Consider the following 57,508-nt stretch of genomic DNA (forward strand, 5'->3'; position numbering starts at 1 on the left):
CGGCGCCAACCAACGCTGGACCCGTACCTGAGCCGCTGATCGAATGGCCGCTCGATGTCCGGTGGATGTCCTGGTTCGTTCAGGGCCCGGGCTCGCACACTCGTGCCGTGAATCTCCAGCGAATCATTCATTCCCTCTTACTGGTGCTCTCCACGGCCGTCCTCTGGATGGGAACGACGCCGGCGCACGCGGTGCGGGGCGGCGGTCCGGTCGCCGACGGCACGTGGGGTTTCGTGGCGAAGGTGAACGTCGGCGAGTCGCGCGGGTGCACGGGAGCCCTGGTCAGCCCGCAATGGGTGATCACGGCCACCAGTTGCTTCGCCGCCGAGGGGCAGTCCGTCACGAGCGGGGCGCCGAAGACCGCGACGACGGTGACGGTCGGCAGGACGGACCTGTCCGGTGCGGGCGGGCGGGTGCTGCCCGTGGACTGGATCCACCCGCACCGCGACCGGGACGTCGTCATGGCCCGGCTGGCGTTGCGGGCCGTCGGCATCACGCCCGTCGCTGTCAGCGCCACCGCCCCCGCCACCGGGGACGCGATGCAGGTCGCCGGCTACGGCCGGACCGCGCAGGAGTGGGCGCCCAACCGGCTGCACGCCTCGCCCGTCGTCGCCGGGGCCGTGGCCGCCGCCTCGTTCGGCTGGACCGGGGCGGACGGCGGCGACGTGAGCGCCTGCCAGGGGGACACGGGCGCACCGGTCTTCCGCACGGGCGGGAGCGCCCCGCAGCTCGTCGGGCTCAGCATCGGCGCGGGGCAGGGAGGCTGTCTCGGCGCCGCCGCCGACGGGCCGCGCGGAGCCGACGCGGTGCGGGTGGACGACCTGGCGAGCTGGATCCGCACGGTCGCGATCGAGCCCACCACGTCCTTCACCCGGTACGACGCCAGTCTGAGCGGGATCGGTGGCTATGACCTGGACGACAACCGCGACCAGGTGGTGGCGTTCGACTACGAGCATTCGGGCAAGCTGGATCACCTGGTGCTCTACCGTCCGGGCTCGCAGATCGTCTTCATCGTCAAGCGGAACGCGGACGGCACCTACGCTCCGGTCTTCTCCTCGACCACGGGCATCGGCGGCTACGACCTGAAGGACGCCAGGGACCGTGTCATCGCCTTCGACTACACGGGTTCGGGGAAGCAGGATCATCTGCTGCTCTACCGTCCGGGAGCGGAGACGGCCTGGATCCTGGAGCACGGCGCGGGCAACACGTTCAGAGCCGTGTTCCACAGCTCGGCCGGCATCGGCGGCTACGACCTGAAGAGCACGGCGGATCAGATCATCGCCTACGACCACGAGCACGCGGGGAAGCTGGACCATCTGCTGCTGTACCGGCCGGGGACCGGGATGGCCCGCGTCCTCAAGCGCACCGGCGCCGCCACGTTCACGCCGGTCTTCGCCACGGCGGACGGCGGGATCGGCGGCTACGACCTGAAGGACGCCAGGGACCGTGTCATCGTCTTCGACTACACGGGTTCGGGGAAGCAGGATCACCTGGTGCTCTACCGTCCGGGAGCGGAGACGGCCTGGATCCTGGAGCACGGCGCGGGCAACACGTTCAGAGCCGTCTTCCACAGCTCGGCCGGGATCGGCGGCTACGACCTGAAGAGCACGGCGGATCAGATCATCGCCTACGACTACGAGCAGTCGGGACGGCTGGACCACCTGCTGCTCTACCGGCCCGGATCGAAGACGGCCTGGATACTGAAACACGGCGCGGGCAGTGCGTTCACGGCGGTGTTCCACAGCTCGACCGGCATCGGCGGCTACGACCTGGAGATGGCCAAGGACCGCGTGATCGCCTTCGACCACCGGAGCAAAGGCGGGCAGAGCCACCTGTTCCTCTACCGCCCGGGCGACCAGATCACCTATGTCGCGGGACGTGCTCTTCCGCCCGTCCGGGTCGTCCCGGTCACCGTGACGCCCGTCGTCGGCCCGGACTCCATCGTGGAGAGGTACGGCTACCCCGTGAACTTCCCGCACGCCTTCGCGGGCACCTCCGGCCAGGCCGATTGGGGCACGGACGAGGCCGAGGCGCGCAACTTCGAGCTCATCTCCGGCAACGGCGGGATCATCTGGGTCTCGTGCACCGCGTCCCCGGAGAACGGGGTCGGCGTGCTCAAGGTCTTCCCCGGCCTGCTGAACGGCCAGACCGAGATCGGCGAGCCGCATCTCGGCGTGACCGCGGTCTGCTTCAAGGTCCTCGGCTCCGGAGGATGGGTGAAGCTCCGCATCCCGAACGTCTATGAGGTTCAGGGAGACAGCCGCTCGCCAGGGGCCGGCCATGACGTGGACGCGACGGTCGTGAACGTGGCCTCCGGAACGGAGCGGACCAAGCGCGTCGAGCGGGACGAGAGCGAGCAGTTCGGGCGTACGGACATCACCTGCGACGAGAGCCATCCGGACTTTCCCGACAACTGCCAGGAGACCCTGCTGGAACTGCGGGTCGTCGGCTGAGACTTGAACGGCCGCGTAGGCGTGGCGTCATCGGGGGGCGCCGTCGCCACGTCACCGGCCGGTCGGCATGGTGGCCGGGAACGGTGCGAGGCGGACGACGCCGTGCAGGAGACCATCGGCCGGACGGAACGGGGTTCTGAGGCCCTTCGCCCTGCTGGAGCTCGAACTCCGGGACGGGCGCATCAGCGAGATCATCACGTACCTGGTGACCGGTTCGCCGAGTTCGGGCCGATCCGCTCGCCGGACTCCCCGACACGGCTTGGGACAGCCCGTCCCTGTGCTCGGGGTGGCGGGTTCGTGAAGTCGTCGCGCACGTCACAGCGCCGTTCCGTACGAGCCTGCCCCGCTTTGTCGCCGGGCTGGTCGCGGCACGGTTCTCCTTCGACCGGTACGCCGACCGGGCCGCCCGCAAGGACACCACCCGGCTGTCGGACGGCGAACTCCTCGCCTGCCTGCGCGCCAACATCGCCAACGAGTGGCGGCCACCAGGCGGAGGGCTCGCCGGAGCGTTGAGTCACGACACCATCCACGGCCTCGACGTGACCGAGCCGCTGGGGCTGCCGTCGCCTCCGGCCGAGCGCGTGGCCCTGGTGCTGGAGAGCGCGAACGAGCGGAGCCTGTCCTACTTCGGGGTGGACCTCGGGGGCATGCAGTTGCGGGCCACCGACGCCGACATCCGGCTGGGTGAGGGTGAGCCCGTCGAGCTGCCGGTCAAGGACATCCTGCTGATCGTCACCGGGCGACGGCCGCTCGGGTGAGTCGTCGTACGTGATCTGCCCGGGCTGCCGGGCACGACCATGCGCTGCTCACACGTCAAGGGGCGTCCCCTGACGGTGGCCGCCCAGGCCATGGAGCGCATGGCGGTTCCGAGCCCCATGGGTAAGATGCCGCCCCATGACCGAGCCGGACTTCCTGCGAGCCACCCGCGCGTCCTACGACGCCATGGCCGTTGACTACGCCGCCTGGATCCAGGACGAGCTGGCGGCCAAGCCGCTGGACCGGGCGGTGCTGGCCGGGTTCGCCGAACTCGTGCGGGACGCGGATGCCGGACCCGTCGCCGATGTCGGGTGCGGTCCCGGCCGCCTGACGGCGTACCTGCATCGCCTGGGTCTGCCGGTGTTCGGCGTCGATCTGTCACCGCGGATGATCGCGGAGGCCCGGCGGGCGCATCCGGCGCTGCGGTTCGAGGTCGGCTCGATGCTGGCCCTGGACCTGCCGGACCGCGCCCTCGGCGGCATCCTGGCCTGGTATTCGACCATCCACCTCCCTGACGAGAGACTCCCGGAGATCTTCGCCGAGTTCCACCGGGTCCTGGCTCCGGGCGGCCACGTGCTGGTCGCGTTCCAGGTGGGCGACGGGGTGTCTCACCGGACGAAGGCGGCTGGCCACGAGATCTCGCTCAGCTTCCACCATCGGCGGCCCGGCCCTGTCGCGGACCTGCTCGACCAGGCCGGGCTCAGCGTGCACGCCCGGCTGCTGCGCGAGCCCGACGATCACGATGACTACCCGGAGGACACACCGCAAGCGTTCCTGCTGGCCCGCAAACCGGGCGGCGCGACGGCGTGACGCATGCAGGCGGCCGGCCCGTCGGCGATCCGCTCGTAGTTCTCCTGAACCGCTGCTCGGCGTTCGGCGGGGGCCTCCGCGAGCCGAGGAGACGGTGAAGCCGATCTGAAGCGGTCACGTGGAAGTGTCGTAACGCCCGGGCCGATCCCCGCGAACCCCGTAGAGATCACAGCGCACTCGGAGGTGCAGCGATGGACACATCCGCATACCTGAAGGCCGTCGTCGAGCAGACGAGCACACTGGCCGGATGGGTGGACGGCAGGGACGCGACGACCCCGGTGCCGACCTGCCCCGAGTGGACGCTGGCCGATCTCGTCGACCACGTCGGCGGGACACAGCGCATGGTGGCCATGCTCGTGGGCGAGCAGATGAGCGAGCCGGACAAGGCGTACGCCGGCTACGTTCCCGGCCCCACCGATTCGGGTCAGTGGCGCGCCTGGCTGAGCGACGGCGCGGCCTTAGCGACACAGGCGTTCGCCTCGGTCGCCGATGACACGCCGGTGTGGGATCCGTCGGGCGGCGCCGCGGGCGTGCCGTTCTGGTCACGCCGGCTGTTCGGCGAGGCCTGCGTGCACCGCGCGGACGCGGCCGTGGCGCTCGGCATGCCGTACGAGCTGGCGCCGGAGCAGGCCGTTGCGGCCCTGGAGGACTGGCTGGCCACGATGACCTCCCGCGGCTACTGGGAGAACATGCCGGGCTTCGCCGACGCGATGCGCGGGGACGGCCAGAGTCTGCACTTCCAGGCGACCGACGCGCCGGGGGAGTGGGTGGCACGCCGACAACAGGACCGGGTCGCGCTGGAGCGCACGCACGCTGCGGCGGACGTCGTGGTACGCGGCCCAGCCGTCGACCTCGTGCTCGTGATCAGCAGGCGCCGCACCCTGGACGCGGCTCCCGCGCTGGAAGTGCGGGGGGATCGGGCGCTGTTCGACCACTGGATCGAGCACATGGACTGGGTCACCGGCTGACGCGCCTTCTCCGCCACCCGCAGCGACCTGGGCAGTCCTCTTGCCCATAGGGCTTGCCCCTATCCAAAGGTCAGCCTGAGCATGGGGCGCTCGGCCAGTCGGCTGCTCCCGACCCGCGCCCGTACCAGCCAGCCGGCCCGGCCTCCGGACTCCCGATGCGCGGAAAGACGGCGATTACCGCTCCCGGACCGCGTAGGTCAGGTGGGTCGCCCGCCCCGTCGGCTCCGCGCGCACCTGCTCCAGGGCCACGCGCCCCGCGTCCACCCCCTCGAACAGGCGGATCCCGGCGCCGAACAGCACCGGTGACAGCGCGATCGAGAACTCGTCGACCAGGCCGGCGTTCACGTACTCCAGGATCGTCGCGCCGCCGCCCGCGATGCGGACGTCGCGGTCGCCGGCGGCCTCGCGGGCCTGGCCGAGCGCGGTCTCGATGCCGTCGTTGACGAAGTGGAAGGTGGTCCCGCCGGGCCGTTCCCAGGGGTCGCGCTTCTCGTGCGTCACGACGAACACCGGCGTGTGGAACGGCGCCTCCTCCGGCCACATCCGCTCGCCGGCGTCGAACATGCGCTTGCCCATCACGCTCGCGCCGGTGCGTTCGAACGTCTCCCGCGCGATGTCGTTGTCACGGCCTTCCTCGCCGCCCCCGCCGAGCTTCAGGTTCTCCCGGAAGAACCGCGTCGGGAAGATCCACCGCTGCAGCTCCATCCACTGCCGCCCCATCAGCTCGCTGAGGGCCTCGGGCGCGATGAAGCCGTCCAGCGACATCGACACGCTGAAGAACACCTTCCCGGCCATCAGTCCTCCGCCCCCTTCCGCACGATCTCGGTGACATAGGCGGCCAGGTTGCTCAAGGTCTGCCGTCCGCCCTCGATGGCGTGGTACTTCTCGACCGCTTCGTCGCGCAGCTGCCTGGTGGGGAATATTGTGCGCATCTCGACCCGGGTGGCCGCCCCGTCGGGCGCGAACGCGAGGATCGATGCGAAGGCGTTCGGGTCGTCGCGGTGCTCGCCGTGCAGCAGCGTGATCCTCTCCGGCGGGACGATCTCGGTCCAGGTGATCCACTCCTGGTAGTCCGTGCCGTCGGGCCCGTGCATCACGAAGTCCCACACGCCGCCGACGAGGAACTCGAAGGAGCGCGTGGTGGTGGTGAACCCCTCCGGCCCCCACCACCGCGACAGGTGCCGCACCTCGGTGAACGCCTCGAACACCAGCTCCCGTGGGGCGTCGATGACGTGGGAGATCACAACTTCGCGGTCGGCCGTCGCGGACTGCGCGTCCGGTCCCGTTTCGCTCATCACGTACTTCCTTCCTGACTTGCCTGCTTGAGGTCCTGCACGTACGCGTCCAGCCGGTCGAAGCTCTCGTTCCAGAACCGCTCGAACCCGCCGGTCCACTCGTGGACCGGGCGCAGTCCGCGGGCGTCCAGGCCGTACAGGCGCTGTTTGCCCGCCTTGCGGTCCCGCACCAGCCCGACCTCGCGAAGCACCCGCAGGTGCTTGGACGCCTGCGGCTGGGTCATCCCCAGCTCCTGGGCCAACTCGGTCACCGGCCGCTCTCCCGATCGCAGCAGCGCCAGGATGTCCCGGCGCTGCGGCTCGGCGATCGCGTTGAAGACGTCCGACGTCGTCGCTGCTCGTGCCACGGAAGCCATCATATGCCTATATGGGCATGCGTCAATCTGGGGGCGCCCCAGCCGGTGGCGCTGTCGCCGAGGTGCTGCTGACGACGGCGGGAACCCGCACAGAGTGGGTGAACGGCCTCTACCCGCTTCCCATCGGCGTGGCTGCGGTGCCAGATGGAAGCGCCAGAGTCGTTGGCGGGTACGCCGGGGGAAGATGACCCCGCCAACCGCCCGTCCGGCCTCACGCTCTGCACGACGCGAACCTCAGTAGGCGCGCGTCCGCCCCACCCGTATGTTCCGGGCCTGGAAGTAGGTGTTCCCGCTGGGTCCGGGCAACTCGTCCGTCCAGCCCGGGGAGCCCCGACTCAAGACGGACGTCGTCGCCGTCCTTGTACATCCAGACGCGGTACTTGATGAACCTGCTGCCGGGAAGGTTGTTCTCCTCCTCGCTGGTCCCCTTGACCGTCCTGGTGACGTACTGGAACCCGTCCGTTTCGTTCCCCTGCGTGATCTCCCGGACGTCGTGGGTCGTCACTCGCTCCATGACGGCAGGGCGGCACCGGAGGGCGTCCCGGAACTTCCCGAACGTGCGGAGTGGCCGGCCGGTGAGATTCCGGAGCGGCGCCCTGAACGGCACGGCATCGCGTTGGGGGCCGGCGGCCTCCTCGCCGGGGCCGGCGCCGCCTTCCGCGAGCACGGCGTCGACGCGTCGCTGAAGAGCATCGCCCGCCAGGCCGAACTGGAGGGCTCCCAAGCGGACGCCGCCCACCGCCCCAGGTTCGGTTACGGCTGCTGGTCGTTCTGCCCGCCGAGGTGAGCCTGCATGTCGTCGGCGTCAGACAGGTCGTCCGACAGCAGGTCGGCGGCGCGTCCGTCGAGTTCGGCCTGCAGTTCGTGGGAGCGGGGGACCATGGTCTTCTCGTAGGCGCGGAGCGCGTCGTCGACGGTGGTGTGGCCGGCGAGGGCGAGGGCGAGTTCGGTGGCGTCCAGCATGGCGAGGTTCACGCCGAGGCCGAGCGGGGGCATGAGGTGGGCGGCGTCGCCCAGCAGGGTGATGGTGGGGCTGGGCCGCCAGGTGTGGGGGACGGGCAGGGCGTTGATGGGACGTTCGAGGTAGGGGCCGTCGTTGTCGGTGATGATCCGGCGCAGGCGGGGTGACCAGTCGCGGTAGCGGTCCAGGAGCAGGGCGCGGATGCCGGGGGTGTCGTCGTGGGTGAGGCCGGCCTGGGCGAGCCAGTCGAGGGGAACTCGCTGGATGAGGTAGACGCGGATGTGACCGCTGCCGTTGTGCTGGGCGAACATGCCGCGCTCGCCGTCGGCCGCGACGGTGCTGCCGTTGCCGACCAGGTCGGCGATGTCGGGGTGCTTGTCGTCGACGTCGTGGAACCAGGCCTCGACGAAGGTGATGCCGGTGTACTGGGGCAGGGCGGGGGAGATCGCGCCGCGGACCTTGGACCACGCGCCGTCCGCGCCGATGACGAGGTCGGCTTCAGCAGTGGTGGCGTCGGTGAAGCGCAGCAGGCCGGGGCCTTCGACGGAGTCCAGGGCGCGGCCCCAGCGGACGGTGCCGGGGGTGAGGGAGTTCAACAGCAGGTCGCGCAGCACGCCGCGCTCGATCTCGGGATGGACGGCTTCGCCCTCGTCGGGGACGTGGTGGAAGCCGAGCGTGGCGTCGGCGGCGTTGAGCCGGCGCATTTCCTGGCCTTCCGGGCGGCTGAGGCAGAAGAACTCCTCCAGCAGCCCGGCCTCCTTCAGTGCGAGCTGGCCGCTGTCGATGCGCAGGTCCAGGCTGCCGCCCTGGTCACGGACGCCGGGAGCGGCGTCGGCTTCGTAGACGGTTACGGCGATGCCGTGCCGTTGCAGGATGCGCGCGCAGGTCAGGCCGCCGGGTCCTGCGCCGATGATGGCGATGCGGGGTGCGGTGTTCATGGTGGTACTCCGTTTCGTGTGGCGCCCACAAAACCACAGCAGCTCAGAAAGTGCAACAGCTCAACTTTTAGAGCTGGCCAACAAGTGGTGTAGTGTACTTTTATGCTCGATGACAGTGAAGCCGCACCCGCGGAGCAGGCCCCGCCCGCCATGGGGCGCCGCGAGCGCAAGAAGGCCGCCACCCGCCAGGCCATCGCCGACGCCGCCCTGCGCCTGTTCCTGGAGCGCGGCTACGACGACGTGGGCATCCGCGAGATCGCCGACGCCGCCGACGTGTCCACCACCACGCTGTTCAAGCACTTCCCGGTCAAGGAAGCCCTCGTCTTCGACCGGGAAGCCGCCAATGAGGCCCGCCTGCTGTCGGCGGTACGCGACCGTCCCCCCGGCCAGTCGATCCCGGCCGCCCTGCGCGAGCACGCCCTGCGCTACCGCCACCTCTCGGCCACCGGCGACCCCGACTTCGCCGCCTTCATCGAGCTGATCAACAGCACCCCCGCGCTGCTCGACTACCACCAGGCCTCCTGGCTACGCCACACCGCTGCCCTCGCGCGGGCCATCGCCGAGGAGAGCGGCCTGCCCGCGGACGACCCCGCCTGCACCGCCCTGGCCCACTTCGCCCTCGAAGCGCCCAGCGCCGTCCGCGGCCACCACGACACCCACCAAGCCCTCACCCGCGTCTTCGACCTCCTCGAACGCGGGTGGCAGAACATCGCCCCCTAGACAGCGAGGGCAGGGCCATCGGGATCGCGCACAGCCCACACCGCCCCGCGATGAGTGCGGCGACGGCGTTGCGCATCCTTCAAAGATCCCAGGCCAGGCGTTCCCGGGCGCGGGGGTCGTCCACCTGGGTCCACTCCGTGTCGATGCGCATGGTCGCCCTGCGCCCGCTGTCGTACGGCTCCCAGCCGGGATCACCGGTCCTGGCGAACCGGATCCAGGCCTCGTGGACGCGGGCGGCGAGCTCCGCGGGGGCCTGGCCGGGGCCGAGCATGGCGTCGGGCCCGTTCAGCTCGGGCCGATCCGTCACGTCGAAGACGAAGGGCAGCTCGACCGCGTGGGCGGCGCCGAGCTCCCCGCCCAGGGCCTGCGAGCGCCAGGCGAACTCGTAGGCGTAGGTGCCGGAGCCGGGATGGGCGGCGTGTGCGCCGGCCAGGGCGCGGCTGCCCGCGCCGAACAGCGCATCGCCCATGATGGCGGAGCGCAATTCCGCGAACGACGCCCCGGGGCGCGACGCGCGGTAGGCCTCGACGAGCCGCGCCGGATCCGGGTGGGAGCGCGCCGCCGCCTCGTGGACGTCGGCGGCCGTCGAGGTGGCGTACCTGCCCACCGGGACCAGGTAGAGGTTGCCCTCCTCGGCGTTGGTGCCGACGAGCAGATCGACCCCGGCGCCCAGGCCGGCGGCGACGGACGCGGCCGGCTGGGTGTCGAGGACGAGGCTGAAGGGGCTGAGCCCGATCAGCGGGTCGCTGTGCGTCTCGGTCCGCAGGTCGAGGCCCGCGAGCAGGGAGGCGGCCTCGACCAGGCGTTCGTCGGAGACGCCCGCGAACGCGCCGGCGTCGGGCTCGATGCCGAGGGCCTCGGCCGCCGCCTTGGTGACGCGGGCGGCCTGCTCGGTGGTGAACGCGCCCAGGCCGCTGCCGCTCTGGACGATCGCCCGCCGGAACAGGCCGGCGGCGCCGGGGGTGGCGAGGACGCCGCCGACGATGGTCGCCCCGGCCGACTGGCCGAAGAGGGTGACGTTGCGCGGGTCACCGCCGAAGGCGGCGATGTTCTCCCGCACCCAGCGGAGCCCGGCGACCACGTCGAGCAGGCCGCGGTTGGCGGGCGCCCCGGGAAGGTCGAGGAACCCGGCGATGCCGAGCCGGTAGTTGAGGGTGACCAGGACGACGCCGTCGCGGGCGAACGCCGAGCCGTCGTACAGCATGGCCCGCGTCGAGCCGGCGACGAACCCGCCGCCGTGGACGAACACCATGACCGGCAGTTCGCCGCCGCCCTCCGCGGGCGTGTGGACGTTGACGGTGAGGTAGTCCTCCCCGCGGCTCCAACCGGCGCCGAAGTAGGGGGACATGTCCACCGTGCCGAGCTTGCGCTCGGACTGCGGCGCACTGGGGCCGGGCGCCGTGGCGTCACGCACGCCGCCCCACGGCTCGTGCGGCCGCGGCGCCGCGAAGCGGCCCGCGCCGCGGGGCGGGGCGGCGTACGGGATGTTCAGGAAGGTGCGGACGGCGCCTCTGCGCAGACCGCGGACGGCTCCCCGCGCGGTGGTGACGACGGGTTGGTTCACGGTGATGCCCTTCCGCAGGGGTTCAGACCTGCTCGGTGTACGGGCGAAGGGGCGCCCAGCCCTTGATGGCGAGCTTGCCTCCTTCGCGGACGACTGCAGCGCCACCCAGGTCCGGCCGGCGAGGTGAGCGCCCGGCGGCGGCGTGGTCAGATCCGGCTGAAACCCGCCCAGCTCTTGATCCTGAAGTTGCCGCCGCTGCGCTCCACCTCGGCGGCGCCGTGGCCGGGAAGGTGCGCGGGCAGGACGAGGGCCTTGTGGTCGGCGGCCCACTCCAGCTCGCGGCGCCGCGTCGCGAGCGCCTGCTTCTCGTCCTCCTCGAAGCAGCTGTTGAACTCGGGATGTTCGAGCTGCAGCGGCGTGTGGAGCAGGTCGCCGATGAACACCGCCCTGTCGTTGCCCGACTCCAGCCGGATCACGGACGAGCCGGGCGTGTGCCCGGCGGCGAGGTCCAGCCTCAGGCTGGAGTCGAGCGTGTACGAGCCCTCCCACAGCTTCACCAGGCCCGCCTCGCGCACCGGCTGCACACTGTCCTCCCAGACGTTCTGGTTGCCCTGCCAGTACTTCGGCCGTACGGGGTTCTCGGGGTTCCAGAAGTCGAACTCGACCTTCGGGATCAGGTAGGTGGCGTTCGGGAAGGCGGGCACCCAGTCGCGGCCCTCGCGCCTGGTGTTCCAGCCGACGTGGTCGTTGTGCAGGTGGGTGTTGACGACGACGTCCACGTCCTGCGGCCGCACGCCCGCGCGGGACAGCCGGCGCAGGAAGCCGGTGTCCATGTACTGCCACTGCTTGGCGTACGGACGGAACTTGTCGTTGCCGGCGCCGGTGTCGATCAGGATCGTCCTGCCCTCGCTGCGCAGCACCCAGGTCTGCAGCGCGGAGTTGACCATGTCGGTGCCCGGCTTCCAGAAGTCAGGGCTCAGCCAGCTCCTGTTCTCCTGCCACAGTTCCGCCGGGCTGCCGGGGAAGAACTGACGCGACGTCAGGCCGACAGGGCCGCTGTACTCCACGACGCGGGTGACGGTCACCTCGCCCAGCCGGATCGTCTCGACGCGCGTCCGGCTGACGGGGCGGGCCGCGGCGGCGTCGGCGGGCCGGGCCGCCGAACTGCCCAGCAGCCCGGCGGCGCCGACGCCCGCTGCGATTCCGGCGAAGCCGCGCCGGCTCAGGGAAGGATTCACGCTGTCCACGTCCGCACTCCGATCAGGTAACGCCCGGACCGTGACGGGACGGGCATCCACCATCGTGCGGATTGCGGGCGCCGGCCGGTATCAGTCACCCGACTGCACCTCGATCGCGCCAGGTCAGGGCCGTCGGAATAGCCCGGGTGGCGCACGCGTTGAAGGCTGATCAAATCGCCGGGACAATGCGTGGTGGTCAACAGTGGAAAGGCCGATGGTGGGCCGGGAGAACGAGACGGCGGAAATGGCGCGCCGGCTCGCCGCTGACCGATCCCGCGCCGAGGTGCTGATTCTCACCGGCGATCCGGGCACCGGCAAGAGCGCGCTGCTCGACCTCGCGGCCGGCCACGCGCGGCGCCAGGGCGAACGGGTGCTGCGGGCGGTCGGTAGCGAGTCCGAGGCGCGCCTCGGGTTCGCGGGCCTCCACCAACTGCTCCGCCCGGTGCTCGGCGAGCTGGACAGCCTGCCGCCCCGGCAGCGTTCCGCGCTTCGGACCGTACTCGGGCTGGACGAGGGGACCGGGGCCCCCGACGGCATGGTCGTCGGTTCGGCCGTTCTCACCCTGGTCTCGGACCTGGCGCCGCTGCTCGTGGTGGTCGACGACGCCCAGTGGATCGACCGCGCCTCGCTGGACGTCCTGTCCTTCGTGGCCCGGCGCCTGGACACCGAACCCGTCACGCTGCTGATGGGCGTGCGCGCCGACGCCCCGCTGCCCGGGATGGACAAGGGATTCGAGCGCCTGGAGCTCGCCCCGCTGAGCGGAGAGGCGGCGAACCGGCTGCTCGACCGGCAGCCGGCGCCACCCACCGGCCGGACGCGGGTGCGCGTCCTGCAAGAGGCGGCCGGCAACCCGCTGGCCCTGATCGAGTTCGCCCGCGCGGGCGCGGCCCGGCACTCCGGCGGCAGCGGCGTGCAGGGCCCGCTGCCGCTCACCGACCGGCTGGAGCGGATCTTCGCGGAGCAGGCGCGGTGCCTGCCGGAGGCGGCCCGCCGCCCCCTGCTGCTGCTCGCCGCCGCCGATCCGGCGGACGCGCCGACGGCCTCACGCGCACTCCCCGAGGCCGGCGACCAGGCGTGGGTTCCCGCGGAGCAGGCCGGGCTCGTACGCCAGGACGGCGTCCGGATCTCCTTCCGCCACCCGCTCATCCGTTCGGCCGTCTACCACGCGGCCTCCTTCGAGGAACGCCGGCAGGCGCATCTCGCTCTCGCGGCACTGAGCGAGGAGCCCGACCGCCGCGCCTGGCACCTCGCCGCCGCGACCACGCGTCCGGACGAGGACGTGTCGGACGCCCTGCGGCTGACGGCCGACCGGGCGCGGCGCCGGGGCGGCTACGCGGCCGCTGCCGCCGCACTGGAGCGCGCCGCGGAGCTGAGCCCGCGCCGCGCCGGCCGGGCGCGGCTGCTGACCGAGGCCGCCGAGCTGGCCGTCCTCACCGGTCAGCTCGGCTGGGTGGAACGCCTGGCCGCCGAGGTGCGCGAGCACAGTGACGACCAGGCCCTGATCAGCAGGGCCTCGCTGGCCGCCGGGCAGCTCATGGCGCTGCGCAGGAACCACGCGGCGGCCTTCGCCGCACTGACCCGCATCGCGAACGAGGCGGCCACCCCCTCGTCCCGCGTCGTGGACGAGGCGGCGGCCACCCACTCGTCCCGCTTCATGAACGCCCTCGCCGCGGCCGCGGTCGTCCGCTACTACTCGGGCGAGGAGTGCCAGCGGCAGCAGCTCGAAGACCTGCTCGCCGCTCCACTGGACCCCACCACCGGGGACGCCCTGAGCGCCTGGGTCCAGGCCGTCTCCGACCCCCACGGCGCGGGAGCCCGCCTCGCCCCGGCGCTGCCCGCACTCATCACCGGGGCCGAGGGCGACGCCGGCCTGCTGACCGCGCTCGCCGTCGTGGCCTGGATCCTGGACGAGACCGCCCTGGCCGCCCGGACCTTCGACGAGGCGTACGACCGGTGGCAGGCCCGCGGCGCGCTGCCGGACGGCCTGGGCAGCGCCGTCGGCTGGACCTACCTGGAGCAGGGCCGGTGGGCCGAGGCCCGCGCGGTGGCCGCCGAGATCGCGGCGGTTGCCGCCGCGGCCGGGCTGGACCACGCCGAGGCGTGCGCGCAGGTGCTCGACGCGACGGCGCTCGCGCTGCTCGGCCGGGCGGCCGAGGCGCGGCGCGGCGCCGAACGGGCGCTGGCCCTCGTCGATCCGCTGGAGAGCCGCTCCATCGCGGTCTCCGCCCGACGGGCCCTAGGCCTGGCGGCAGTGGCCGAGGGAGACTACGACACCGCCTACGCGCAGTTCCGCGCCGCCTTCACCGACGACGGCGATCCGGTTCACTACCACGTCTCCTACACCGTCCTGGCCGAACTCGCCGCGGCGGCCGTCCGCAGGGGACGGCGGGAGGACGCCGCCGCACTGCTGGAGCGGTCGGCGCGGCGCCTCGGCACGGGCACGTCGGCACGGATCGCCGCGCTGCTCGCCCGAGGCCGCGCCCTGCTCGCCGAACCCGGCCAGGCGGAACCGCACTTCCAGGCGGCGCTGGCGGGCGACGCGGGCGAGCAGTGGCCGTTCGAGCGGGCACAGACCCTGCTCGACCACGGTGAGTGGCTGCGGAGGCAACGGCGCATCGCCGAGGCCCGGCCGCTGCTGACCACGGCACTCGAAACCTTCCAGCGGCTCGGCGCACGGCCCTGGATCGAGCGGGCGAAGGCGGAGCTGCGCGCCGCCGGCATCGAGGCCGCCACCAGCGTGGTGCCCGGCGCCCTCACCGAGCTCAGCCCGCAGCAACAGCAGATCGTCCAGCTCGCGGCGCGCGGCCTGACGAACCGGGAGATCGGAGACCGGCTCTACCTCTCGCCGCGCACCGTCGGCTCCCACCTCTACCGGGTGTTTCCCAAGCTGGGGATCACGGCCAGGTCGCAGCTCCGCGACGTGCTCGAAGGCGCCCTGCCGGGTGCCGGTGACCACGGCCGCGTTCCGGTCTGACGGGTCGCGAAGCGTGACCGCGCCGGCCCGCCACGACGACGGCCGGCGACGCAGGACGCCCGGGGCGCCGCCGTCGCCCGCCCCACCTCGTGCGTGAGCTGTGAATTTCGACCTGCATCAAAAGACATTGACCGGGCTCAGCCATGACCCCGACCCTCTTCTTGAGGAAATCACGCAATTCGGCCGCGGCGATGAAAGGCCCATGTCTCTTCTGTGAAGCGACTCGCGTGCGTCAACTCTTCAGGAGGCGCGGATGCAACAGAGAAAAAGCCGATGGCGAACATCACTCGTCAATTGGCGACGGATCGCCTTGAGTCTGGTGGTGATTGTTCCGCTCGTCCTCGTCGCCTCACCACCGGCGGCGGGGCAGAGCTTCCGTACGGGAACCGGCGCCGACTCCTGGCACCGTGACCCCCTTCCCTACTTCATTCACCAGGGAAACGTCAACGGTGTCCGCAGGAACGTCGCGCGCATCGGTGAGGGAGAGCTCTACTGGACCGATTACGGCGCGCGGGTGACCGTCAGGTTCCCGCTCAAGGACTTCGCCACCGACGGATACTGCGCAGCCGCTTATGTGGACGAATTCCACTATGAGCCGATCAAGACGCACCCGCCGCAGCTGGAGTGCAACGGCGTCGACAAGTGGTTCGAGGTGAGCATGCCCTCGACGTCCCTGCGCGTCTGCTACATCACGGTCCGGGTGGGTCGCCAGAAGACGAACGGCACCCTCGCGCCGGAGCAGGCCTCGGTCGTGGGCGGCTGGGGAAATCGCGACGGATGCTGAACGGTCTCCACAAGATGAGGAGGAAGGCGCGGTGAAGAAGGTATCGGCTGTTTCGGCGGCTGCTGTCGCCGGCCAATCACGCGGTCGTCAAAAGGCGGGGCGCGGGTCCCGGCCAGACTCTGACGGGCAAGGTGCCGGAAGCCGGTGACGCGCCGGGCGGGCTCTGGGGTTCGTACTACGTGACGGCTACGACTCCCCATTCCGGCTGTCTCGACTCCAGCGCGCTCATCAGTAGCTGAGCACGAGCAAGCCGGTCGGTTGCGAGGGGCGGGAGCACCATGTGCTCCCGCCCCTCGAGCTGTGGTCGGGATCGCCGCCACCACGGAAACCTGGCCTGCCCGTCCGGCGTTGATGTTGTTGTGGCGTGCGTGGGCCGGCTGCCTCTTCGGGCCGCGTCAGGAAAGTCCGCTTCGGCGACTCGTCTGATCACAGGAGAAACGATGCCTTTCGTTGACCAGCTACCCGCTCTCCTGGGCGTCGTCGTCGGTGCGGTCGGCTCCTACGCCGCCTCCAGCCTCACCGAGCGCGGACGCTGGCGCCGCGCGAGAACCGAACGATGGGACAACGAGCGCTTCCACAGCTACGCCCGCTACGCTCACCTCCTGAAGATCCAGATCCACCTCGCCCAGCGCATCGGCGCCGCCCGCGGTTTACCCCGCACCGGCAACCCGATGGACATCGAGGAGGGGCTGGCCCAGCTCGACGAGGCCGAGACCAACCGGGCCGCCGAGTGGGAGTCGGTGCTCCTGGTGGGCGACGCGGCGACGGTGGCCGCGGCCCGCACCTGGCACGAAGCGGTCTGGAACGTCGAGCTCTACGCGAAGGGCATGCGCGGCGACCCGGATGGCTGGGTCACTGCCGTGAGCGCGGTGAGCCGGGCCCGCGACGCCTTCTACGCCAGTGCCCGCCGCGATCTCGGCATCGCCGGTCCGCCGCCGCCCTCCGGCCAGTGGCCCCGGCCGTGGGAGATCGGCGAGCCCGCCGGGCCGGGCGAGATCATGCCGGAGCGGGAGAGCAGGTGAGCCCGCCCTGAGAGGGGGACAGGCCGCGTCGCCGGTTGATCGACTTCTTTGAGGACCGCTAGGGTTGGGCGCCTTTTGTCCGGACCTGTTCGCTCGTTCTTCGAGGATGTTCCGTGCGCCGCTACCGTTTCGGCCCCTTCGCCGCTGTTGCCGCCGCCCTCTATGTGGCCGCGGTCGCCGCGTGCGGCGTGATCGCGTGGACCACCGGCGACCCGGCGCCGCTGCGCGTGGTCGTCGGCGCCGGATGGGACACGGAGTTCGTGCCCTACACCTGGTGGGTGGAGCTGCTCCTGGTGGCGGCCGGAGTGTTGCAGGGGTGGGCGTACTGGCAGGTGCTGCGTGGGCGGCCGGCCGGGCCGGCGGCGCTCAACGACCGGCCGGTGCGGCTGTTGCGGGTGGCGCTGTATGTCGGGATCGCCTGGACGCTGGTGTACCGGCTGCCGATCCCGTACGCGTGGTGGTCGGGACTGCCCGGCGACCTGCTCGAGCTCGCCGTGATCTGGTTGTTCTTCATGGTGCTCGCCGGGGCGCTGCCTCGGTGGCTGCGGCTGCTCGGGCTGGTGGCGGGGACGGTGAACGTGTGCGCGGAAAGCGCCGCCACCGTCCTGTACGGCCTCGGCCAGTACGAGATCGGCGGCTACCTCACTCCGTACCGGCTGGGCAACCTCGTCTACCTGCTGTGGCTGGTGCCGGTGCTGGCCGGGCAGGCGAGGGATCCGCGCTGGAGCCGGGGCACCGTGCGGATGGGCCTGGCCTGGGCGATGTTGTCGCTGCTGTCGTACGGCGGGCACTCCTTCATCTCGTTCGGCGGCGGGAACGTCGACCACGACCTGGTGCTCCTCATGGTCATGGCCACCCTGGGCGTGCTCGGAACGGCGTGGCAGGCCCGTTCCGCCCACGAACTGGGCAGCCCGCCCGTGCCGCCCCCTGCTCCGGCGGCGGGTGTCGCGCCGGCGCGGGCGTGGCCGCTCGCCGCCGTGGCCGTGGCGCTGCCGCTGATCCCCGCCGCCGTGAACCTGGCAGGCGGCATGCCCGTGTGGACCGGCCCCCGAGGTCTGGTCGACGACCTGTTCCACGGGTACGTGGGCTACCCGGCAACCGTGCTCTGGGTCGTCGTGGACGTTCTGGTCGGGGTCGGCGCCCCGGCCGTGCTGATCCTCCTCGCGGTCGTCCGCAGGACCAGGACCCTGCTCAGGGTGACGATGTCGATCCTGGTCATCGCCGCCGCGGCGGGTGTCGTCAGCGTGCTCACCACGGAGCGCGAGCCGGACTGGCAGCTGATCCCCGAGACGACCGGGCAGCGGCTGGCCCTGTACCCGGACGGCCTGTTCACCCCCGGCGAGAACGGCGAGATCGCCTTCGGCCTCTCGCCGCTGTGGTACAGCGCCGCCCTGGCCGCCTCCGCCGTCCTGCTGCTCCTGCTGTACGCCGCCCCGCCCGCCGCCCGCCTGCGGCACCACCTCCTGGCGACGGCGCTGGCCACCTCCGCCGCCCTGTGCCTGCTGCCAGCCGCCGACCAGTCACGCGGCCCCGTCACCACGGCCCAGGACTGCTCGCCGCGCGACCCCTGGGACGCCGACGGCGTACCGGTGGAACCCGTGCCGCCCACCGGCCCCCGCGCGTTCATCTGCGCGGTACGCGAGCAGAAGGCGCTGGCGTTCGCCGACACCACCCCCGACCAGGTGCTGCTCGGCCACGGCCGCCGCCTGTGCGGCGCCTACACCCGCGACGACCCGCGCGAGCTGGCCCGGCTGCGTGCGGCGGAGGGGGTGAGCGTCCGCGATCTGAGCGGGGTGCTCGCCGGGATCTGCCCGGCCGCGAACGCGACCGTCGCCGCTCAAGTGGCGGCCCAGGAGCGGGAGTACGAGGAGTTCGCGGCCGAGGAGCGGCGCAAGTGCGACGCCACCCCTCGCCACCGCCCCCTCATCCCGCCGGCCAGGGCGCAGCGCCTGGCCGAGCCGGAGTGGCCGGAGGCAGGGCTGGACCTGTACGACGAGGGGCCCTCCGGCGGCAAGGGGACGAGCGTCGGCCCTGTCGAGGTCGCTCCTGGTCACGTGGCGATCTGGACCCATTCCGACTACCACGTGTGCGTCACGCTCGAGACGTATACGCGCCGCCCGCCCGTCGAGACCAAGGGCTGGGACCACGTCGTCGAGGTGGGCTTCGAGAACCGTAGCGGCGAGATGCGGTTCATGGACGGGCTGAGCGGCACCGAGCTGCCCGACCTTTCGCTCAACGGCCGCAAGGGGCACTATCGCATCCGCGTGCACATGGCCTGGTTCCCCTGGAAGGGCGAGGCGGACGGCACCCAGCGGCTGCTGATCATGGCGTACCCGGGGAGAGGGGACAAGGCGGTCGTCCACCACAAGCCCGCCAAGGACCGCTGACCTGCGAGCCGATGGACAGGACACCCGTGCTCACATGCCTGGGCCGGGCTACGGCGGTGCCGTCCTTCGGTGGAAGGCTCAGCCCGGAGCGGTGTGCCGATCTGGAGCGTGGTCCTGCCGCGGTCTACTACGTGGCGCTGGTGAGGAGCTCGTCGAACTCGCGGTCCGGCAACGTCCTGTTGAGCTCCAGGAGCTTGTCGGCCATGTAGCCGACCGCGTAGCGCGTCTCGGGTTTGCCGGCTTCGACGGCCTGGCGGATGGCGGCGGCGACGACACCAGGGTCGCTGGCCGGGGTGTTCTCGCCGAGTTGCGACTCGGCGCGTACGGCCATGGCCTCGGCCATCCGCGCGTAGGCGGTCGTGCCGGAGATCTCGCGGAGGTCCCGCGCCGTGTGGTCCTCGAACCCGGTTCTGATGATGCCGGGCTGGATGATCACGACGTCGATGCCGAACGGCTCCACCTCCATCCGCAGGCTGTCGGAGTAGGCCTCCAGCGCGTGCTTGGTCGCGTAGTACCAGCAGCCGAGCGGCAGCGCGATCTCGCCGCCGATGGAGGAGACGTTGACGATCGTGCCGGACCCCTGCTCGCGCATGTGCGGCAGGACGAGCTGGGTCAGCCGGGCCGGAGCGAACACGTTCACCTCGAACTGGTCGCGCGCCAGGTCGAGAGGGATGTCCTCGGCCGCGCCGTGCAGGACGGTGCCTGCGTTGTTGATCAGGACGTCGATGCGGCCCTGTTCTGCGATGACGGCCTCGACGGCGCGTTCCAGGTCTGCCGGGCGGCGCGCGTCCAGGGGCAGGGCGTGCCCGCCGGCGTCGCGGATGTCGTCCATGTTGGGGACGCGTCGCGCGGCGCCGTAGACGAGGTGGCCGGCGCGGATGAGGTCGAGCGCGGTGGCCTTGCCGATGCCGGCTGAGGCGCCGGTGATGAGAACGACCTTCTTCATGGAGGGAACGTTAGGGTCCTGCCCAACGATGTGACAACTCGCAGAAGTCGTTTCAGCAGGTCAACCCCCATGGATTGGTGCAATGAGCCTCTAGCTGAGTGCAACGCCTGGACCGGTGGGGGCCGCTATGGACATTCATCGATGAATCTGGCTATCGTCCCACAGATCAATTCGCGTTCCCGGAGGTTTTTCTTTGGCTGCTCATACCAGAAAGGCGGTTTGGCGAGCCATCTCCGGCCTCGCTGTCCCTCTTTTTGTGGCCGGGTCCCTCAATTTCGCTGCCCAGCTCGGAATCATCGCCATTCTGGGGTATATGGGGGGCGAGGCAATTTATGTGCGTTCCCTGTATCAGCCTGTCAGCCTCATCGTCCTCGCCCTGACTGTGGGGTTCGCGGTCTGCGGCCAGGTCGCCGCCGCGATCAGCAAGGGGGCCGGGCGCCCCCAGGACGTCATGTCGAACGTCGCCAGCCTGGCAAGGGTATGGCTCGGGCTCGGCGCGGCCCTGTTCCTGGTCCTCGCGGTCGCGGCTCCGTCCCTCCCCGGTCTCCTTCATGTGGACGCCGCGCTGCGGGACACGTTCGCCTCGTTCCTGCGCTGGACCAGCGCCGCCGGTCTGCTGGCCGTCGGGGCGGAGTTGTGCGCGGCCGGCCTGCGCGGTTACGGGTATGTGCGGCACGCCACCGTCCTGGTCATCTGGACGGCCGGCGTGCGGATCGGCCTCGTGGCCGGCCTCGGGCTCGGCGCCGGCAGCGGCATCGCGGCGGTGCCCATCGCCGAGGCGGCGGCGGGTCTGACCGGCCTGGCCATGGGCCTGGCGCTGCTGCGCCGCACCGAGCTGTGGCATCCGCCGGCCGCCCGGATCTGGCGGCGCGAGGTGTTCACCGACCTGCGCCGCATCGGTGTGCCCATCGCCCTGTCCTTCTTCGTGCTCGCGGCGTACAACTTCGCGGTCATCGGCGTCCTCGGGAGCTACGGGGAGAACGCCGTGGCCGGGTTCACGGTCGCTTCCACGCTGCAGAACATCGTGCTGCTGCCGGGCATGGTCCTGGGCACAGCCACGGCGATCACCATCAACCAGCAACGCGGCGCGGGCGAATGGCGGCGCGTCCGTGCGTCGATGCGCGGTGGCATCGAGGTCACCGTCGTGACCTATGTGGTGATCGCGGCGCTGGTGTGGGCACTGCACGACCCGCTGGCGCGGCTGATGGGCGGCGACGCAGGGGTGGCCGCGGCCGCGGGCGGTTACCTGGGCGCCGTGGCGCTCACCTACACCGTCCAGGGGCCCGTGCTCGCCGCACTGACCGTCATGGAGGAGACCGGTGGCGGCTTCCTGGCCATCGTGCTCAACGCCGTCTACTTCGGCCTGATCGTCGCGGTCGGCGCGGTGGCGGCACACGCCGCCGGCAGCGCGGACGGCTTCTACGCCGCGGTGGCGTACTGCAACCTGATCGGCGTGACGGTGCCGATCATCGCCGTGCGACACGTACGGAGACTGTCGGTCAGGGGCGGCGTCGCGCAGGAGGTTGTCGCGACCGGCTGACGCTCTGCGCCGCCTGCGGGTCGTCGTCCCGCCCCTCTCAGCCGACTGCTGCGAGCCGGTCCAGTGTGCGCTTCAGAGCCGACTCGCCGCGCGTGAACGCCTGCCGCGGATCCACCCCTCCCGGCCCCTGCCACCGCAGGTGCACGGCGATCGCCCCCTTCCGCACGGCGACCGCCACGTGAGCATAGGAGTCGCGATAGCCGGACGCGGCGGTCGCCTCCGGATGGCGGGCGGCGAACCGCTCGATCTCTCCCGTCCACCCCCCGTGCCGGAAGGCCGTGACCGACGGCGTGACGCCCCTCGCCTCGGTCTCCTCGCTGTGGACGAATCCCGGATCGGAATAGGCGCAGGGATCCGGCGCCGAGGAGCCCGTCCCGTCATGCAGCCAGCCCCTCCGCACCTGCTCGGCCTGCTGCTCGTCACGGGCCACGGACACCATCTCGTGCACGGCGACCTCCCCCAGCAGCGAGCGCTCCACGGACGGCACGAACCCGGGCACCTGCTCTCTGGACGACGAGGTGCCGCAGGACATGTCGTTGCTCATCGGCGGCCCATCCCCGTTCTCCCGGTACTGGCGCGGCCTGCCAGGCTGCGGCCAGACCTGCACGCGCTCGCCGTACGCGCCGGGATCGGGCAGGGCGCGGACCGCCCGGGTCAGCCGGTCCTGAGGGCGCGGCGCGGTCACGGCGCCGTCGGCCACGGCCAGCACGGACTCCGAGACCTTCAGCCCCGTCCCGGCCCACCCGGAGTCAGGGGACCCGAAGCCGCCACCGAGGTGCCACCCCAGCTCGACGACCCACGCGCCCTGGTGCACCACCAGTTGTCCCGTGGTGAACGGCTTGTAGAAGAACGGGTCGTCGGTATCGCTGCCGGCCCGCCCGCTGGTGATGACCTGCGTGCCCGACCAGCCGCCACGCTCGAAGGCGGACACGGCCGTCTCCGCGTCCATCCCCTCGCCCAGGGTGCCGCTCGCCGTGCCCGCGCAGCCGCGAGCCGTCCCTGCGGCCTGGGCCACCAGGCGGGCCGCTCGCGACGCGTCCGGCATCAGCATGAACCGCGCGTGGACGGGCGGGTCGGTCTTCAGCCGAGCGACCAGGACGGGGAACGCCTGCGGCTCGGCGGGCGCCCGGGTGTCGATCGTGCCCAGGCACAACTGGAAGACATCACCCACCGCGGGATACGGGCTCTCCCCGCGCAGCTCGAACGCGCGCAGCCGGTGCGCCACCTCCTCGACCGAGCGGGCGGGCTCGGTGACCCGCGGTAGCTCCACCGGGGCACCGCACCCGGCCAGGACCAGCAGCACGAGGACGAGCAGGATCCGGCTCACAAGAGTCAGACGGAGCCCGGCGCCGGAAGGTTCAGCGCCGATCGGCGCGGTCGTGCGCCGCCGCCTGGAGCCTCGCCGAGCCCCATATCTCCGTATCATGGGGACATGTCTGCTGGGCCTTCGGAACAACCTGTCCGCCGTGACGAGTGGCGCGTCTCGCATGACGAGCGCGAAGCAGTGGTAGAACGGCTGAACACGGCGGCGGCCGAGGGCCGGATCGACCTCGGCGAGCTGGACGTGCGGCTGGGGCTGGCGCTGAACGCCAAGACGTACGCGGATCTGGCTCCTCTCACCGCCGATCTGCCGCCGGACGTCCCGGTGAACCAGGAACCGCTGGTCCTCAAGGGCGGCATGCACGGTCTGACACGTTCCGGCCGCTGGGACGTGCCCGGGCGCATCACCGTGTACGGCGGCATGGGCGCCGTCAAGCTCGACTTCACCGAAACCGAATGCCGGCTGCCCGAGATCCAGATCGAGGCACAGGGACAGATGGCCGGCATCACGATCATCATCCCGGACGGCTGGGCCGCGGAGACCTCCCGCATGGACGGGGGCATCGGTGGTTTCAAGGACAAGACCACGCCGCAACGCCTGCCCAGGACGCCGCTGATCCGCCTCTCCGGCTCAGGAGGCGCGGGAGGTGTGGTCATCCGGCACCCCAACAGCTGGGAACGCCGGAAGCAGCGGCGCCTTCAAGGGCGTTGAGACCTCCTGTGATCTGACGCACCGCGGCGGGCCGCCCTGGCCGGATGCGGTGTGCGCTCGCCGGGCTCCCCGGCCGGGCAGCCCGGTCGCGCTTCGTCGCCACCCACGACAGGCGAGCATCTGGTTGTTCGCTACAACCATGTGGTTGTATGGTCGAACCATGGCGGATGATCGCGAACTCCAGGAGGCCGTGGCCCGGTTCGTGCGGGCCTTCGGTCTCCACCAGCCGGACCAGACCCCGTGCGGGCAGCCCATCCCGACCTCGGAGGCGCATGCCCTGGGGGAGCTGGCCAGGGACGGCGCGTTGCGCCAGAGCGAGCTCGCGCACCGGCTGCGGCTGGAGAAGAGCACCACCAGCCGGCTGGTCACGCAGCTCATCAACCGTGGCTGGGCCCAGCGCACCCCCGCGCCCGATGACGGGCGCGGCGTGCTGGTCGAACTCACCTCGCACGGAGTGAAGGCCGCCGCCCGTCTGGCCGAGGCCAGAGCTGAGCGGTTCTCCGCCGTTCTGAACCGTGTTCCCGAGGGGGAGCGTGCCGACGTGCTGCGCGCCCTGACCATCCTCACGGAGGCCATCGATGAAACTTGAGAATCGACGCGTCCAGGCGCTCCTCGCCGCGCTCGCCCTGGTCGTCGCCGCCGCGACGGCGTACGTGCTCATCAGCCGGAACGAGCGGCAGGCGGCGGACGCCCGGCTGACCGAGATCGCGGCCAAGAGCCGGACGGTGATGCCGTTCGACCTGGAGCGCACCACGCACCGCTTCGCCAAGGCCGCCACCGGCGGCGTGCAGACCGTCACCTCCGACGACCCGGCCGACGCCGAACAGGTCGCTCTGATCCGCGAGCACCTGACCGCCGAGGCGACGGCTTTCAGTGAGGGCGACTACGGCGACCCCGCCTCCATCCACGGCGGCGAGATGCCCGGCCTGCGCGAGCTAGAGGCGGGCCATGACCGGATCGGCATCCGCTACGCGGAGGCTGCCGCGGGGGCCCAGATCACCTACACCACCTCCGACCCGGCACTCCTCAAGGCGCTGCACGCCTGGTTCGATGCCCAGGTCACCGACCACGGGCGGCACGCCGAACACGGATGACCTCTCCCTCCAATTCTCCACGCATACCTAACCCCGGTACAGTTTCAGCTCGCGATGCGCGCCTGCAACGACGACCCAAGGAGACGTCCATGCCCGACACCGGCCCAGCGGAGCTACGACCACGTGAGGTGCGGGGGCTCGGCCTCCGGTTACGTGAGTGGACGGACGAGGACCTGCCGGTCATGGTGCAGCTCTTCGACGATCCAGAGATGGATCGCTGGACCCCGCTCCGCTCTCCCTTCGACGTGGCCGCCGCCACGGCATACCTGGCCAGAGCCCACCAGACCATGGCGGAGAGGCGCGGCATCCATCTGGCCATCACCGCCGAGGACGATCGGCCACGCGGAGAGGTCCTCATCCGCCCTACGGGAAACCCGGGCGAAGGAGAGATCGCCTACGGAATCGGCCCCCAGTACCGGCGGCAGGGCCTGGCCAAGCGGGCAGTCGAGCTGATGACTCGCCACGGCTTCCAGCACTGGGGCATGACCCGGATCCTTCTCCGCATCGAACCCGCGAACGAAGGCAGCCAGGCAGTCGCCGCCTCCGCGGGATTCCACCTGACCGGCGACGCCCCGGTCATCCGGCAGCGCAGAGAAGGCCCCTTCACGCTGCTCACCTGGGAGCGCACCAGATGAACGGCCCAGGTCGCGGGCCGGCGCGCGGCGGGTGGCAGCCAGCGGGCCAGTGCCAGCATGACGGCGGACGCGAAGGCCGAGAGCTCCGCGGGGGACAGGCGGAGAAACACGGTTTCCGTCATGTTGATCACCGTGGCGGAGAGACTCCGTCCGGACAACGGCCTCAATGCGGAGAGTGATGCGCGACCTCGGTATGACCTCTCACGCCCGGTCTGCGACCGGGGTCGTACGGCCCGGCAGCCCTAGCGATCAGCTCGGGGGCAGGGCGGGGGCAGGGCGGGGTGCAGCAGCTCCCTGCGCCTGATCATCAGTTGCGAGTGCTCGGCCAGCAACTGGCGGTGGCGCGCCTTCAGGTACGCCCCCGTCTCGCGCACCCACCGCACCAGATCCTTCACCTCGGCCCTGGTCTTCTCGATGCGCTGATGCTTGAGCACATCGCTGATGATGTTGTCGAAGAACGCGTCCACGAACCACCGCGTGTCCACCTTCGGCATCACCGGCCGGGCGGCGATTCCGGTGTCGGCCAGCTCGCGGGCGAAGACGTCCAAGGCTCGCTGGGCATGCCAGGCGGCCTTGTCGGCGCTGGTCAGCCTGTCGTGCTCGAAGGCGTCGGCGATCAGGCCGCCGCCGAGCACGTCGAAGGTGGAGGCGTCCCTGGCGGAGCCGAGAAAGCGCAGCACGACGCCGAGCGCCTCGTGCGCGCCCTGCCCCGCCTGGCGGGCCTCCTCGCACTCGCGCAGGTCCGCGCTCAACCGGTCGAGCGCGGCGCCGAGGTCGGCCAGCTCGCGCGCACCAGGGCCGCCGCCCCGGATGAGCTGCTGCTCCTTCTCGGCCAGCAGCCGGGCATACTCCCGGGACGCGGGGTCGAGCACGGCGAGCTCGGCGGCGGCCGCCGCCGCGTCGGCTTCGAGCTGCGCCAGCCGGGCCCGGTGACCGTCCACGCGTTGCCTGGCCACCACCGCCTCGGCGCGCTCGCGCTCCATCCGCTCCTCACGGTTGCCCAGCAGGCGGGCCAGGACGGCGGACAGCCCGCCCTCCAGCCGGGCGACGTCACGCTCCTCCTTGGCCAGCTCGGCCTCCAGCTCCTCCAAGGTGCTGCGGACGTCCTCGATCTGTTGCGCGGTGGTCTCACGCAGGCGCCGGACGTGCTCGGCGCGGTGCATTCTGGCGGCCGCCTCGCGCAGCCGATCGTCAAGCCCGGAGAAGAGGGTCACGCAATGACGACGAACGGGCCGGACCGGACGTTCCGGCGCGGCAGGCGCGCACGAGCGGCGGGCGGTCGCGCGAAGGTCACGGAAGGGCGCAAGGCGGAAATGTGCGGCATTTCCTGGGCCGAGCCAGTAAAGTGCCGATCAGACGGCTCCTGGGTGTGCTTCCTTCTCTTTCCTTTCCAGAATGAACAGCGTGCCCGCTCTCCGTCACGAGCAGGCCGCGCGGATTCTCCCGCGCGGCCTTCGACGATTTCCGGGGGTGTGGTGAACGGTTCCGGTGAGGTTCTGCTGCGACGCCGCAGGCTGGTCGCGCCCGGTTTGCTGGCCACCGGCCGCCGCCTGCCGCTGCCGGTCGGCAAGCTGCCCAGGAGGCTCGGCATGGTGCCGGCGGACGTGCCGTCGGGGGTCGCGGCGCTGGAGTTCGAGCTGCTGCAGCTCGGGTTCGTGGTGTCCGGGGAGCTGTACAGGGAGCTGTGCGGGCTGAGCGTGACGGACCTGACGATCGTGGGACGGCGGCTGCTGCACGGCCTGCGCGAGGAGCTGGGAGTCAACGACTCCCACGTCCCCCTGTTCCGGAAATTTCCGGAAAGCGTGCCTGCCGACACGACGAACTTCTACGTACGCCGCGTCTTCGCCCTGCTCCTCCAGAACCCACAGCGGCCCTGCGTGCTGTGCGGCGAGTCCGGCGTCGTGCACCCGGTCTCGCCATGCGCGCACCTCGTGTGCCGCACCTGCTGGGACGGCTCCGACTTCAGCGCCTGCCCGATCTGCCACCGCCGCATCGACCCAGACGACCCCTTCCTCGTCCCGTCGGAGCGCGAGATCACACCGACCAGGGACGCGGTGACGACCACCGTCCTGCTGCGGCTGTGCGCCGACCCGTCCGGCACGTGCCGCGAGCTGGCCGCGGAGCTGCTGGCGCGGCGCACGCCGATGCCGCCGCACGAGCGCGCCGACCTGGAGCGGCTGCTGGAGGATCAGTGGCCGCGGTCGCTCTCGTGGCTGGCAGAGCCGATCCCGGTCAAGGAGACGCTCGCCGCCGTGGTGGCGTGGGCGCTGCGCAAGGGCGCGGACCACGAGCTGCTCGACCGGCACACCGGCACCGCGACCGACGTGCTGCGCGTGCTGTACGCGCTGATGGACGCCGATCCAGGGTTGCGGGTCGCGCCCGAGCGCCGCCGGTCGCTGCCCAGGGCGGTGCGGCGGGCGGTGCTGGCGCGCCTGGACGCGCTGCCGTACCTGCTCGAAGACCTGCTGCGGTACCGCGAGCAGTGGAAGCACCTGGCCGAGGTGCTGCACCCGCACGAGCACCAGGCGCGCTTCCCCGAGGCGGCGCTGGCGTTCGCCGCGCTGCGCGGCACCCGGCTCGACCCCGCCACACCCTTCGGCCGCGCTCTGCTCGCCCGCGCCGACGGGCATCGTGACGTGGAGGTGCGGGACGGGCGGGTGCGGGTGCGGACGTTCGCGAGCCGGGTGGAGCAGGCGCTCGCCGAAGGACGTCACGCCGAGGCCACCGCCCTGCTGAGCCGCCGCCCCGGGGAGCTGTTGCGCCGGTTGTCCCATGTGCTGCGCCTGACGTACGCGCCCGTCCCGTCAGGGCCGCCGCCGGTGCGGGTGATGGCGGGGACGGGGCAGAGGGTGAAGACCGGCGCCGCCCCGATGACGCCCGCCGTCGCGCCGGGGGAAGTCGCGCCACTGGGAGCACCCGGCGAGGCCTGGCCGCATGGCGAACACGGGTCTCCGGCGGCGCGCGGCGAGGCCGGGTTGCCGGAGGCGGCCGGGGTGGATCCGCTGGGTGTGCTGGAGAAGGCCGTGCGCGGCGTCGCGCCCGGGGTGCTGCTGGCCGTGCTCGGGCAGGTCAGGACACCGCCCGGCGGGGCGCGGCTGTTCCTGCCCAGGGGTGGCGCCGCACGCATGTGGACGGTCCCCGACAACCGGCCGGCGCTGCCCGACGAGGTGGTGCTGACCGCCGAACGCGTCCTGACCGAAGAGCTGCTGCGCCGGGCAGGCGAGCTGCCGTCGCTGCGCCGGGCGCTGCTGGACGAGGGGCTCGCCGACCTGGTCGCGCCCACGTCCGAACGGGCGGCGAGCGCGGCCCTGGTCCGGCTCGTCAGGGGCAGCGTCCAGCCCATCCCCAAGGCCGACCAGCTCCGCTTCTTCCTGCACTGGGCCGAGCCGCCGGGCACCCGGGTGGACCTGGACCTCTCGGTGGCCGTCTACGACGACGGCTGGAGGTTCGCGGGCCTGTGCGACTACACCCGGCTGCGGCTGGGCAACAGCCTCACCCACTCCGGCGACCTGACCTCGGCCCCCGTGCCGCTCGGCGCGTCCGAGTTCATCGACGTGAACGTGCGCAACCTGCGGGCCCGCTATCTGGTGCCGGTCGTGTTCAGCTACAACGACGTGCCGTTCGACGAGCTCGTCCGCGGCTTCGCCGGCTTCATGGAGCGCCCGCGGGGCCTGTTCGACCCGGTGGCGGTGCGCCAGCGGTTCAATCTGGCGGGCACGGCGAAGATCCTGGTGCCGCTGGTGGCCGACCTCTGGACGCGGACGATGCGCTGGGCCGACCTCAACCTGTCGGCCGCCGGCTACGGCCACAACGTGGCGGGCAGCGCCGACGAGCTGGCCGCGCTGGGCGGGGCGCTGGAGAGCGCGTTCGAGCACCGGGTGACGATGTGGGAGGTCGGGTGCTGGCACGCCGCCGCCCGTGCCGCCGACGTCGTGGTGCGCCGCCGCGACGGCTCCCTGACCCGGTACGAGCGCCGTCCGGACGAGGGCGTGCCGGACTTCGCGGCCCGGCTCGCCGCCCGCGCCGACGCCCCCGCGTTCGACGGCCCGCTGGACGAGGTGGAGCTGGCCGCGCTGGTGTCGGGCGACGTCGAGCTGCCGGGGGCGCAGGCGTACGCGCTGTACCCGTACGCCCTCGGCGAGGCCCGCCTGCTGGACGCGGCCGACCTGCTGTCCGGCCTGACCCCGGGCTCCTGAGAGCAGGCGGATCGTCAGCGCGCCCGGCCCGCACCCCGTCGCCGCGTGCTCACTACCGGCGATCGGTGCGACCGGCCAGCCAGCGCGCCATCGCGCGGACGCCGTGGCCGATCGCCCGCTCATCCGGGGAGAAGGCGCCGAAGTGCGGAAAACTCGTCTCGGCGGGGGCTCCGGGTGCGCGGACGCCGAGGAACGTGTACGTGCCGGGGAGCAGATCCAGGAACAGCCCGAAATCCTCCCCGCTGAACGGGACGGCGGCATGCAGCGTGTGCACCCGGTCGCGCCCTGCGTCCTGCCGGAGGAATCGCTCGATCTGCCGGCCTTCCCGTTCGGGGCAGATCATGGCGGGGAACGGGTCGTCCGGGAACACCGCGGTCGCGCCGTGCGCCTGGGCGAGCCGGCCGACGTCCGCACGGACCTGCACGTACCGCTCTTCCGGCCAGCAGCGGTAGGACACCTGGACCTCGGCCTGACCTCCGGCGTCCGACGCCTGGGCCAGCATGAAGACGAACGTGCTCAGCGGGCCGTCCGGGGTCTGCACGTCGGCCATGAGCTGTTCGAGCTGCTCGGGAGTGGCCGGAGGGGACACCGTGCCGAGCGCGCCGAGATCGGTTTCGAGTCGCCGCGCCCGCTCCATCGCGTCGGGACCGGTGAGCGTGATGACGCCGTGGTCCTGGCCGGGATACCCGTACCCGGGCGTGACGGCGAACTCGCCGACCGGGTAGGGGCCGCAGTGCAGGGCATGGATCTCCACCGGCCGGACGCGGGCGAACACGCCGTCGCCGAGCATCGCCGCGGCGCCGGAGAGCGACTCCTCGGCGGGCTGGAAGACGAACATCACCGCGCCGGCGAGCCGGTCGCGCAGGCACGCCAGCACCTCCGCCACCCCCACGCCCACGGCCGTGTGCACGTCGTGCCCGCACAAGTGGGCGACTTGCCCGTCTCCTCCCCACTGGTCACCCGGCGGCACCGCGTCCATGTCCGCGCGATAGGCCACCGTACGGCCGTGACGGGCGCCTTCGAGCACCCCGACCACCCCGTGCCCGCCGACGCCCGTGGTGACGTCGAGACCGGCCGCGCGCAGCCGCCGCGCGACCACCGCGGCGGTCCGCCGTTCCTGCCCCGGGAGCTCGGGGTTGCGGTGCAGGTCACGGCGTAACGCGATCAGGTCCCTGTCGAGCCGAGACGCGACGGCGTCCACCGGATCCCCTTTTCCTGGCACGTCATGGGCCTGCGCCGCCCAGGCCGGCCCCAGTCCGCCTCCCGCCACGCCGGCCATGCCGGCCATGGCGCCACCCAGTACGGCGCGCCGGCTGACGGCGCGGTTCGCTGAACTCGGCACGGCTCCTCCAGCCATCCGAGGAAGTCTGTCGACACCGACCATGCCGCACTGGCCGGCGGGGCGCATTGCAGCCCACCCGCCCATCGGTGGTGGGGTGTTCCCTACCTTGTGGCGCTCGTGCAGTGAGATTGACGTACGTAACTATAAATGTCTAATGTCTGAGAAGTCTCTGTTGACCCTGTGAGCGCAGAGGAAGGGTGCTGATGACCACGCCGCCCCAGGACACCGACCCCGGCCGTGACCTCACCCACGACTTCGACCCCCGCGCGCCCGAGACCTTCACCAGCGCCCACGAGCACTACAAGGAGCTGCGCTCGTCGTGCCCGGTCGCGCACAGCACGACCTACGACGGCGGGTTCTGGGCGCTGTTCCGCTACGAGGACGTCAAGCGCGTCCTCGACGGCCGCGACCTGTTCACCACGTCGGTGCAGAACACGGTGCCGAGGTTCGCGTTCACGGGCCGCCGCCCGCCGTTGCACTTCGACCCGCCGGAGCACACGGCCTACCGCCGGGTCATCAACCGCTTCTTCACCCGCGACAGGATGAGCGCCCTGGAGCCGCGCGTGCGCGAGTGCGCCGTGCGGCTGCTGCGGCCTCTGGTCGAGGCCGGCGAGGGGGACGTCTCGGTCGCCTACGCGCAGAAGTTCCCGGCGCATGTGTTCGCGGCGTTCTTCAATCTGCCGAACCATCTGGCAGAGCTGATCAAGGAGATCAGCGCCTCATATGTAGCAGCTATTCAGCTTGTCGACACAGATAGCGTCGTACGTCTGAGCCGCCGCCTGTACGAGATCGCGCAGGCGGTGATCGACGAGCGGCGCGCGCACCCGCTGGACCCGCGTCACGACCTCACCAGCGCCCTCATGACGGCCGAGTACGAGGGTGAGCCGCTGCCGCCCGACATGGTGCTGGGCTGCGTCCGGCAGTTGCTGGTGACCGGGATGGTGGCGCCCAGCGTGTTCATCGGCAACATGTTCGTGCACCTGAGCGGCGATCCGGCCCTCGCCGGCCTGCTGCGCGCCGACCCGTCCCGCATCCCCGCGGCGGTCGAGGAGTTCCTGCGGCTGTACGGTCCTTACCGGGGCATGGCCAGGACGGCGCGGCAGGACGTGGTGTTCGGCGGCAGGCTGATCAAGGCGGGCGAGCCGATCGCGCTGGTGTACACCTCCGCCAACCGCGACGAGCGGATCTTCCCCGACGGTGAGACGTTCCGGTTCGACCGCCCGAACCTGGCCAGGCACCTGGCCTTCGGCGGCGGCGTGCACACCTGCCCCGGCGCGCCGCTGGCCCGCATGATGCTGGTCACGACGCTGGAGGAGGCGCTGGCGCGGACGTCGGCGTTCGAGGTGAGCGGCGAGATCAGGATGGCGAGCTGGGCCGAGTGGGGCACCAACTCCGTGCCGATGCGCTTCACGGCGGCGGCCCGATGACGGAGCTTCCCGGCCCCGACCCCCACCCCGACGCCGGCCTTGACCCCGGCGACGATTTCGATCCCGACGAGGCCGGCTCGCCCGAGGAGAGCCTGGAGGCGTACGCCCGGCTGCGGGCCTCCTGCCCCGTGGCCCGCAGCGGCAGGTACGGCGGCTTCTGGGCGCTGACCCGCTACGCCGACGTGGCCGCCGCCGCGGGTGACCCCGTGACGTTCATCTCCAGCGTCCGGGCCGTCGTGCCCAGCGACCCGCGCGGCCTGCGCCGCCCGCCGCTCAACTACGACGCGCCCGCCCACACGCCGTACCGCAGGGCTCTGGACCGCACCCTCCAGCGGGCCAGGGTCGCCCGCCTGGAGCCGCGGCTGCGCGAGCATGCCGCACGCGAGCTGACCCCGCTCCTGGAACGCGGCGGCGGCGACGTCGCGCAGGAGTTCGGCGCCCAGTTCCCCGCCTGGGTCACCACCGAGTGGCTGAACCTCGATCCGGAACTCGCCCCCGAGCTGGCCGTCACCGCCGCGCGCTGGGTGCGGGCCTGGCGTTCCCTGGACCGGGACGTGGTCAACGAGACCAGCGAGCGCATGTACGCCATGGCCCGCGACCTGGTCCGCGACCGGCGCCTGCGCCCGCGTCCGGTCGAGGAGGACCCGGCCAGCTCGCTGCTGGCCGAACGCCCGGAAGGGCGGCCCCTGGAGGAGGAGCACATCGTCGGCGCGCTGCGGCAGTGCCTGGTCGTGGGCATGGTCGCGCCGCCCATCCTGCTCGGCTCCATCTGCGTGCACCTGTCGCGGCATCAGGAGCTGCAGGCCGAGCTGCGCGCCCGCCCCGAGCTGCTGCCTGCCGCGCTGGAGGAGTTCCTGCGGCTGTACACGCCCTACCGGGGCTTCGCCCGCACCGTCAGCGGGGAGATCGAGTTGCACGGGCGGCTGGTCCGCCCAGGCGAGCCGGTGACGCTCGTCTACGCCTCGGCCAACCGGGACGCCGCGGTCTTCCCCGACCCGGACACGTTCGACCTGGGACGCCCCAACATCGCCGCGCACCTGGCCTTCGGCCGCGGCAGGCACGCCTGCGCGGGCATGCCGCTGGCCCGGCTGTCGATGCGGATCGCGCTGGAGGAGCTGCTGCGGCGCGCGTCGGCGATCGAGGTGAGCGGGCCGATCGAGAGCGCGCGCATGCCCGAGATCGGCGCGGTCTCGGTTCCGGTACGGCTGCGGCCCGCCTGAGAACGCACGACGAATCGATTGCATGGGTATGCGGAAGCGTAATGCTTATACTCCTACAGTGACTGACGGCGCGTGGGCCGACGCGGGTGACGTCGATCTTCCCCGCTTCCAGGCGGGCGCGCCCCCGCAACACCTGATCACGACGCTGCTGGGCGACTACTGGATCAGCCGGTCCGAGCAGTTGCCGTCGGCGGCGCTGGTGCGGCTGGCAGGGGAGTTCGGCGTGTCCGCCGTGGCCGCCAGGGCCGCGCTGTCGCGGCTGGCCCGCAGGGAGCTGCTGGAGTCGTCCAAAGTGGGGCGGCGCACCTACTACCGGCTGACCGATCGGGCCGCCGACGTGCTGGAGGACGGACGGAAGCGGATCATGTCCTTCGGCCTGGCCCAGGGCGCCTGGGACGGCACGTGGGTGGTGGCCGCGTTCTCCGTCTCCGAGGAGCAGCGCGACCTGCGTCACGCGCTGCGCTCCCGGCTGCGCTGGCTCGGCTTCGCCCCGCTGTACGACGGCTTGTGGGTCTCGCCCACCGCCGAGGCCGATGCCGCGGCCGCGGTGCTCACGGAGCTGGGGGTGCCCGTCGCCACCGTGTTCCTGGCCCGCGCGCTGGACCTTCCCGGCTTCCGGGCGCCGCAGGAGGCGTGGGACTTCGACCAGCTCCGCCGTACCTACGAGGACTTCGCGGCGCAGTACGCGCCGCTGCTGACCCGCGTGCGCAACGGCACCGTGGGCGCGTCGGAGGCCCTGGTGGCGCGTACGGGGATCATGGACACCTGGCGCACGTTCCCCAACCACGACCCCGACCTGCCCGCCGAGCTGCTGCCCGGCGGCTGGCCCAGGAGCGCGGCCAGGGACGTGTTCGTCGAGATCTACGACACCCTCGGCCCGCTCGCCGAGTTCCGCGTCAAGCAGATCGTCGGCGAGTTCGAGCCGGCCCTGGCCGAGCTGGTGGCGCACCACCGCACCGGCCTGCCGCTCGCCCCTCGCTGATCTCCCCGGCCACGCGCCGCCTCCCTTTCGCACCGCGACCCCTTGACATGAGTGCAGTCGTAGATGTGACATTTAAACCGTCGATCGCAACCAAACCTGCATCATTGGCGGGTCGCGGGAGGACCATCATGAGATTGCCAAGGATCACCCGCGCGGCCACTGCGGCCCTGACCCTCACCACCGCCGTGGCCTGCGGTGGAACCGGCGGCGACCCGGCCGGAGCGGCCGGCGGAACAGCCCTGTCCGGCCGCCTACCCGAGGCCATCAAGGAGGCGGGCGTCATCCGATTCGCCGGGGATTCCCACCCGCCCTACCGGATCGTCGCCGACGACGGCAAGACCGTCACCGGCATCGACAAGGAGCTGCAGGACGCCCTCGGCAAGGTCCTGGGCGTCCGCACCGAGATCTCGATCGTCAACGGCCTGCCCGCCGCGCTGTCCGGCATGCTGGCCTCCCGCTACGACGCCTTCAACGGCCCCGTCAAGGACACCGCCGAGCGCGAGAAGCAGTTCGACGCCATCGTCTGGATGGTCAGCCGCACCTCGTACCTCATCCCCAAGTCCGGCTCCGCCGCCGTCGCAAGCTCCGCAGACCTGTGCGGCAAGCGCGTCGCCGGGACGGCGGGCAGCGTCGTGGAGGACCAGGCCAAGCGCCTCAGCGAGTGGTGCGCCCAGCAGGGCAAGGCCGCGCTGACCTTCATCGGCCTGGCCGACACCAACGGCACCATCCTGGCCGCCAAGTCGGGCCGCGCGGACGCCGCCGGCATGACCGAGAGCGCCGCGATCGACGCGATGGCCAAGGAGAAGGACGCCTTCACGTACGTGACGCAGACCGACGAGCAGGGGGCGGGCATCGACCAGCTCGCCCTGCTCGTGCCCAAGGCCGGCGGGCTGGGGCCGGTCATGCTGGAGGCGTTCAAGGAGATCTTCAAGAACGGCGAGTACCAGCGGATCGTGGACAAGTACGGCCTGAAGAACGTGGCCGTGGACGAGCCGAAGCTGAACACCGCGGCGGCCCAATGAGCAGGCCCGCCGACGTGAGCGGACTCGCCGATGTGCGCGGGCCTGCCGAGGTGGGCGGGCTCGCCGACGTGGCCGCCGCCCGCCCGCGGGTGCGCCCGCTGCGCTGGCTGGCCGGAGCCGTCCTGCTCGTGCTCGCCGCCCAGCTCGGCTGGTTCCTCCTCACCAACCCGCGCTTCGAGTGGCCGGTCGTCGCCGAGTACCTGCTCGACCCGCACATCCTCGCGGGGCTCGGCATGTCGCTGCTGCTCACCGTCATCGCCATGACACTGGGCAGCGGACTGGGCGTGCTGCTCGCGGCCGGGCGGCTCGGCGGATTCAAGCCGGTCGCCTGGGCGTGCGGCGTCTACGTGGCGGTGTTCCGCGGCATCCCGCCGCTGGTCCAGCTCATCTTCTGGTTCAACCTCGGCTACCTGCTGCCGCGCGTCTCGCTCGGCGTCCCGTTCGGGCCGACCTTCGCCTCGTGGCCGACCAACGCCGTGATCAGCTCCCTGACCGCCGCCGTACTCGGGCTCACGCTGCACGAGGCGGCGTACATGGCCGAGATCGTCAGGGCCGGGATCCTCGCCGTGGACGGCGGCCAGCGCGACGCGGCCCGCGCCATGGGCTTCACCACGCGCCAGAGCTTCCTGAAGGTCGTGCTGCCGCAGGCCATGCGGGTGATCATCCCGCCGACCGGCAGCCAGTTCATCAGCCTGCTCAAGGGCACCTCGCTGGTCAGCGTGATCGCCATGGCCGACCTGCTCTACTCCGTGCAGGTGATCTACAACAGGACCTACCAGATCGTGCCGCTGCTCATCGTCGCCTGCGCCTGGTACCTGGCCGTGGTGACCGTCCTGTCGCTCGGGCAGCGGCGCCTGGAGCGGCACTACGGAAGGGGGCAGCGATGAGCCCGGTGCTGCGCGTCCACGACGTGCGCAAGCGCTTCGGCGACCAGGCGGCGCTCGACGGGGTCACCCTGGACGTGCACGAGGGCGAGGTCGTCACGGTGATCGGCCCGTCGGGGTCGGGCAAGTCCACCCTGGTCCGCTGCGTCCACCAGCTCGAAGGCATCGACGGCGGCGCCCTGTACCTGGACGGCGAGCTGCTCGGCTACGAGCACCATCGCGGCCACCTGCGCCCCCTGCCGGACCGGCGGGTCGCGGCCCAGCGCGGCCGCATGGGCATGGTCTTCCAGCAGTTCAACCTGTTCGCGCACTGGAGCGTGCTGCGCAACCTCACCGAGGCGCAGGTCGCCGTGCACGGCCGCGCGCCCGAGCAGGCGCGCGAGGAGGCGCTGCGGCTGCTGGAGCGGGTGGGGCTGGCGGGCAAGGCGGAGGCCTACCCCCGGCAGTTGTCCGGCGGGCAGCAGCAGCGGGTCGCGATCGCCCGCGCCCTGGCCACCGAGCCGCAGATCATGCTGTTCGACGAGCCGACCAGCGCGCTGGACCCCGAGCTGGTGGACGAGGTGCTGAGCGTCGTCCGCGACCTGGCCGCAGGAGGCATGACCATGATCATTGTGACGCACGAGATGGCGTTCGCCCGAGAGGTGGCCGACCGCTGCGTCTTCATGGAGCACGGGCGCGTCGCCGAGACCGGCACGCCCGAGGAGATCTTCGACCGGCCCGGGTCACCGCGCCTGCGCGCGTTCCTGTCGCGGTTCTCGCAGGAGCGGCTGCTTGAGGAGGAGAACGCCCGATGATCACTGTGATGTCCGTCGGCGACCTGGTCGTGGACGAGCCGGACCCCGCCTCGTTCTTCGCCCCCGCCGCGCAGACCCTGCGGCGCGGCGACGTCGTGATCGGCCACGTGGAAGTGCCGCACAGCACCTCCACAGCCCAGGTCAGTACCGACGTCCCCGCGCCGCCCGCCGACCCGGCCGCGCTCACCGCCATCGCCGGGGCGGGCTTCCACGTCGTGACCCTCGCGGGCAACCACGTCTACGACGCCGGCGACCAGGGCGTGGCCGACACGATCAAGTACGCGGCCGAGGCTGGGCTGGTCACCACGGGCGCGGGCCTGACCCTGGACGAGGCCCGCAGGCCCGCCCTGGTCGAGCGCGGCGGGCTGCGCGTCGGCGTGCTCAGCTACAACTGCGTCGGCCCGCGCGAGTCGTGGGCCACCTCCCGCAAGCCCGGCTGCGCCTACCTCAAGGTCCTCACCCACTACGAGCTCGACCACGCCAGCCCCGGCGGCCCGCCCGCCGTCTACACCTTCGCCGACCCCGCCCACCTGGAGCGCATGGCCGCCGACGTCGAAGCGCTGGCGGTCGAGGCGGACGTCGTGCTGGTCTCGCTGCACAAGGGCGTCGGCCACACCCCTGCCGCGCTGGCCATGTACGAAAGGCCCGTCGCCCGCGCCGCGATCGACGCCGGCGCGCACGCCGTGTTCGCCCACCACGCGCACATCATGCGCGGCATCGAGCTGTACCGGGGCCGCCCGATCTACCACGGTCTGGGAAACTTCGTCACCGTCACCCACGCCCTGACGCCGGCGCTCGGCGACGCGGGGGAGCGGGCCGACTGGGCGCGCCGCCGCAAGGAGCTGTACGGTTTCGCCCCCGATCCCGGCATGCCGTTCTACCCTTTCCATCCCGAGAGCAGGAACACCGCCGTCGCCGTCTGCCGCTTCGACCGCGACGGGCTCGTCTCGGCCGGGTTCGTGCCGTGCTGGATCGACGACGCCGGCCGTCCCACACCGCTCGGCGACTGCGGGGAAGGGCGGCGGGTGGCCGCGTACATCGAGGACATCACCCGCCGGGCGGGCCTGGCGGCGGAGTTCGGCTGGGAGGGCGGCGAGGTGGTGCTGCGTGGCTGAGGGACCGCTGACCGGGCGCACGGTGATCGACCTGACGACCGCGCTGGCCGGGCCGTACGCCACGCTGCTGCTGGCGGGGCTCGGCGCCCGCGTCATCAAGGTGGAGAACCCGCTGACCGGCGGCGACAGCTCGCGCGGCAACTCGCCGTACGTCGGCGCGGACGGCCTCACCACGCTCCGCCGCGAGCCGGACGACATGTCGGTGTCGATGCTGCTGCGCGGACGCGGCAAGCACGGCGTCACCCTCAACCTCAAGCATCCGAAGGCCCGCGACCTGCTGGCGGGGCTGGTGCGCAACGCCGACGTCCTGGTCGACAACTACAGCGCGGGCGTCACGGAACGGCTCGGTATCGGCCACGACTGGGCGTCCGCGATCAACCCCCGCATCGTGTGCACCTCCATCAGCGGCTTCGGCGCGCAGGGCGGGCCCGGCTCGGGCAAGGCGATGGACACCATCGTTCAGGCGCTCAGCGGCGTGATGATGACCGCTGGCGCGCCCGGCGAGCCGCCCGTCCGGTTCGGACTGCCCGTCGGCGACCTGGTCGCGCCGCTCTACGCGGTGATCGGCACGCTGGCCGCCGTCCTCCAGGCCGACGCCACCGGACGCGGGCAGCACGTGGACGTCTCCATGCTGGGCGCGCTCACCTCGCTGGTCGCCTGCGAGCCGTTCGACGCCTACGAACGGCTCGGCCTGCCCGCCCGCACCGGCACCACCGTGCCCAGGCTGGCGCCGTTCGGCACGTTCCCGGCGGCGGACGGCTGGTTCGCGCTGTGCGGGCCGACCGACGCCTTCGCCCACGGCCTGTTCGCCGCCATGGACCGGCCGGGACTCGCCGGCGATCCGCGCTTCGCCACCCGCGACGCCCGCGTGGCGGGCGCCGACCGGCTGCACGCGATGGTCGCGGACTGGGCCGCCGACCGGCCGCTCGCCGAGGTCCTCGGCCTCCTCGCCCGGCACGGGGTGCCCGCGGCGGAGGTCCGCGACCCCGTCGCGGCCGTACGCGACCCGCTCGTGCTCGAACGGGCTGAGGTGGTGCCGCTGGAGCATCCGCGTCACGGGGACGTGGCGGGGCTGGTGGGGACCGGCGTGCCGATCCGCTTCTCGGCCGCCGAGGCCGCGCTCGACGGGCCCGCGCCTGGGCTGGGGGAGCACAATGCCGAGATCTACGGCGGGTTGCTCGGTTACACCGACGAGGAGCTGAAGGGGCTGGTCGAGGACGGGGTGATCTGACGTGGTCGCGGCCTTGGCGGCCCTTGAGGACGCCTTCGCCCGGTCCTCACGTGGGCAGGGCCCCATCGACGGCCCCGCCAGCGGCCCCGTGATCGGATACGTCGGCGCGGACGTGCCTGTCGAGCTGCTGACCGCCGCGGGGTTCCACGCCGTGCGCCTCACCGGCGACCCCGGCGCGGACTCCGTCCTGGGCGATCGTTACCTGGGCCGTGGCGTGGACCCCATGGCGCGCTCGATCCTCACCCGGCTCCTGAACGGCGCGTACGGCGAGCTCGACCGGGTCGTCGTCGGCCACGACTGCGAGGCGTCCCTGCGGCTGTTCTACGCGCTGCGCGAGCTGCGCCGCGTCGAGCCGGGCGCGGGCGTGCCCGAGCCGTACCTGGTGGACATCCTGCACCTGCCGCACCGCACCACCGCCCGCTACAACCACCGCCGGATCGGCGAGTTCGCCGCCCGGCTGGCCGCCTGGACCGGCCGCCCCCCAGCGCTCGCAGCCCCGGATCTCGCCGAACCGGACCTCGCTGCCTCGCGCCTCGCCGTCGCGATCGCGGCGCACGACGAGCGCCGCCGGCTGCTGGCGGCGGTGGCCGGGTTGCGCCGCAGCTCGCCCGCCCGGCTGACCGGCGCCCAGTTCCTGGCCGCGGCCAACGCCCCGCTTCCGCCGGCCGAGCACGTCAGGCTGCTGCGCGAGCTGCTCGCCCAGGCCGACGGGCTGCCGGAACGGCACGGGCGGCGGGTGTTCCTGAGCGGCTCCGACCACGACACGGCACACGTCTACCGGGCGATCGAGGCCGACGGCCACGTCATCGTCGGCGAGGACCACTCCTTCGGCGACCCCCAGGCCGAGCGGCTCGTCGGGGGCGGCGGCCTGGACGCGCTCGCCGAGCACTACCACGAGTACGGCCCCACCGCCCACCGCGCCACCACCGCCGAGCGCGCCGCCCACGCGGCCGTGGCGGCGCGCCGCTGCGGGGCCGAGCTGTTCGTCGCCTACGCCAGGACCGGTGACGACGCGCCCGCCTGGGACTTCCCGGCACAGCGGGCTGCGCTCGACATCCCCGCCGTGCTGCTCGACCGGCAGGACTACGGGCACGCCGACCTCGCCGCCCTGCACAAGGCCGATCTGGCCGCCCCGCGCGAGGAGGACGCATGAGCGGATGTCCCGGTCCGGCCAGGTCCCACGAGGAGGACGCATGAGCGGATGCCCCGGTCCGGCCAGGTCGCACGAGGAGGACGCATGAGCGGATGTCCCGGTCCGGCCAGGTCGCACGAGGAGGACGCATGAGCAGGCTGGCGAGCGCCGCCGAGGCGAGCAGGCACCAGCGCGAGTGGTTCGCCGGCCTGCGGGCGCGGGTGGCCGCGGGCGAGCCGCTGGCCGTGGTCAACGCCGATGTGCCGCACGAGATCTTCCGCGCCATGGACATCCCGTACGTGGTCAGCCAGTGGTGGGCGTCCATCGTGGCCGCCAAGCAGCAGTCGGGCCACTACCTGGACCTGCTGCGGCAGCGCGGCCTGCCCGACCACTCCGAGCAGTACAACGCGGTCACGCTCGCCTCCGCCTTCGACGACTCGGGGCAGGGCCCGTGGGGCGGCCTGCCGAAGCCGGACCTCGTGGTGGGCGACGCCTCAGGGGACGTCACCCGCAAGATCTTCGACCTCTGGGGCCGCGAGCCCGGCGTCACCTTCTACCCTCTCGAGAGCGCCGCCGAGAACGAGGTGCCGGCCAACTGGTGGGAGCTGATGCCGCACCGCTGGGAGGAGGCCATCGGCCCGGCCCGCCTCGACCTGCTCACCGCCGAGCTGGAAGGTCTAGTCAGGTTCCTGGAGACCACCACCGGCAGGCGGTTGCGCGAGTCGCGCTTCCGTGAGGTGATGGCGCTGGTCAACGAGCAGGAGGAGTGGAACAGGCGGACGCGCGACCTCATCGCCCGCACCCGGCCCGCCCCGATCTCCGTCGCCGACGGCATCCCCGCCGTCATGCTGCCGCAGTGGCACCGCGGCACGGAGTGGGCCCGTGACGCCGCCCGCCGCCTGCACGAGGAGGTACGCGAGCGGGTGGACGCGGGTCAGGCGGCCTGCCCGGGCGAGCGGGCCCGGCTGATGTGGATCGGCCGGGGCCTCTGGTACGACATGGGCTTCTACCAGCGCTTCCAGGACGAGTACGGCGCCGTCTTCGTCTGGTCGATGTACCTGGCCATCGCCGCGGACGGCTACATCCGCCACGGCGACGACCCGATGCGCGCGCTGGCCGCCCGCTTCGCCGCCTTCACCGACCAGCTCTACACGCCGCCCTGGTCCAGCGAGTGGTACGTGAAGGAGGCCAGGCTGCACGGCATCGACGGCGTGGTGCACCTCGTCTCCGACGATCCGCGCGGCAGCTACTTCACCGCGCGGGCGCTGGAGTCGGCGGGGTTCCCCGTCATCGAGATCGAGGCCGACAACGTCGACACCCGCACCTACAACGGCGGCGAGGTGGCGGAGCGCGTCGGCCGCTGGCTGGAGGACAGCGTCCTCAGGCGGGCGGGGTCGGCAGCCGGCTGAGGACGGTGTCTTCGGGCGGGCGGGGTCGGCAGCCGGCTGAGGACGGTGTCTTCGGGCGGGCGGGGTCGGCAGCCGGCTGAGGACGGTGTCGTCAGGCGGGCAGGATCAGCAGCCGGCCGGGCGGCACGCTGAGCCACACCTCCTGCTCCTCGCCCGCGCCGCCGCTGCCGGACCACAGGCGGCAGGCGAGGCCGCCGGCGTCGAGGTGGTGCTCGACGTGCGGGCCGGCGAACATGGAGACGCGCCGCCTGGCCCGCCACCGGTTGGGCTCATCCGGCTGGTCCGCGCTCATCCGGCCGTGCTCGGGCCGCCAGACCGCCACCGCGGCCGCGCCCTCCTCCAGCCCCGGCCCGGCGACGCCGGTCAACGGCCCGATGGCGCCGGTCAGCGGCCCGATGGCGCCGGTCAACGGCCCGATGGCGCCGGTCAACGGCCCGGCGTCGCCGGTCAGTGGCCCGTGCGGGGTGCGGAGCACGGCCCGCCCGTCCCGCATGGAAGCCACCTCGCCCGGGATCTCGTTGGCGATGCCGACGAAGTTCGCGACGTACCGGGTGGCGGGCCGGTCGTAGATCTCGCGGGGCGGCCCGAGCTGTTCCACCCGCCCGTCCCGCATGACGGCGATGCGGGTGGCGAGCTCCATCGCCTCGGTCTGGTCGTGGGTGACGTACACGGCGGCGAAGCCGAGCCTGCGCTGCATGGCGAGCAGTTCCACGCGCAGCCGTTCGCGTACCTTGGCGTCCACGTTGGACAGCGGCTCGTCGAACAGGATCAGCCCGTCCCCGGCGACCAGCGCCCGGGCCAGCGCCACCCGCTGCTGCTGGCCGCCGCTCAGCTCGCCGGGGTGCTGCCGGGCCAGCTCGGGGATGCCGACCAGCTCCAGCGCCTGCCCCACCTGGGCGGCGACCTCGCTCTTGGGCGGACGGCCGCCGCGCCGGCTGAGCAGCGGGTAGGCCACGTTGTCGAACACGGACAGGTGCGGCCACAGCGCGTACGACTGGAACATCATGCTCAGGCCCCGCCGCTCCGGCGGCACGTCCAGGCCGCGCGCGGCGTCGAAGACGGTCCGGCCGCCGATCTCCACCAGCCCCGCGTCAGGCCGTTCCAGACCGGCGATCGAGCGCAGCAGCGTGGTCTTGCCGCAGCCGCTCGGGCCCAGCAGCACCAGGATCTCGGCCGGCGCCACCTCCAGCGACACGCCGTCCACGGCCGCCGCGAGCGTGCGGTCGGCCCGCCGGAAGTGCTTGCGCACCCCGTCGAGCCGGACGGCGGACGTCGTGGTGGCCCGGCGGGGAAGAGTCTCCTGCATCGAAGTCCTCAGGGGTGGGTTCGGGAGAGGGGGGAGGCGCCGCGGCGCCGGGCGTACCAGGTGACGGGGAGCACGACCAGCGAGGTCGCCAGCGTCAGCAGGATCGAGATCGCGCCGAGCATGCCGTAGTCGCCGTTGGCGAACACCTCGAGGATGCGGAAGCCCACCACCTCGTTGCCGGTGCCGGCCAGGATCGCCGAGGCGCTGATGTCCCCGGCGATGGTGACGAACAGCAGCGCCCAGCCGGCCAGCAGGCCGGGCGCCATCAGGGGCGGCGTGATCCGGCGGAACGTGCGCGCCTGCCCGGCGCCGCTGATCCGGGAGGCGTCGGTGAGCTCGGGCGCGACCTGCCCGGCCGCGGCGTCGGAGGCGGTGGTGGCCTGCGGCATGTGCAGCGACACGTACGCCAGCATGAGGATCCACAGCGTGCCGCCCAGGTGGAACGGCGCCCCGCTGAACGCCAGCACGAACCCGACCGCGACGACCAGGTGCGACAGCGTCGGCGGGAACTTGATCGCCGCGTCCACCAGCATCCCCGACCTCCGCCCCGACCGCCTGACCAGCACCGACACCACGGCCGCCGCCAGCACGCCGATCGTCGCGCACAGCACGCCCAGCACGAGGCTGTTGATCAGCGCCTCCTGGGTGGCGGTGTCGGTGAGGGTGCGGACGACGGCGTCGAGGTTGAGCCGCGACCAGTTCACGGCGCCGCTCCAGAAGCCGGTCAGCGACACCAGCACCAGCGCGCCGAGCGGCAGCACCGAGGTCAGCGCCAGGTAGGCGACGACGGCCGCCCGCACGGGCGCGCGCCACCGGCCCAGCCGCAGCGGGCGGGCCCTGGCGCCCTTGCCGCCCAGGCCGGCGGTGCGGGAGCTGCGCAGCAACCGGGTCTGGGCGTACCAGACGAGGGTGACGACCAGCATGACGACGAGGTTCAGGCTGACCGCCACGCCGGTTTCCGGTGGGTAGGTGAACGACAGGAGCTGCACCACCCGTACCGACAGGATGTCCAGCCCGGCCTGGGGCGCGAGGATCGCCGGGATGGAGAACAGCCCGAAGCCGGTCCACACCACGAGCAGCGCGGCGGCGCCCAGGCTGGGCCGTACGGCGGGCAGCGAGACCCGGCACAGGGTGCGCCACGGGCCGGCGCCGCTCACCCGCGACTGCTCCTCCAGGGCGGCGTCGGTGTTCCGCAGCCCCGCCGAGACGATCATGAAGACGTAAGGGACCTGGTAGATGGTGTAGACGAAGATCAGGCCGTACCAGGAGTGGACGTCGACGGGACCTGGGCCGCCCAGGGCGCGCAGGAGCTGGTTGAGATAGCCGGAACGCTCCGAGCCGAGCAGCGACCAGCCGATCGCGCCCGCGATCGGCGGCAGCAGGAACGGCACCAGCGGCACCACGTCGGTGAGCAGTCCCATACGGGCGTCGGTCCGCTCGTTCACCCAGGCCAGGGCCGAGCCGATCACCATCGCCGCCAGCCCGCTGCCGCCCACCACCACCGCGGTGTGCCAGAGCAGGGTGGTCAACTCCGGCTGCGCGAGTGTCTCGCGGATCGGCGTGAGGTCGATCCGGCCGCCGGTGAAGAACGGCCGGACCACGACCAGGGCGAGCGGGTAGACCGCCAGCGCGCCCAGCGCCAGGGCCAGCAGCATGCCCGCGACCTGGAAGGGCGTGACCCTCACGTGAGGCCCAGCAGGGTGTTGATGCGTTCGGCGGGCGTGCCGGACAGGTCGCGGTTGAAGGCGTAGCGGGCCGGCAGCGTGGCGGGGTCGAGCGGCGAGCCGGAGCCGGGCACCGCGTTGAGCTTCTTGTTGCCCTCCGCGCTCATGAGGTAGTGCACGAACAACCGCGCCGCGTTCGGATGGGCGGCCTTGGCCGCCAGGCCGGGCACGATCTCGGGGCCGGTCGAGGCGGGCGGCTGCACGTAGCCGACGGGCGCGCCCTTGCCCTTGAGGTCGTCGGCGATGGACTGCACGGCGGGCATGACGATGGCCGCCTCACCCGCCGCGAGCTGCTGCGTCGCCGGCGCGGCCCCGGGGGCCACCACCGGCTGCTGCGCCTTGAGCCTGGTGAGGTACTCCTCGCCGTACTCCTTGATGATGAGGTTCCAGAACGGGGTGTACGCGGCGGACGTCCGCGGATCCACCAGAATGATCTTGCCCTTCCACTTCGGGTCGAGGATGTCCTGCCAGTCCTGGACGGCGTCCGTGCCCTGTTGCGTGTTGACGGCGATGCCGGTCGGCTGGATCTGGATCACCGCGGTGCCCGCGCCGGGCAGCAGGTAATCGCCGGAGAAGCGGCCGGGGTAGCCGGGGATGTCCGCGTCGGCGAGCTTGACCGTCCAGCCCTTGGCCAGCGCCTGCGGCACGAACGGCGTGTAGGAGCCGACGAACAGGTCGGCGGCGGGCTTGCCGCTCTCCGCCTCGGCGGCGAAGCGCTGGGCAAGGTCGCTGGAGGTCAGCCGGATGAACTTGACCTTGATGCCGTACTCGCGCGCGAAGTCGTCCGAGACGGCCTTGGCGATGTTCTCCGCCGGGACGCTGTACCAGACCAGCTCACCCTCCTTCTGCGCCGCCTCGATGAGCGAGCGCAGAGCCGGAGGGGCGTCGGCGGGGGCGGCCGGGCCGCCGCCCGCCTCCCCTGAGCCGCAGCCGGCGGCGAGCAGCAGGGCCGCGCAGCCGGCGGCGGCCGCGGACCGGAACCGAGAGATCATGATTCCTCCGTTCGGACGATCAGGGCGTCGCCGTCCGGATCGAAGCGCGTGGTGAGACCCTGGTCCTCGCCGACCTCCCGGAGGTAGGCGGCGACCTCGGCGAAGCGGGCGTCATCCGGCTCCAGGAACTCGGGCCGGGACGAGCGGTCGATGTAGGCGGGCAGGATCGCGACCTCGCCGATGCCGTCCCGGGAGATCCGGCAGCGCACCGCGACCGTCTTGCGCGAGTCGTGCGGGAAGTTGTACGTGCTGCCGAGGTCGGGCTCCCACCCCGGATGCAGTCTCAGCAGCTCACGGAAGCCCTTGCTGGCCGCGTGCTCGGCGGTCATCGGCAGGTCCATGGCGAAGTTGCCGAGGCTGTAGAAGATCGCCTTGCCCCGGTGGACCTCGACGCCCTTCAGGATGTGGGCGTGGTGGCCGAGGATGAGGTCCGCGCCCGCGTCGATCGCCGCGTGCGCCACGTCGCGCTGGTAGTCGGCCAGCACCGCGGGCACGAAGTGGATGCCCCAGTGCAGGCTGACGATCACCACGTCGGCCCTCTCCCGCGCGCGCCCGACATCCTCGACGAGCGCGGCCAGGTCGTCGCGGTGCGGGTAGGTGAGGATCCGGCACGGGGTTCCGGGCTGGTCGGGCTCGGTGGGCTCGTACACGGTGTGGGCGCGCATCGGCGCGCAGCCCGGCCGCCGCTCGGTCGCCCAGTAGTCGGCGGGCAGGATGCTGCAGTACGCCAGGAACGCGATTTTTGTCCCGGCCCGCTCGACGACGCGTGGCTCGCGGGCCGCGGCGATGTCCTGGCCGACGCCGAGCACGGTGATGTCCTGGCCGGTCAGAGCGTCGATGGTGTCGAAGAAGCCGTCGGCGCCCCAGTCCATGCAGTGGTTGCCGGCCCAGGACACCACGTCGAACCCGGCCCGCCGCAGCGACCCGGCGGTGGCGGGGGCCGCGCGGGCCGTGTGCCGGACCTGGGGCAGGCGGCTGCCGCGGTCGGTGAGGTTCATCTCGAGCTGGCAGAAGGCCAGGTCGCCGCCGCTGAGCGTGGGGCCGGTCCTGGTGAACAGGGTGTCGGGGTCGGGGCGTTCCGGGCCGACGTCGCCGACGGCGTACAGGGTGAGCTCGTCGTTCATGCCTTCCTCCTCGTCGCTTCGAGCACCGCCGCGACCGGGCCGCCGTCCGCGAGTGCCCGCACGGCGTCTCGTACGGCGCGGGCGGCGCGATCGCCGATGACCCCGCCGGCCAGGCCCAGGAACTTGGCCTCGACCTCCTCGCCCGGCATCGGCGCGCCGGGGCTGCCGGGGGCCTCGGCCAGCCGGGCGGGCTCGCGGCCGTCGCGCAGCCGTACCCGCACCCTGGCCAGCAGACGCGCGGGGAAGGCGGCCTCGGCCTCGGCGTCGTGCTCCAGCCGGACGCGTCCGGCCAGCGCCGAGACCTCCGGCAGGTCGAACCCGGCGGCCTCCAGCCGGGCGTAGTGCTCGGGGCCGTTGCCGCCGAGCACGAGGTGCATGGCCACCGCGTGCCGGGCGCTGAACTGGGCCTCGGTCATGTCGCGCGGATCCGCGCCGGCCGCGCCGACGTGCGCGCGGGTGGCGTCGTCCACCCCGACGACGACCTCCTCGATCTCCCGCGGATCCGGCAGCTCGGCACGCAGCTCGGCCAGTGCCTGGAGCGGCGCCTGGATGCCCGCGCAGACGCAGTACCGCTTGAGCGCGAGCCCGTGCAGCTCCCACCGCTCGCCGAGCCCGTCCGTCAGCGCGGCCGGGCGGGCGTGGGCGGCGAACGCGCGCAGCAGGCCGCGCGGTCCCTCCACGGCGGTGCGCGGCCCGGTGAACCCGTCCCCTGCCAGGGTCGCCGAGCGGATGCCGGCCATCGCGGCCAGGCCCGCGTGCAGGCGCTTGACCTCGCCGCCCGAGCGCGTGTACTCGGTCACGCCGCCCGCCTGGCTGGCCGCCAGCCCGTACGCCGACGCGGTCGTGCCGGGATCCAGCCCGCGCAGGCGGCAGGCCACCGCCGCCGCGCCGAAGACGCCGTGCACGCCGGTGACGTGGAAGCCCCGGTCGGAGGTGAGGGAGGGCGTCGTGGCCAGCCCGAACCGCACCACCGTCTCGAAGCCCGCGGCGGCGGCGGCCAGCGCCTCGCGGCCGTCCGCGCCGAGCTCCTCGCCGACGGCCAGCACGGCGGGGACGACGACGCAGCCCGGGTGGGCCAGCGCGGGCAGGGCGTAGTCGTCGATCTCGAAGCCGTGCCCGGCTGTGGCGTTGGCCAGCGCCGCCCACTCGGGACGGGCGGTCGCGCCGGTGCCGTACACGGTGCACGGACCCGGCGCGGTCTCGCGCAGCGCGTACCGGCGGACCACGGCGTTCCAGGGCTTCGCCGAGCCGGCCAGCCCGGCGCCGACCGCGTCCAGGAGGTGCCAGGTGATCCGCTCCACCACCTCCGGCGGCAGATCGGCGAAGGCCAGCCCCGAGGCGAATCCGGCCAGCCCGGCGGTGGCCCCGCTCATGCGGCCCCGCTCATGTGGTGCCGCCGGTGAGCGGGAGGTGACAGGCCGCCTGGTGGTCGTCGCCGGTGAGCGGGAAGTGGCAGGCCGCCTGATGGTCGTCGCCGACGTCGCGCAGCGGCGGCGTCCGCTCCGCGCACACCGGCTGTGCCAGCGGGCAGCGGGTGCGGAAGCGGCAGCCGGACGGCGGGTCCAGCGGCGAGGGCACCTCGCCCGTCAGCGGCGGCCCCGGCGGCGGGGCGTCCGGGTCGGGCACGGGCACGGCGTCCAGCAGGGCGCGCGTGTAGGGGTGGGCGGGCCTGGCGTACACCGCCGAGACCTCGCCGATCTCCACGATCCGGCCCAGGTACATGACCGCGACCCGATCGCTCACGTTGCGCACCACGCCGAGATCGTGCGAGATGAACAGCAGCGACAGGCCGTGCCTGTCCTTGACGTCCCGCAGCAGGTTGAGGACCTGCGCCTGCACGGAGACGTCCAGCGAGGCGACCGGCTCGTCGCAGATCAGCAGCTCCGGCCCCAGCACCAGCGCACGGGCGATGGCGATGCGCTGGCACTGCCCGCCGGAGAACTCGTGCGCCCGCCGTCCGCCCACCGCCGCCGGGTCGAGGCCCACCTCGGCCAGGGCGGCGTCCACCCTCTCGCCGGCCGCCCGGCGATCCTGGCCGGCGATGACCAGCCCTTCGGCCACCAGGTCACGGACCTTGCGGCCGGGGTTCAGCGCGGAGCGGGGATCCTGCCAGACGATCTGCAGCCGGCCGCGCAGCTCACGCAGGCGACGACGGGACAAGGTGGTCAGCTCCGTCCCGCCGAAGCGGACGCTGCCCTCGTCGGGCGGCGGCAGTTGCAGGACCGCCCGGCCCGTCGTGGACTTGCCGCAGCCCGACTCGCCCACCAGCCCGAGCGTCTGCCCGCGCCGCAGCGTGAATCCGACCCCGGACACCGCCTCGACCGTGCCGCCGGGCACGCGGAACCGCTTGACCAGGTTCTCCACCCGCAGCAGAGCCGTCATGGGGACTCCTCTCCTTCCCGCCGCGCGCCGGCGGTGATCTCGGCCCCGCCGGCCGGGCGCAGGCAGGCGTGCGCGTGCCCTTCCCCCGCGAGAGGGGGAGGCCCGGCCTCGCAGGCGGGGACGGCGGCGGGGCAGCGGGGCGCGAAGGCGCAGCCCGCCGGTGCGGCCGCGAGGTCCGGCGGCGCGCCGGGGATCGTCCGCAGGCGGGCGTGCGGCAAGGTGTCCATGCGGGGGATGGCCCCGAGCAGCGCCTCGGTGTAGCGGTGGCGGGGGTGGGCGAACACCTCGCGGGTGGGGCCGTGCTCGACGACGCGGCCGGCGTACATGACGGCTGTCTCGTCGGCGCGGCCGGCGATCACGCCGAGGTCGTGGCTGACCAGGATCAGCGCCATGCCCCGCTCCGCCGCCAGGCGGGCCAGCAGGTCGAGGATCTGCCGCTGCACGGTCACGTCCAGGGCGGTGGTGGCCTCGTCGGCGATCAGCAGGGCGGGGTCGCAGGACAGTGCCATGGCGATGGTGATCCGCTGGCGCAGCCCGCCGGAGAACTGGTGCGGATAGTGTTTCAGCCGCCGTCCCGGATCGGGCACGCCGACCTGTTCCAGCAGCTCGGCCGCGCGATCGCGGGCAGCCGTGCGGGACAGGCCGCGGTGGTGGCGTACGGCCTCGCCGATCTGCCGGCCGACGGGCACCACCGGGTTGAGCGCGGACATGGGGTCCTGGAAGACCATGCCGGTGTGCCGTCCGACGAACGCGCGCCGCGCCTCCGGCGGCATGGCCGTCAGCTCGGCGCCCGCCAGGGCGACGGAACCGGATATCTCCGCTTCCGGCGCGCAGGCGCCGACCAGCGCGCGGACCAGGGTGGACTTGCCGCAGCCCGACTCGCCGACCAGCCCGAGCACCCGTCCGCCGGGGAGGGTGAGCGAGACGCCGTCCACGGCCCGCACGACGCCGCGCTCGCCGGGGAAGTGGCAGCGCAGGTCGCGTACCTGGAGGAGAGGTGGCGTCATGACACCTCACCCGCCCACGCGCGCAGCCGCTCGCCGGCGGTGTTGAACGCCAGCACGGTGAGGAACATGGCCGCGCACGGCACCAGCACGAGCTGGGGCGCGACGGCCAGGAAGTCCTTGCCGGCCGCGATCATCGCGCCCCAGCTCGGGGCAGGTGGCGGGATGCCCACGCCGAGAAAGCTCAACGCCCCCTCCATCATGATCATCATGGCGGCCGTCACGACGGCGTACGAGGCCACCGGGGCCACGCAACCGGGCAGCAGCTCGCGGAACAGCAGCCGGCCGTGCCCGGCGCCGAGCGCCTGGGCCGCCACGAAGTACTCCCGGCTGAGCCGCGACAGCGCCGCCGCCTTGGCCAGCCGGGCGAACGGCGGCACGAACAGCAGGCCGAGGCTCACCACGAGCGTCCCCACACCCGGGCGCACGACCGCGGCCAGGGCGAGCAGGAGCAGCAGCGGAGGGAAGGCGAGGATCGCGTCGAGCAGGACGCCGATGGCCGACTCCGCGACCCCGCGCAGGTAGGCCGCCAGCACCCCGAGCAGGCCGCCCGCCACGGCGGCCAGCAAGGTCGCCCCGAGGCTGACGGCGAGCGAGATGCGCGCCCCGTACACGAGCCTGGACAGCACCGACCGCCCGATGCCGTCGGTGCCGAGCACCTCGGGGAAGGCGGCGAACGGGGGCAGGTTCGGCCCGCCCACCGGCGCGTCCGGCGCGACGAGCGGCAGGAGGCCCGCGCCGAGCGCGAGCAGCGAGAGCAGCGCGAGCCAGCTCGCGGCCGCCCACGTGGCGAGGCGCGGACGGCGACGGACGGCGACGCGGATGGCGGTGGCGGCCGTCATCGTGATCGTGTCCTCGGGTCGAGCACCGTGTAGCCGACGTCGACCAGGGCGTTCACCAGCACGTACGTGATGGCGACCAGCACCACCAGCCCTTGGATGACCGGGATGTCCTTGGCCGGGATGGACTGCAGCGCGAGCCCGCCCAGCCCCGGCAGCGCGAACAGGCTCTCCACGACCACCGAGCCCGCCAGCAGCCGGCCGAACACCACGGCCGCCATCGTCACCAGCGGCAGCGCCGACGGCCGCAGCACGTGCCGGAACAGGATGTAGCGGCGGGGCAGCCCGCGGGTGGCCGCCGTACGGACGAAGTCCTCCCGCAGCGTGGCCGCGACGTCGCCGCGCAGCAGGCGCAGCAGCGCGGGCGTCTCGCCCACGGCCAGGGCCACCGCGGGCAGGAGCGCGTAGTGCAGGTTCGCCGCGATCCCGTCCGACGGCGGCGCCCATCCCGACACCGGGAACCAGCCGGTGGTCAGGGCCAGCAGGTAGATGAGCACCACGCCGGCCACGAACACCGGGATCGACATCAGCGCCGAGGCCGCCGCCGTGACCGCCCGGTCCAGCGCGCCGCCGACCCGCGAGCCCGTCCGGACGCCGAGCGGGATGGCGATCAGCAGGGAGATCCCCACCGCCAGCAGGGCGATCTCCAGCGTGACGGGCAGCCGTTCGAGGATCGTGGCCAGCACGGGCTGGTCCGACTGGATGGACCGGCCGAGGTCGCCGGTCAGCAGGCCGCCCAGCCAGTCCAGGTAGCGCTCGGGAAAGGGCCGGTCGAAGCCGTACGCGGCATCGAGCTCCGCGATCTGCTCAGGCGTGGCGGACGGGCCGAGGATCGCGACGGCGGGGGAGCCAGGGATGAGCTCGACCAGTGCCGCCGCGGCCAGGGTGACCAGCAGGAGCACCGCGACCAGGTGGGCGGCCCGCCGCGCGGCCCGGCCCAGCCGGGCGCGCGGCCCGCCTGCTCGCGCTGCCGCGAGGGTGCCGACGGCCATGCCTCAGCTCCCGCCCAGCCCGAGCCGGTCGTAGAGCAGCGCGCCGTCACCCTGCAGCGTCAGCCCGGTCAGCTTGGCGCTGTGCACGGTGTAGGCGATCTGCGACCGGTACGGCAGCACCGGCAGGTCGGTCATGACCAGCCGTTCCACGGTGGTGTACGCCTCGCGCCGGGTGGCTTCGTCGGCGCTGTCGCGGCCCTGGTCCAGGGCGGCGTCCACCTCGTCGTTGGCGTAGCCCATGTAGTTGGTCTGGCCGCCGCTGTGCAGCAGCTTGTACAGGTTCGGCTCGGGGTCGGCGACCGGCACGATCTGCGCCGACAGCGCGAAGTCGCGGTTGGTGAACACCTTGCGGTCCAGCGCGGCGTTGTCGAGCACCTCGATCTCCACCTTGATGTTCCTGAGCGTGCTGAGGCGGCTTTGCAGGTACTCGGCGGTGCGGCGGAAGAACCCGCTCGCGGGCATGGAGACGGTGAAGCTCAGCGGCTCGCCGGCGGCGGCGAGCTCGTCGAGCAGCCGCTGCGCCTCGGCCACGTTCTGGGCGGGCAGGACGCTCGCGGCGGGGCGGAACGGCGAGGAGGCGCCGTAGAGACTGCCGGGCGTCGTGGAGCCGGGGTCGACGATCTGCGCCATCTCCTTGGTGTTCAGGGCCAGGACCACTGCCTTGCGAGCCTTGGCGTCGTCGAAGGGGGCACGCGCCGTGTTGAAGATCAGCATCGGGCCGCCGCCCGCGGCGGCCTGCGTGACCTGCAGTCCGGAGCCTTTCGCGCGCTGGACGAAGGACAGGTCGGAGCCGGGGACGGCCGCCTGGGCCTGCCCGCTGGCCACGGCGTTGATCCGCTGCGCCGGGTCGGCGATCACCTTGAAGGTCAGGGTGTCCAGCAGCGGGGCGCCCTGCTGGTGGTAGGAGGGGTTGCGGGTCAGCGTCATGTGGTCGTCGCGGACCCATTCCCTCAGCATGAACGGGCCCGCGCCGACCGGCCGCTGGGCGAACGCGGCGGCGTCCTTCCTGATCGCGGCCGGTGAGCCGACGAACGCCAGGCTCGTGGCGACGACGTGGTCGAAGCCGAGGTTGCCCCTGGCCAGCTCGATGACCAGGGTCCGCTCGTCGCTCGCCCGGAACGTGGCGCCCTTGACCAGCGGGGCCAGCGGCGAGCGGGTCTTCGGGTCGGCGATGCGGTCGTAGTTGAACTTGACCGCCTCGGCGTCCAGTGGCGTGCCGTCGCTGAACTTCAGGCCGGCACGGAGCTTCATCGTCCACACCTTGCCGTCCTCGGCGGCCGTCAGGCTCTCGCCGAGGCCGGGGCTCACCTCGCCGGTGCTCGCATCCGACCAGAACAGCAGGCCGAAGATGGCCGACAGGCGGTTGGCGTCCCCTGATGGGGTGAGGTTGAACAACTGGGCGGGGTCGAGCCCGCGGACCGCTTCGACGCCCAGGACGACGGTGGCGGTTCCACCCTTGCCGGGCGCCGGTTGAGCGGCCTGCTGGGTCTGGGCGCCTGGGGAGCAGGCGGCGGACAAGAAGATCAATGCGCTGGCGGCGGCCGTCAGTCGATGTGGCACTGGGCACCCCAAGAGAGAGGTCTGGGGGACGGCGGCCCTGCTCGGCAGGCGGGCCGCGCCCGGAGGATTTTCATATGTGTAACACAAAGCACATCGAGCGTAAATAGATGTGCCACATAAAGGGGGGTGCTGCCTCCTGGGATCCGGTGTCGAGTCGTTCGGCGGGGTGGTGCGGCCGCGCGGGGTGGTGTCCTCCGTGGGAGAGACGCTGCGTGAGATGATCGCGATCAGTGTTGATCAGCAGGGGCGACAACGCCCGTTCTGCCAAACGTCGAGCCTCCACCGCGGGTTGCGTTCCGAGGGCGGCCGGAAACCATATACTTCCGTCGGTGAACGCGAGGCTCGAGACAGTGCACATGCCGCGCCTCCAGGCGGGTGCGCACCCCCAGCATCTGCTGGCCACGCTGCTCGGCGACTACGACTTCGCCGAGCGGAGCCCCATCCCGTCCGCGGCCATCGTGCACCTGCTCGCCGAGTTCGGCATCACGGCCGCCAGCGCGCGCAGCACGCTGAGCAGGCTCGCCAGGCGCGGCCTGATCGAGCCGGTACGCGAAGGCCGCCGGACGTCCTATCGCCTGACCGACAAGGCGGGCCAGGTGCACGACCAGCGGATCCGCCACTTCCTCGCCTTCGGCGCCGCTCCCGTGCCGGACACCGGGAAATGGACCGTCGTGGCGTTCTCCGTGCCGGAGTCGCAGCGCGACCAGCGACGCGTCCTCCGCGTGCGGTTGCAGGAGATCGGCATGGCGACCCTGTTCGACGGCGTGCTCATCGCGCCGGGCGACCGCCGTGACGTGGCCGCGCGGGTCCTGGCGGAGCTGTCCGTCGGTACGGCGGCGGCGCTGATGCTCGTCACCTTCGACTCCGCCCTGTTCGGCGGCCGGGATCCGCTCGCCGCCTACGACCTGGACGGTCTGCGCGCCCGATACGACGACTTCATCGTCGGCTACACGCCCTTGCTGGAGCGGGTCCGCGCGGGAGCCGTGGGGATCTCCGAGGCGCTGGTCGCGCGGACGAAGGTGATGGACGCGTGGCGGATCTTCCCCGACACCGACCCGGCGCTGCCCACCGTTCTGCTCCCGCCCGACTGGCCGCTGCCTGCCGCCCGCGGTCTCTTCCTGGCCATCCACGACAACCTCGGCTCGCTCGCCGAGATCCGCGTGCGCAACCTGCTCGAGAAGTACATCGGTGCCCGGGCGGCGGAGATCCGTGCGTACCGGTCGGATCAGTACCTGACGGACGATCGAGCCGGCGCCGCTCCGGATCAGGAGCTTGCTTGACGTCGGCGGCCCGCCTCCCGGTGACCGGCGAAGCCCATCTGGCCGGATGCCTCGACCGGTCTCAGTCGAGTGGCCATAGCTGACGACCTTTGGCCAGGACACGTCCGAGGACTGATCGGGCCTGGACGAGATTGCCGTCGACGTTACCGACCGCCTTGTTGCGCCGGCCGATCTGGACCAGGTTCTTGGCATTTCCGACGAAGGTCGCGCCTTCCACCATCACTGCCGTGCCGGACACGTGACCCACGAGGGTTCCGCCCCGGATGACGACATCACCGTCCACGTCGCCGTGCCTGACCTCGTCCGGACCGATGACCTGCACCTCTGCCTGCCCGGCGGGTGCGATCTCGCCGGCGCCGTCGTTGTGCAGGCGCCGGATGTAGAGGCCGGTCGCGGCCAGGCCCAAGGCGCAGGCGAGACCGGCGGCGACTGCGGGGACGGTCTGGTCGCAGTCCTGGATGATCCACGTGTTCGCGGGCTTGGGCGGGTCGGGCTGCTGACGCTGCTCGTAGGTGACGGTGCCGCAGCCGGCCGCCGCGGGGGGAGCGCTGAGCAGCAGGAACCACATCGCTCCCACCACGGTGAGCAGGCCTTGCGCCAGCAGCCGCCGCGTACGCTCGTGCATCACGATCCTTTGAGACTGATGGTGGAGGTGGACGGGACCGCGCCCGGCCATTACGCGCCGTTCCCGGCGAGAACGGCCTTGATCGCCTGGACGCGCGCCCGCGACGACGCCTCGTCCGGCGCGGACGGGTCGGCCTCGCCACGCAGGCGATGCCAGTGTTCCGTCGCGAGTTCGAGTTGCGCCGCGTGCAAGCGCGCCAGGCGCAGGTAGGCGGCGATGCCGTGGCGCAGGTTCGCCCCGGCGCGCAGCGCGTCGACCTTGAGCCGGAAGCGCCGGGCAGGTGAGAGCAGCACTGCCGCTTCCGGCTCGGTGATCGCGTCGCGGGAGGCGTCCGGCAGATTGGCCAGCGCCACGCGCAGGCCCGCTGCCTCGCTGCGCAGTCCACGGCGCACAAGGAGCACGTACAGGACGACCAGCGGGCCCTGGAACAGCAGCAACTGGGCGGGCATCAGCACCAGGACGTTGACCGTGTCACCGATGGTGAACCACTTGTGGGACTCCTTGGTGATGTAGTCCAGCATGGCGTTGTTGCAGAAGTGCGCGCCGGCCGCCGTGCAGAAGCCCAGGGCGATCGTGGTGATCTGCTGCGGACGGCTGTGCAGTTGCCTGGCGATGCCGAAGGCCGCGCCGGTGATGGCGGTGAACGCCGTGTGCGCGGCCATGAGCCCGGCGACCTGCCGGGCCCAGAAGTGAAAGCCGGCGCCCGACCCGTCCATGGCGGCCATGTACGTGACGCTCTCGACGAAGTTGAAGCCGAGCCCGGTCGCGGCGCCGATGACGACGCCGGAGACGACGGAGTGAAAGTGCCGCCGATAGAGCAGGAAGAGGATCGCCACGCCTGCCCCCTTGCCGAGTTCCTCGAAGAATCCCGAGATCATGGGCAGGCCGATGTCCTTCAGCCGCGTCGCGTCCAGAATGTTGTCCGGGAGCGGGAAATGCAGGGTCGAGAAGGACCTCCACCACTCGTTCATGGTCAAGCCGAAGCCGGCGGCGACGACCGCTCCCCACCCCAGGGCGGTCAGCAGCAACGGCACGGGCACCCGCCGGAAGCGCTGCATGCAGTGCACCAGCCACAAGGCGTACACGGTCGTCGGCAGGCACACGAGAAAGGCCAGCGTGTGCGCGCCGGGCCAGACGATCAGGTCGAGAATGGACTGGACTTTCAAGGCAGGCAGCGAAAGCAGCGTGATCACGAGGGCCCTGCGGTATCGCCGCGCCACCCGCTCACGACGGTCCGGCGATGCGCGCCCGGAATTCGCGTACCGCAGATGCCCCCAGGCAGCGCCCGACAGCCCCGCCAGCAGCGCCCAGCCCGGCAGGTACTGCCAATAGACGAGCGAGGCGAGGAAGTTCGAGACCTTCGTCAGCTCCGGAATGCCTGCTTCCGCCACGTCGATCTGCGGAGGACGGACCTGGCTGAGCACCATGGTCAGCGCGACCAACGCATGCAGTGACAGCAGGACGAGCAGCGCCAGGCGCTGCCGCCGGCAGGCCGGCAGAAGGTGAACGTGCG

The 57,508-nt window shown here is 72.3% G+C and carries 48 protein-coding genes and 1 pseudogene (1 of these 49 cut by a window edge); 26 read left to right on the plus strand and 23 right to left on the minus strand.

Translation table 11 applies throughout. The features are described 5' to 3' along the window. Positions 1-167: 167 nt before the first annotated feature. The 4 genes and pseudogenes from FXF51_RS40000 (at position 168) to FXF51_RS40020 (ending at position 4,987) form a co-directional block, all read left to right on the plus strand. Entirely contained in the window at positions 168-2,453 is a 2,286-nt protein-coding gene (locus tag FXF51_RS40000; protein WP_187414826.1) for a S1 family peptidase, read from the plus strand. A gap of 239 nt (positions 2,454-2,692) precedes the next feature. Next, positions 2,693-3,211 (plus strand): annotated as a pseudogene (locus FXF51_RS40010) (maleylpyruvate isomerase family mycothiol-dependent enzyme); the annotation flags it as partial. A gap of 136 nt (positions 3,212-3,347) precedes the next feature. Beyond that, on the plus strand, positions 3,348-4,019 hold the full coding sequence (locus tag FXF51_RS40015) for a class I SAM-dependent methyltransferase (RefSeq protein ID WP_148439985.1): 672 nt from the start codon (positions 3,348-3,350) through the stop codon (positions 4,017-4,019). Positions 4,020-4,210: 191 nt separating this feature from the next. Continuing rightward, complete coding sequence (locus FXF51_RS40020) at positions 4,211-4,987, plus strand: maleylpyruvate isomerase family mycothiol-dependent enzyme (protein WP_148439986.1); 777 nt, start codon at positions 4,211-4,213, stop codon at positions 4,985-4,987. A 174-nt stretch (positions 4,988-5,161) separates the two neighbouring features. Here FXF51_RS40020 and FXF51_RS40025 read toward each other — a convergent pair whose 3' ends face one another. The 5 genes from FXF51_RS40025 to FXF51_RS40045 all read right to left on the minus strand — a co-directional run bounded on the left by FXF51_RS40025 (position 5,162) and on the right by FXF51_RS40045 (position 8,537). After that, positions 5,162-5,782, minus strand: coding sequence for a dihydrofolate reductase family protein (locus FXF51_RS40025; protein WP_148439987.1), 621 nt, complete (start codon positions 5,780-5,782; stop codon positions 5,162-5,164). After that, positions 5,782-6,282 (minus strand): SRPBCC family protein, encoded by a 501-nt coding sequence (locus tag FXF51_RS40030; protein ID WP_148439988.1) that lies wholly within the window; start codon positions 6,280-6,282, stop codon positions 5,782-5,784. Before FXF51_RS40030 ends, FXF51_RS40025 begins: the two co-directional genes overlap by 1 nt. Next, positions 6,282-6,629 (minus strand): ArsR/SmtB family transcription factor, encoded by a 348-nt coding sequence (locus tag FXF51_RS40035; protein ID WP_148439989.1) that lies wholly within the window; start codon positions 6,627-6,629, stop codon positions 6,282-6,284. Before FXF51_RS40035 ends, FXF51_RS40030 begins: the two co-directional genes overlap by 1 nt. A gap of 220 nt (positions 6,630-6,849) precedes the next feature. Beyond that, entirely contained in the window at positions 6,850-7,377 is a 528-nt protein-coding gene (locus FXF51_RS40040; RefSeq protein ID WP_148439990.1) for a hypothetical protein, read from the minus strand. Positions 7,378-7,391: 14 nt separating this feature from the next. Further along, positions 7,392-8,537 carry an FAD-dependent oxidoreductase gene (locus tag FXF51_RS40045; protein ID WP_148439991.1) on the minus strand — a complete coding sequence of 382 codons (1,146 nt, stop codon included), beginning with the start codon at positions 8,535-8,537 and terminating at the stop codon, positions 7,392-7,394. Positions 8,538-8,639: 102 nt separating this feature from the next. On the opposite strand from FXF51_RS40045, the gene FXF51_RS40050 reads away from it, so the two are divergent. Beyond that, on the plus strand, positions 8,640-9,257 hold the full coding sequence (locus tag FXF51_RS40050) for a TetR/AcrR family transcriptional regulator (protein ID WP_222871657.1): 618 nt from the start codon (positions 8,640-8,642) through the stop codon (positions 9,255-9,257). Positions 9,258-9,336: 79 nt separating this feature from the next. On the opposite strand, the gene FXF51_RS40055 is transcribed toward FXF51_RS40050, so the two are convergent. Together FXF51_RS40055 and FXF51_RS40060 are read right to left on the minus strand one after the other, a co-directional pair. Continuing rightward, a complete protein-coding gene (locus tag FXF51_RS40055) occupies positions 9,337-10,821 on the minus strand; it encodes a carboxylesterase/lipase family protein (protein WP_187414827.1) in 1,485 nt (494 codons plus the stop codon). Between the two features lie 146 nt (positions 10,822-10,967). Beyond that, on the minus strand, positions 10,968-11,999 hold the full coding sequence (locus FXF51_RS40060) for an MBL fold metallo-hydrolase (RefSeq protein WP_316247659.1): 1,032 nt from the start codon (positions 11,997-11,999) through the stop codon (positions 10,968-10,970). 214 nt (positions 12,000-12,213) lie between these two features. Between FXF51_RS40060 and FXF51_RS40065 the strand changes: the two genes are divergently transcribed. The 4 genes from FXF51_RS40065 to FXF51_RS40080 all read left to right on the plus strand — a co-directional run bounded on the left by FXF51_RS40065 (position 12,214) and on the right by FXF51_RS40080 (position 19,166). Further along, positions 12,214-14,973 carry a helix-turn-helix transcriptional regulator gene (locus FXF51_RS40065; RefSeq protein WP_148439992.1) on the plus strand — a complete coding sequence of 920 codons (2,760 nt, stop codon included), beginning with the start codon at positions 12,214-12,216 and terminating at the stop codon, positions 14,971-14,973. Between the two features lie 253 nt (positions 14,974-15,226). Further along, positions 15,227-15,757: a hypothetical protein gene (locus FXF51_RS40070; RefSeq protein ID WP_148439993.1), complete on the plus strand. Its 531-nt coding sequence runs from the start codon at positions 15,227-15,229 to the stop codon at positions 15,755-15,757. 440 nt (positions 15,758-16,197) lie between these two features. Further along, on the plus strand, positions 16,198-16,779 hold the full coding sequence (locus tag FXF51_RS40075; protein WP_148439994.1) for a hypothetical protein: 582 nt from the start codon (positions 16,198-16,200) through the stop codon (positions 16,777-16,779). 113 nt (positions 16,780-16,892) lie between these two features. Continuing rightward, entirely contained in the window at positions 16,893-19,166 is a 2,274-nt protein-coding gene (locus tag FXF51_RS40080; RefSeq protein WP_148439995.1) for a hypothetical protein, read from the plus strand. 127 nt (positions 19,167-19,293) lie between these two features. On the opposite strand, the gene FXF51_RS40085 is transcribed toward FXF51_RS40080, so the two are convergent. Next, positions 19,294-20,112 (minus strand): oxidoreductase, encoded by an 819-nt coding sequence (locus tag FXF51_RS40085; protein WP_148439996.1) that lies wholly within the window; start codon positions 20,110-20,112, stop codon positions 19,294-19,296. Between the two features lie 256 nt (positions 20,113-20,368). Here FXF51_RS40085 and FXF51_RS40090 point away from each other — a divergent pair, with 256 nt between their 5' ends. Beyond that, on the plus strand, positions 20,369-21,652 hold the full coding sequence (locus FXF51_RS40090) for an MATE family efflux transporter (protein ID WP_187414828.1): 1,284 nt from the start codon (positions 20,369-20,371) through the stop codon (positions 21,650-21,652). Positions 21,653-21,689: 37 nt separating this feature from the next. On the opposite strand, the gene FXF51_RS40095 is transcribed toward FXF51_RS40090, so the two are convergent. After that, on the minus strand, positions 21,690-22,979 hold the full coding sequence (locus tag FXF51_RS40095; RefSeq protein ID WP_148439998.1) for a hypothetical protein: 1,290 nt from the start codon (positions 22,977-22,979) through the stop codon (positions 21,690-21,692). A gap of 105 nt (positions 22,980-23,084) precedes the next feature. On the opposite strand from FXF51_RS40095, the gene FXF51_RS40100 reads away from it, so the two are divergent. From FXF51_RS40100 to FXF51_RS40115, 4 genes are all read left to right on the plus strand, one after another. Continuing rightward, positions 23,085-23,684, plus strand: coding sequence for a DUF1707 domain-containing protein (locus FXF51_RS40100; RefSeq protein WP_148439999.1), 600 nt, complete (start codon positions 23,085-23,087; stop codon positions 23,682-23,684). A gap of 160 nt (positions 23,685-23,844) precedes the next feature. Then, the gene (locus FXF51_RS40105; RefSeq protein WP_148440000.1) at positions 23,845-24,273 is read left to right on the plus strand and encodes a MarR family winged helix-turn-helix transcriptional regulator; all 429 of its coding nucleotides are present in this window, start codon (positions 23,845-23,847) and stop codon (positions 24,271-24,273) included. Beyond that, complete coding sequence (locus FXF51_RS40110; protein WP_222871659.1) at positions 24,263-24,778, plus strand: hypothetical protein; 516 nt, start codon at positions 24,263-24,265, stop codon at positions 24,776-24,778. Before FXF51_RS40105 ends, FXF51_RS40110 begins: the two co-directional genes overlap by 11 nt. A gap of 89 nt (positions 24,779-24,867) precedes the next feature. Further along, on the plus strand, positions 24,868-25,413 hold the full coding sequence (locus FXF51_RS40115; protein ID WP_148440001.1) for a GNAT family N-acetyltransferase: 546 nt from the start codon (positions 24,868-24,870) through the stop codon (positions 25,411-25,413). Between the two features lie 242 nt (positions 25,414-25,655). On the opposite strand, the gene FXF51_RS61220 is transcribed toward FXF51_RS40115, so the two are convergent. Beyond that, the gene (locus FXF51_RS61220) at positions 25,656-26,627 is read right to left on the minus strand and encodes a hypothetical protein (protein ID WP_187414829.1); all 972 of its coding nucleotides are present in this window, start codon (positions 26,625-26,627) and stop codon (positions 25,656-25,658) included. 261 nt (positions 26,628-26,888) lie between these two features. On the opposite strand from FXF51_RS61220, the gene FXF51_RS40125 reads away from it, so the two are divergent. Then, positions 26,889-29,609 (plus strand): RING finger family 4 domain-containing protein, encoded by a 2,721-nt coding sequence (locus FXF51_RS40125; RefSeq protein ID WP_187414830.1) that lies wholly within the window; start codon positions 26,889-26,891, stop codon positions 29,607-29,609. Between the two features lie 52 nt (positions 29,610-29,661). Here FXF51_RS40125 and FXF51_RS40130 read toward each other — a convergent pair whose 3' ends face one another. Next, the gene (locus FXF51_RS40130) at positions 29,662-30,951 is read right to left on the minus strand and encodes a M20 family metallopeptidase (RefSeq protein WP_222871660.1); all 1,290 of its coding nucleotides are present in this window, start codon (positions 30,949-30,951) and stop codon (positions 29,662-29,664) included. Between the two features lie 203 nt (positions 30,952-31,154). On the opposite strand from FXF51_RS40130, the gene FXF51_RS40135 reads away from it, so the two are divergent. The 10 genes from FXF51_RS40135 (at position 31,155) to FXF51_RS40180 (ending at position 42,167) form a co-directional block, all read left to right on the plus strand. Beyond that, complete coding sequence (locus FXF51_RS40135) at positions 31,155-32,378, plus strand: cytochrome P450 (RefSeq protein ID WP_148440005.1); 1,224 nt, start codon at positions 31,155-31,157, stop codon at positions 32,376-32,378. After that, positions 32,375-33,598 (plus strand): cytochrome P450, encoded by a 1,224-nt coding sequence (locus FXF51_RS40140; protein WP_148440006.1) that lies wholly within the window; start codon positions 32,375-32,377, stop codon positions 33,596-33,598. The genes FXF51_RS40135 and FXF51_RS40140 overlap by 4 nt, the downstream gene beginning before the upstream one ends. 58 nt (positions 33,599-33,656) lie before the next feature. Further along, positions 33,657-34,580, plus strand: a complete 924-nt coding sequence (locus FXF51_RS40145; protein ID WP_148440007.1) for a PaaX family transcriptional regulator C-terminal domain-containing protein — start codon at positions 33,657-33,659, stop codon at positions 34,578-34,580. 128 nt (positions 34,581-34,708) lie between these two features. After that, positions 34,709-35,602: a transporter substrate-binding domain-containing protein gene (locus FXF51_RS40150; RefSeq protein ID WP_262380132.1), complete on the plus strand. Its 894-nt coding sequence runs from the start codon at positions 34,709-34,711 to the stop codon at positions 35,600-35,602. 14 nt (positions 35,603-35,616) lie between these two features. Next, complete coding sequence (locus tag FXF51_RS40155) at positions 35,617-36,489, plus strand: amino acid ABC transporter permease (protein WP_262380133.1); 873 nt, start codon at positions 35,617-35,619, stop codon at positions 36,487-36,489. Then, positions 36,486-37,280, plus strand: coding sequence for an amino acid ABC transporter ATP-binding protein (locus FXF51_RS40160; RefSeq protein WP_262380134.1), 795 nt, complete (start codon positions 36,486-36,488; stop codon positions 37,278-37,280). The genes FXF51_RS40155 and FXF51_RS40160 overlap by 4 nt, the downstream gene beginning before the upstream one ends. After that, positions 37,277-38,395: a CapA family protein gene (locus tag FXF51_RS40165; protein WP_148440009.1), complete on the plus strand. Its 1,119-nt coding sequence runs from the start codon at positions 37,277-37,279 to the stop codon at positions 38,393-38,395. The genes FXF51_RS40160 and FXF51_RS40165 overlap by 4 nt, the downstream gene beginning before the upstream one ends. Next, positions 38,388-39,626 carry a CaiB/BaiF CoA transferase family protein gene (locus FXF51_RS40170; RefSeq protein ID WP_148440010.1) on the plus strand — a complete coding sequence of 413 codons (1,239 nt, stop codon included), beginning with the start codon at positions 38,388-38,390 and terminating at the stop codon, positions 39,624-39,626. Before FXF51_RS40165 ends, FXF51_RS40170 begins: the two co-directional genes overlap by 8 nt. Before the next feature lies 1 nt (position 39,627). Then, positions 39,628-40,779, plus strand: coding sequence for a 2-hydroxyacyl-CoA dehydratase family protein (locus FXF51_RS40175; protein WP_148440011.1), 1,152 nt, complete (start codon positions 39,628-39,630; stop codon positions 40,777-40,779). A 128-nt stretch (positions 40,780-40,907) separates the two neighbouring features. Further along, positions 40,908-42,167: a 2-hydroxyacyl-CoA dehydratase family protein gene (locus tag FXF51_RS40180; RefSeq protein WP_148440012.1), complete on the plus strand. Its 1,260-nt coding sequence runs from the start codon at positions 40,908-40,910 to the stop codon at positions 42,165-42,167. 91 nt (positions 42,168-42,258) lie between these two features. Here the strand turns inward: FXF51_RS40180 and FXF51_RS40185 are convergent, their stop codons facing one another. The 10 genes from FXF51_RS40185 to FXF51_RS40230 are packed head-to-tail and all read right to left on the minus strand — an operon-like array spanning position 42,259 to position 54,090. Further along, positions 42,259-43,473: an ABC transporter ATP-binding protein gene (locus FXF51_RS40185; protein ID WP_148440013.1), complete on the minus strand. Its 1,215-nt coding sequence runs from the start codon at positions 43,471-43,473 to the stop codon at positions 42,259-42,261. Between the two features lie 8 nt (positions 43,474-43,481). After that, entirely contained in the window at positions 43,482-45,158 is a 1,677-nt protein-coding gene (locus FXF51_RS40190; protein WP_148440014.1) for an ABC transporter permease, read from the minus strand. After that, the gene (locus FXF51_RS40195) at positions 45,155-46,189 is read right to left on the minus strand and encodes an ABC transporter substrate-binding protein (protein ID WP_148440015.1); all 1,035 of its coding nucleotides are present in this window, start codon (positions 46,187-46,189) and stop codon (positions 45,155-45,157) included. Before FXF51_RS40195 ends, FXF51_RS40190 begins: the two co-directional genes overlap by 4 nt. Continuing rightward, the gene (locus tag FXF51_RS40200) at positions 46,186-47,313 is read right to left on the minus strand and encodes a CapA family protein (protein ID WP_148440016.1); all 1,128 of its coding nucleotides are present in this window, start codon (positions 47,311-47,313) and stop codon (positions 46,186-46,188) included. Before FXF51_RS40200 ends, FXF51_RS40195 begins: the two co-directional genes overlap by 4 nt. Beyond that, positions 47,310-48,686, minus strand: coding sequence for an MmgE/PrpD family protein (locus FXF51_RS40205; RefSeq protein ID WP_148440017.1), 1,377 nt, complete (start codon positions 48,684-48,686; stop codon positions 47,310-47,312). Before FXF51_RS40205 ends, FXF51_RS40200 begins: the two co-directional genes overlap by 4 nt. A gap of 10 nt (positions 48,687-48,696) precedes the next feature. Continuing rightward, on the minus strand, positions 48,697-49,695 hold the full coding sequence (locus tag FXF51_RS40210) for an ABC transporter ATP-binding protein (RefSeq protein WP_148440018.1): 999 nt from the start codon (positions 49,693-49,695) through the stop codon (positions 48,697-48,699). Next, entirely contained in the window at positions 49,692-50,702 is a 1,011-nt protein-coding gene (locus tag FXF51_RS40215; protein WP_148440019.1) for an ABC transporter ATP-binding protein, read from the minus strand. Before FXF51_RS40215 ends, FXF51_RS40210 begins: the two co-directional genes overlap by 4 nt. Beyond that, positions 50,699-51,541 carry an ABC transporter permease gene (locus FXF51_RS40220; protein ID WP_148440020.1) on the minus strand — a complete coding sequence of 281 codons (843 nt, stop codon included), beginning with the start codon at positions 51,539-51,541 and terminating at the stop codon, positions 50,699-50,701. Before FXF51_RS40220 ends, FXF51_RS40215 begins: the two co-directional genes overlap by 4 nt. Then, on the minus strand, positions 51,538-52,530 hold the full coding sequence (locus tag FXF51_RS40225; RefSeq protein ID WP_148440021.1) for an ABC transporter permease: 993 nt from the start codon (positions 52,528-52,530) through the stop codon (positions 51,538-51,540). The genes FXF51_RS40220 and FXF51_RS40225 overlap by 4 nt, the downstream gene beginning before the upstream one ends. A 3-nt stretch (positions 52,531-52,533) precedes the next feature. Then, positions 52,534-54,090: an ABC transporter substrate-binding protein gene (locus tag FXF51_RS40230; RefSeq protein ID WP_187414831.1), complete on the minus strand. Its 1,557-nt coding sequence runs from the start codon at positions 54,088-54,090 to the stop codon at positions 52,534-52,536. 329 nt (positions 54,091-54,419) lie between these two features. Here FXF51_RS40230 and FXF51_RS40235 point away from each other — a divergent pair, with 329 nt between their 5' ends. Next, complete coding sequence (locus tag FXF51_RS40235; protein ID WP_148440023.1) at positions 54,420-55,370, plus strand: PaaX family transcriptional regulator C-terminal domain-containing protein; 951 nt, start codon at positions 54,420-54,422, stop codon at positions 55,368-55,370. Positions 55,371-55,431: 61 nt separating this feature from the next. On the opposite strand, the gene FXF51_RS40240 is transcribed toward FXF51_RS40235, so the two are convergent. Both FXF51_RS40240 and FXF51_RS40245 read right to left on the minus strand, forming a co-directional pair. Continuing rightward, positions 55,432-55,995 (minus strand): hypothetical protein, encoded by a 564-nt coding sequence (locus FXF51_RS40240; protein ID WP_148440024.1) that lies wholly within the window; start codon positions 55,993-55,995, stop codon positions 55,432-55,434. Between the two features lie 50 nt (positions 55,996-56,045). Then, positions 56,046-57,508: the 3' portion of a PrsW family intramembrane metalloprotease gene (locus tag FXF51_RS40245; protein ID WP_148440025.1), read on the minus strand. 13 nt of this gene lie beyond the right edge of the window; 1,463 of the gene's 1,476 nt are visible here — the last part of the coding sequence; its start codon lies off the right edge, out of view; its stop codon occupies positions 56,046-56,048.

It is taken from the genome of Nonomuraea sp. PA05 (assembly GCF_008086045.1).
Classification (GTDB): domain Bacteria; phylum Actinomycetota; class Actinomycetes; order Streptosporangiales; family Streptosporangiaceae; genus Nonomuraea; species Nonomuraea monospora.

Bases quoted from the DNA above. Each gene is read 5' to 3' on its own strand.
- FXF51_RS40205 (WP_148440017.1), bottom strand. From the start codon at position 48,686: ATGAGCGGGGCCACCGCCGGGCTGGCCGGATTCGCCTCGGGGCTGGCC.
- FXF51_RS40025 (WP_148439987.1), bottom strand. From the start codon at position 5,782: ATGGCCGGGAAGGTGTTCTTCAGCGTGTCGATGTCGCTGGACGGCTTC.
- FXF51_RS40165 (WP_148440009.1), top strand. From the start codon at position 37,277: ATGATCACTGTGATGTCCGTCGGCGACCTGGTCGTGGACGAGCCGGAC.
- FXF51_RS40070 (WP_148439993.1), top strand. From the start codon at position 15,227: ATGCAACAGAGAAAAAGCCGATGGCGAACATCACTCGTCAATTGGCGA.
- FXF51_RS40020 (WP_148439986.1), top strand. From the start codon at position 4,211: ATGGACACATCCGCATACCTGAAGGCCGTCGTCGAGCAGACGAGCACA.
- FXF51_RS40015 (WP_148439985.1), top strand. From the start codon at position 3,348: ATGACCGAGCCGGACTTCCTGCGAGCCACCCGCGCGTCCTACGACGCC.
- FXF51_RS40045 (WP_148439991.1), bottom strand. From the start codon at position 8,537: ATGAACACCGCACCCCGCATCGCCATCATCGGCGCAGGACCCGGCGGC.
- FXF51_RS40240 (WP_148440024.1), bottom strand. From the start codon at position 55,995: ATGCACGAGCGTACGCGGCGGCTGCTGGCGCAAGGCCTGCTCACCGTG.
- FXF51_RS40050 (WP_222871657.1), top strand. From the start codon at position 8,640: ATGCTCGATGACAGTGAAGCCGCACCCGCGGAGCAGGCCCCGCCCGCC.
- FXF51_RS40195 (WP_148440015.1), bottom strand. From the start codon at position 46,189: ATGATCTCTCGGTTCCGGTCCGCGGCCGCCGCCGGCTGCGCGGCCCTG.
- FXF51_RS40210 (WP_148440018.1), bottom strand. From the start codon at position 49,695: ATGACGGCTCTGCTGCGGGTGGAGAACCTGGTCAAGCGGTTCCGCGTG.
- FXF51_RS40110 (WP_222871659.1), top strand. From the start codon at position 24,263: ATGAAACTTGAGAATCGACGCGTCCAGGCGCTCCTCGCCGCGCTCGCC.
- FXF51_RS40065 (WP_148439992.1), top strand. From the start codon at position 12,214: ATGGTGGGCCGGGAGAACGAGACGGCGGAAATGGCGCGCCGGCTCGCC.
- FXF51_RS40185 (WP_148440013.1), bottom strand. From the start codon at position 43,473: ATGCAGGAGACTCTTCCCCGCCGGGCCACCACGACGTCCGCCGTCCGG.
- FXF51_RS40200 (WP_148440016.1), bottom strand. From the start codon at position 47,313: ATGAACGACGAGCTCACCCTGTACGCCGTCGGCGACGTCGGCCCGGAA.
- FXF51_RS40100 (WP_148439999.1), top strand. From the start codon at position 23,085: ATGTCTGCTGGGCCTTCGGAACAACCTGTCCGCCGTGACGAGTGGCGC.
- FXF51_RS40115 (WP_148440001.1), top strand. From the start codon at position 24,868: ATGCCCGACACCGGCCCAGCGGAGCTACGACCACGTGAGGTGCGGGGG.
- FXF51_RS40225 (WP_148440021.1), bottom strand. From the start codon at position 52,530: ATGGCCGTCGGCACCCTCGCGGCAGCGCGAGCAGGCGGGCCGCGCGCC.
- FXF51_RS40160 (WP_262380134.1), top strand. From the start codon at position 36,486: ATGAGCCCGGTGCTGCGCGTCCACGACGTGCGCAAGCGCTTCGGCGAC.
- FXF51_RS40215 (WP_148440019.1), bottom strand. From the start codon at position 50,702: ATGACGCCACCTCTCCTCCAGGTACGCGACCTGCGCTGCCACTTCCCC.
- FXF51_RS40150 (WP_262380132.1), top strand. From the start codon at position 34,709: ATGAGATTGCCAAGGATCACCCGCGCGGCCACTGCGGCCCTGACCCTC.
- FXF51_RS40105 (WP_148440000.1), top strand. From the start codon at position 23,845: ATGGCGGATGATCGCGAACTCCAGGAGGCCGTGGCCCGGTTCGTGCGG.
- FXF51_RS40000 (WP_187414826.1), top strand. From the start codon at position 168: ATGGGAACGACGCCGGCGCACGCGGTGCGGGGCGGCGGTCCGGTCGCC.
- FXF51_RS40140 (WP_148440006.1), top strand. From the start codon at position 32,375: ATGACGGAGCTTCCCGGCCCCGACCCCCACCCCGACGCCGGCCTTGAC.
- FXF51_RS40135 (WP_148440005.1), top strand. From the start codon at position 31,155: ATGACCACGCCGCCCCAGGACACCGACCCCGGCCGTGACCTCACCCAC.
- FXF51_RS40085 (WP_148439996.1), bottom strand. From the start codon at position 20,112: ATGAAGAAGGTCGTTCTCATCACCGGCGCCTCAGCCGGCATCGGCAAG.
- FXF51_RS40220 (WP_148440020.1), bottom strand. From the start codon at position 51,541: ATGACGGCCGCCACCGCCATCCGCGTCGCCGTCCGTCGCCGTCCGCGC.
- FXF51_RS40075 (WP_148439994.1), top strand. From the start codon at position 16,198: ATGCCTTTCGTTGACCAGCTACCCGCTCTCCTGGGCGTCGTCGTCGGT.
- FXF51_RS40180 (WP_148440012.1), top strand. From the start codon at position 40,908: ATGAGCAGGCTGGCGAGCGCCGCCGAGGCGAGCAGGCACCAGCGCGAG.
- FXF51_RS40030 (WP_148439988.1), bottom strand. From the start codon at position 6,282: ATGAGCGAAACGGGACCGGACGCGCAGTCCGCGACGGCCGACCGCGAA.